Below are 54495 nucleotides of genomic sequence, written 5' to 3' on the forward strand. Positions count from 1 at the left end.
AGGGATCGGCAAATTCATGTGCTCCGGGTGGTCGGCAAGCCGGCTATCGCGCAAATGTGGCGCCGGTGCGATTGGGGTTTTCGTGGGTTCGCCCCGGCAATAGCCGATTTTCCGCTCGAACCCCTTCCATGCCGACAAAATTTCGCTAAAACGCGGGCTCATGAACCGCCCCGGCCCGGGGCAGGAATGGTTTGATTGATGTCCGACGACAGTTTTATCCGCGAAGTCAATGACGAGATGCGTCGCGAACAGGCGCAGAAGCTGTGGGACCGTTTCGGCCCGGCCTTGCTTGTGATTGCCATCCTGGTGGTGCTCGGTACCGCCGCCTTCGTCGGCTATCGCTATTGGGACGAGACTCGTGCCAACCGCTCCGGCGATACCTTCTCGCAGGCGCTGAAGCTTGCCAATGACGGCAAGAACGATGACGCGCTGGCCGCGCTCGTTCAGCTGGAGAAGGATGGCTACGGCGCCTATCCGCTGCTCGCCCGCATGCGCGCCGCGACCGTCAAGGCCAACAAGGGCGACGTCGATGCCGCCGTCAAGGATTTCGACGATGTCGCCGCCGACACCGCTATTCCCCAGGGTCTGCGCGACATGGCGCGGCTGAGGGCGGCGCTCCTGCTCGTCGATCACGGCTCCTTCGCCGACGTGTCGAGCCGCGTCGAGGCGCTGACATCGGACACCAACACGCTGCGCCACAGCGCGCGCGAGGCGCTCGGGCTTGCCGCCTGGAAGGAAGGCAAGACCCAGGACGCCCTGAAGCTGTTCGACCAGATCGCCTCCGATGACGGCGCCCCGCGCAACACGCGAGAGCGGGCGACCTTGATGTCCGAGTTGATCCGCGGGTCGGGCAGTGCATCGTGACCTTCAAAGTCGCCATCATAGGCAGACCTAACGTCGGCAAATCGACGCTTTTCAATCGGCTGGTCGGAAGGAAGCTGGCGCTTGTCGACGACACGCCGGGCGTTACTCGTGATCGCCGTGTCCATGCCGCCAAGCTTTACGATCTGCATTTCGATGTCATCGACACAGCGGGCTTCGAGGATGCCGGCGCTTCGACCTTGCCGGGACGCATGCGCGCGCAGACCGAAATCGCCATCCGCGAGGCGGATCTGATCTTCTTCACCATCGACGCCAAGTCCGGCCTGTTGCCGGATGACAGGACCTTTGCCGAGATCGTGCGCAAATCCGGCAAACCGGTTGTGCTGGTCGCCAACAAGGCCGAGGCGCGGGGCGCGCAAGGCGGCATGCTGGAAGCCTGGGAGCTCGGGCTTGGCGAGCCGATCCCGGTTTCGGCCGAGCACGGCCAGGGCATGCCCGACCTGCGCGACGCGGTGATCGAAGCGCTTGGCCAGGCGCGCGCCTTCGGTGAAGACGAGGACGGCGAAGACGAAGAAGCCGCCGCCAACGAAGTGCTGATCGGCGAGGACATCGCCGATCCGGATGCCGAGCCGGCCTATGACGACACCAAGCCGATGCGCATCGCCGTCGTTGGCCGTCCTAACGCCGGCAAGTCGACGCTGATCAATGCACTGATCGGCGAGGAGCGGCTGCTGACCGGACCGGAAGCCGGCATCACCCGCGATTCCATCTCCGTCGACTGGGACTGGCGCGGCCGCCGCATAAAACTGTTCGACACGGCCGGCATGCGCCGCAAGGCCAGAATCCACGAGAAGCTGGAAGTGATGTCGGTGCAGGATGGCTTGCGCGCGATCCGTTTCGCCGAGATCGTCATCATCGTGCTCGACGCCACCATTCCCTTCGAGAAGCAGGATCTGCAGATCGCCGACCTGATCATCCGCGAGGGCCGGGCACCGGTGATCGCCTTCAACAAATGGGACCTCATCGACAACCCGCAGGAGCTGTTGGCCGAACTGCGCGAGAAGACCGAGCGGCTGCTGCCGCAGGCGCGCGGCATCCAGGCCGTGCCGGTCTCGGCCGAGACCGGACGCGGCCTCGACAAGCTGATGGATGCGGTGCTGAAGACGCACAAGGTCTGGAACAGCCGTGTTTCGACCGGCAAGCTCAACCGCTGGCTCGAAGCCATCCTGACGCATCATCCGCCGCCCGCCGTTGCCGGGCGCCGGCTGAAGGTCAAATACGTCACCCAGGCCAAGACGCGGCCGCCGGGCTTCGTGGTCCAGTGCTCGCGGCCGGACGCGATGCCGCAAAGCTATGTCCGCTATCTATCCAATAGCCTGCGCGAAGCCTTCGACATGCCGGGCGTGCCGATCCGCATCGCGCTGCGCACTTCGGACAACCCCTTCGCTGGCAGGGCAAAGAAGCGCTGAGGCTTGGCTCGGCAACGCTTAAGCGACTTTCAGCAGGTTCTCTTTCGTCTCGGCGCCCTCAGGCAACGCCTCGAACGCCGATTGCAGCAGGATGTCGGCCAGCCGCGCCGCGACCGGATCGAGCTCGGCATCCTTCTGCTGCAGGTGCAGCGCCATCTTCGGCAGCGGCGGCAGCCCGAGCACTCCGGGCGCGAGCGCCCTGACATTTGCGGGCAGGCCGATATCGGTGCGGATCGTCAGCCCGAGGCCTGCTGCCACCGCCGCCCATATGCCGCCAAGGCTAGGGCTGGAGAACGCCATGCGCCAGGGCCGCCCGGCACGATCCAGCGTCTCGGTCGCCACGGTGCGCAGCAGGCAAGGCGCCTCGAACACAACCAGTTGCAGCGTCTCGTCAGTGCGGGGGCCTGCCTCCATCGGTTTTGCCGGGCCGATCCAGCGCGCCTGCACGTCGGCGACATGCCGGCTGTATGGCAGCTTCGTCCCGTCATGCCAGGCGAGCGCGATGTCGAGATTGCCGGAGAGGATACGCTCGGCCAATTCGTGGCTGCGCCCGATCCGTGCCTCGATCCGAACCTTGGGATGGGCACGGGCGAAGCGCCCGAGCACTTCCGGCAGCACGGCCTCGCCGAAATCCTCCTGCAGGCCGAGCCGCACCCAGCCCTCCAGTTCGACGTCACGGATGGCCAATGCTGCCTCGTCATTGAGCTCGATCAGGCGCCGCGCATAGCCGAGCATCGTCTCGCCGGCTTCGGTCAGTGACAGGCCGCGCCCCGCCTTGCGGAAGATCGGCGTATCGGCCTGCTCCTCCAGTTTCTTCAACTGTGCGCTGACGGCGGAGGTCGAGCGGCCAAGCCGCTCGGCTGCCCTGGCGAAACTTCCCAGTTCCAGCCCGGTGATGAAAGTTCTCAGCACGTCAAGATCGAATGTGACACGTCGCATTAGATCGTCCTTGTTTTCAGGATTATTAATCAAAAACTTCCTGATTTTATGGATGAAGCTATGGCGCTAGTTCCATCCCGTCAAGGCCGCTCGACCGGCGTCACGGGAATGGAATCATGTCTGCCACCGTCATTCGCAACGATTGCCAGCCATCCGGACGAGGCGCCGCCACCATCCCGGCCGGCCGGACCTTCGGGCCTAATCATCGCTGGAAGGTCCTGGGTATCGGGGTTGCCGCGAACGCCGGTTTCTCGGCCACTTTCTCGGGCATACCGGCCACGGCGGTCGTGCTTCGCCAAGGCTATCAGTTGAACAATGCCGAACTCGGCCTGGCGCTCGGCCTTCTCGGGCTGGGGGTTGCGCTCAGCGAACTGCCATGGGGTCTGCTCACCGACCGCTGGGGGGATCGCCGCGTGCTTCTGATCGGGCTTGGCGCGACGGCGGCGTGGCTGCTTGCGATGGCGATGCTCGTGGTGCCGACAACGGCAGACATTCCCGATGTCACGCTGCTGGCGGCAAGCCTGCTCGTCACGGGACTGCTCGGCGGCAGTGTCAACGGTTCGAGCGGTCGCGCCATCATGGCCTGGTTCAGCGAGAATGAGCGCGGTTTTGCCATGAGCATCAGGCAGACGGCGGTGCCGCTTGGCGGCGGCCTCGGCGCGCTCGTCCTGCCTTCGCTTGCCCTGGCTTTCGGTTTTGCCGCGGTGTTCGGGCTCCTGGCGGCGGCATCCGCTCTCTCCGCCCTGTTCGCCTGGCGTTGGCTGCACGAACCGCCGACGGCGGGTGGCGGCCACGCCGTTCCGTCTGGCGTGGCCGGTCCGGCACCGTTGCGCAACACAGAGGTCTGGCGCATCTCGACCGCCATCGGCTTGCTCTGTTTTCCGCAAGTGGCGGTCCTCACTTTCGCATCGGTGTTCCTGCACGACTTTGCCGGACTTGGCACGACGGCGATCAGCACCAGCCTCGCCGCGGTACAGGTCGGTGCCATGGTCATGCGCGTCTGGAGCGGCCGCTTCACCGACCGCCACGGCAACCGCCGTCAGTTTCTTCGCTTGTGCAGTGCGCTGAGCGCGCTGGCCTTCGTGATGCTCTGGGTGCTGGTTCTGGCCGTACCCGCAATGCCTGGCAGCCAATCCGTCCTGATCGCCGTCCTGCCCTTGGTGCTTGTCGTCGCCGGCATCTCGGTCTCCGCCTGGCACGGCGTTGCCTATACCGAGCTTGCCACGCTGGCCGGTCCCGGCCATGTAGGAACCGCGCTCAGCCTTGCCAACAGCTTTGTCTTCGTCGGCTTCTTCCTGGTGCCGGTAGCCATTCCGTGGCTGCTGCACCTCTGGTCCTGGCCCGGCGTCTGGCTGTCGGCCGCGGTTTGCGCGCTCATCGCCTGGCCGATCTTCCTGCGGCGGGCCTGAGTTCCCGCCGCAAAACCGCCCGACTTCGAAGCCACGACCTTGAGCCGACCGGGATCCCGTTAACGTCCCATCAAGGTTAATGCATCATTTTGCTCTCCAGTGGGGTCAGTTGCGTTCCTGGAGAGAGTTCCGTGCATCGACGTGTGTTGAAGCGGCTGATGGCCGCCGCCGGTGAGAAACGCAGCCTTGTGTCTCCGTTCATCATCGGTCTCGGTATCTGGATCGGCTTTCCGACCGTCGCCGCCTACCAGGACATGACCAGCCTCGTTTCCGGCCTTGAATCGCCGACCGCGCGCTGGAACTCCTATGTCGAGAAATCCGTCGCCGGTTCGGTCCACGCGGCCGAGATGCCGTTCGTCGAGTCCGACATCACCGGCTCGATCTCGGGTTCCGGCGTTCGCCTTCCCGGCATCGGCTCCGTTTCGTTCCGCGGCAAGGGCGGCAAGGTTAGCGGGTCGCCCGACGAGGATCGCGTCGCGCGCGCCGACAAGAAGGGCCGCATCGTCCAGGTCTCTCCCGTAGCGCCGCCGAAGAACTTCAATGCCGGCTCGATCTTCCAGCGGACCTCCTCGCTGACGCGGCCGAGCATGGACAGCGACCTGAAAATGGCATTCGCCAAGCCTCAGATCAAAGGCAAGGAAATCCAGATCGCCGCCGCATTCCACGCACGTGAGGACAGGAAACCGGATCCCGGCGTGCCGGCCATGCTTGCAGCCCTCGTCAACAACGACCATCCCGATGTGCTGGCGACCGCCTATGCCCAATCCGCGCCGGACTATGCCAAGGCCTCGCCCTTTGAAGCCCTGCTTCAGGACGAGCAGCCCAACAGCGGCCGCTTCATTCCGCCGATGGCCAAGGGCGACCACGCCTGGATCCAGAATCCGCTTCCTGCCGGCGTCTTCTCCAAGCCGGAGCAGAAATGCCTGGCCAACGGCATCTATTTCGAGGCACGCGGCGAAGCGGTGCGCGGCCAGGCCGCCGTCGCCCAGGTGATCCTCAACCGGGTCCGCAATCCCGCCTATCCCAATTCGATCTGCGGCGTCGTCTACCAGAACGACAGCTGGTTCAACCGCTGTCAGTTTTCATTCGCTTGCGACGGCAGGAAGAAGCGCATCGACAATCCTGTCGCCTACCAGACCGCACAGGACATCGGCATGGCCGTCACCGCCGGCAAGATCTTCATTCCGGAAGTAGGATCGTCCACCCACTACTATGCCAATTATGTCCACCCCGGCTGGGCGCGCACAATGCAGAAGATGACCAAGATCGGCCTGCATATCTTTTACCGGACCTATGGTGGCGGCTGGAGTTGAGCGGCCCGCCGCCCGCCGTTCTTTTCGCGCGGTCGCACGGTCGATCGGAGAGCCATTGTCTGGGGGATTCGCGCGGCGCATCCCCCTGATCGCCGCGGGCACGATGTCGCACCTTGCTAGTATATTGATTTCATTGTCTAAAATACACAGCTCGGAAGTTCCGTCCGTGGCTTGACGGGCGCAAACCCTCTAACTATGTTGCCGGCGACTTTAGAAGCGGACGGACGGTGACGGTCTGCCCGGGCAGGGGGGTTGCGATGGCCGAAAAAAAAGGGCCAGACGGAACCGGAGAAACCGGCCGTGGCAAAGAGCATGACCCCGAAATCCGCGACGACGATCTTGAGCGACGTCGGCGTGAACTTGGAGCATCGCTTGCGACAAGGCTGCCGAACCGGCTCGAGGGGAAAGACGACGCGAAACCAGTGACCGGATACGGTCAGGCGATCAAACTATCCAGCGAGTTTATCGCCGGGGTGGTGGTGGGCGCCGGCATCGGCTGGATCATCGACCGTATGGCGGGGACATCGCCGTGGGGTCTGATCGTTTTCCTGCTGCTTGGTTTTGGCGCCGGCGTGCTCAATGTCATGCGTTCGGCTGGCGTTGTGGCGGAATTCGGACAAGGTGCCAAGCCGCGCCATGACCGGGACGACAGCAAATGACCGCCCTTCAGGCGGCAATGGTAATTTAGCCGTACGCGGCATTGACGGGGTTTGAACGTGGCAGCTGACAAGGTCGATCCGATCCACCAGTTCCATATCAACAAGCTGATACCGATCGAAATCGGCGGCTATGACCTGTCTTTCACCAATTCCGCCCTGTTCATGGTCGCCACCGTCGTTGTTGCCGCGGCGTTCCTGTTTCTGACGACGTCGAGCCGCAGCTTGGTGCCAGGACGACTGCAATCGGTCTCCGAAATGGCTTACGAATTCGTCGGCAACATGCTGCGCGACGCCGCCGGCACGCAGGGCATGAAGTTCTTCCCCTTCGTGTTCTCGCTGTTCATGTTCGTGCTGGTTGCCAATCTGCTCGGCCTGTTTCCCTATTTCTTCACTGTCACAAGCCACATCATCGTCACCTTCGGCCTCGCGGCCCTGGTGATCGGAACCGTGGTGGTCTACGGCTTCATGAAGCATGGTCTTGGTTTCCTCAAGCTGTTCGTGCCGCATGGCGTGCCGGTGTTCCTGCTGCCGCTGGTGGTGCTGATCGAGGTCATCTCCTTCGTGTCGCGCCCGGTCAGCCTCTCGGTTCGTCTGTTCGCCAACATGCTTGCCGGCCACATCACGCTCAAAGTGTTCTCTGGGTTCGTCGTCAGCCTCTCCGCTCTGGGCGCGGTCGGTGTGGCGGGTTCGATCCTGCCGTTGGCGATGGCGGTGGCGCTGACGGCGCTTGAATTGCTGGTCGCTTTCTTGCAGGCCTACGTCTTTGCCGTGTTGACCTGCATGTATCTCAACGACGCCCTGCATCCCGGGCACTGAGGCCAAGAGTTCCGGCCCAAGAGTTTCAACATTGGTGCCGGATGAAATCGCAACGGAATTTTCAGATCCAAAGGAGTTGAACAAATGGACGCAGAAGCAGCAAAGTACATCGGCGCCGGCATCGCTTGCCTGGGCATGGGTGGCGCGGGCATTGGCCTGGGCAACATCTTCGGCAGCTACCTCTCGGGCGCGCTGCGCAACCCGTCGGCTGCCGACGGCCAGTTCGGCCGCCTGATTTTCGGCTTCGCCGTGACCGAAGCTCTGGGCATCTTCTCGCTTCTCATCGCGCTGCTGGCCCTGTTCGGCTGAGTACTGAGAAGATTGGACAGGCCGGCCGCGCTAGCGGCGGGCCTGATATCTGGGGATAGTCCATGTTCGTGACATCTGCCTTCGCGCAAGAGTCCGCGCCATCAGCCGACACCAGCCACGCTGCGACCGGAGGCGACACGCATTCCGGCACCAGCGTGCCTGCCGAAGCACACGGCACGTTTCCGCCATTCAATCCGGAGACGTTTCCGTCGCAGCTTCTGTGGCTGGCGATCACGTTCGGGCTGTTCTACCTCTTCCTGAAGCGGGTCGTGATGCCGCGCGTCGGCGGCATCATCGATGTCCGCAACGACCGCATCAGCCAGGATCTCGACCAGGCAGCCAAGTTGAAGGGCGAGGCGGACGCCGCCGTTGCCGCTTACGAGCAGGAACTGGCTGAAGCCAAGAAGAACGCCAATTCGATCGGCCAGCAGGCCAACGATGCGGCCAAGGCGGAAGCCGAGACCGCGCGCAAGAAGATCGAGGCCGCGCTCGACGCCAAGCTTGGCGAGGCCGAGGCACGCATTGCTTCCATCAAGGCCAATGCCATGAAGGAAGTCGGCAGCATCGCCGAGGACACCGCTTCGGCGATCGTCGAGGCACTGGTTGGCGGCAAGGCCAGCAAGGCCGAGATCGCGGCCGCGGTCAAATCCGTGGCCCGGTGAGGAGCGCATCATGGACGCTACATCTCTCGCAACGCTCTGGGCCACGATTGCCCTGATCATCTTCCTGGGCATCGCCGTCTACATCAAGGTGCCCCGCATGATCGCCAAGGCGCTCGACGCCCGCGCCGCCAGGATCAGCAGTGAACTCGACGAGGCACGCAAGCTGCGCGAAGAAGCCCAGCAACTGCTCGGTCAGTACAAGAAGAAGCGCAAGGAAGCCGAGCAGGAAGCTGCCGACATTGTCGCGGCCGCCAAGCGCGAGGCAGATCTGCTGGCCGCCGATGCCCACAAGAAGACCGAGGATTACGTTGCCAGGCGCACCGCGCTTGCCGAGCAGAAGATCGGCCAGGCCGAACGCGAAGCGATCGGCGAAGTGCGCGCCAGCGCCGTCGACATCGCTGTCGAGGCGGCACGCGTGCTGCTTGCCGGCAAGATCGACGCCAAGGCCGGAGCCGACCTGTTCAAGTCCGCGCTGCAGGATGTGAAGGCGAAGCTGAACTAAGCTGAACGACCAATATTGAAGAGCCGCCCGGGCAACCTGGCGGCTTTTTTGTGCAGTGCGTCAACGCTGCCAATCTCCCCCACAAGGGGGGAGATCGGCCGACACGGCTGCCGTCGTTTTACTCCAGCCCGGCGAAGCTTTCTTCTTCTTCCGTCACCTCGGCGCCGCCCAACCTGAACGGCGCAAACGAGGTGCGGTGCAGCCGAGCGACGGGGCCATGCGCCTCGATCGCCGTACGGTGCCGGACCGTGGCGTAGCCCATATGGACTTCGAAGCCGTAGCGGTCGTGATGATTGCCGCAGCCGCACATCATGCGGTCGCGCATGACTTTGGCCACGATCGAGGCTGCGGCGATCGACTGCGAGCGTTGGTCACCCTTGATCAGCGCGCGCCCCTCGCAGGGCAGTCCCGGCGGCACGTCGCGTCCATCCGCCAGCGCGAGCTTTGCCTGGATGGGCAGCCCGACCACTGCGCGGCGCATCGCTTCGAGGCTCGCCTTGAGGATGTTGCTGCCATCGATGCCCTCGGCGCTGACCGACGCCATCGAGACGCCGAGCGCGGAACCGATGATGCGCAGAAACAGCGCTTCGCGCTGCAAGTGGCTAAGCCGCTTGGAATCGTCGAGCCCTTCGGGAATGTTGGCGGGGTCGAGCACCACTGCCGCCGCGACCACCGGCCCGGCCAGCGGGCCACGGCCGGCTTCGTCCATCCCTGCGACCGGCCACAGGCCATCGGCCATCGCCTTCGTCTCGAAGGAGAAATCGGGTTTCTCGACGATTTCGAAGAGAGGCGGAGAATCAGAACGCGCGCGAGCCATGTTGCGGCGAGGTTCGCATCGGCTCTGATTCTCCGCAAGTCCCTCCGGGTCGGGTGGGGCGCCGTACCGGGAGGGCACCGTCTGCAGGCCGGGGCAGGCCGGACGGGATCTTTTTGCAGGGCGGCAATGAACAGCCGCGGTGTCTTTCGGCTTCAGAGCAGCATCAACTGCTCCTGGTCCTTACCGGCCGCGACGAACTGGTCGGTCCGCAGCGTGCGCCGTTCGGCATTGAGGCCGAGCCGCTTGGCGGTGATCTCGAAGCGCCGGCCGATCTGCCAGGCATAAGGTCCGGCGCCCTTCATGCGCTTGCCCCACTCCGAATCGTAGTCCTTGCCGTCGCGCATCGAACGGATCAGCGACATCACGTGGCGATAGCGGTCGGGATAGTGGCGCAGCAGCCAGTCCTTGAAGATCGGGCTGACCTCCAGCGGCAGGCGCAGCACCACATAGCCGGCCTCGCGCGCACCGGCATGGTGTGCCGAGTCGAGGATGCGTTCCATCTCCTGGTCGGTCAGGCCCGGAATGATCGGCGCCACCATCACCGAAGCCGGGATACCGGCTTCCGAAAGCTGCCTGATCGCTTCCAGCCGCTTGGTCGGCGTCGATGCGCGGGGCTCCATCGTCCTGGCCAGCATGCGGTCAAGCGTCGTCACCGACAGCGCCACCTTGGCGAGCCCGCGCTCGGCCATGCGCGACAGAATGTCGATGTCGCGCACCACCAGGGCTGACTTGGTGACGATGCCGACCGGATGACCGCGTGCCTCCAGCACTTCGAGGATTTCGCGCATGATCCGGTACTGCTTCTCGATCGGCTGGTAAGGATCGGTGTTGGTGCCGATGGCGATGGTGCGCGGCTGGTAGCCATCCTTCGACAACTCCTTGTCGAGCAGGCGTGCCGCATCCGGCTTGGCGAACAGCTTGGATTCGAAATCCAGGCCCGGCGACAGGCCCATGAACGAATGCGTCGGCCGCGCGAAGCAATAGACGCAACCGTGCTCGCAACCGCGATAGGGATTGATCGACCGGTCGAAGGAGATGTCGGGCGATTCGTTGCGGGTGATGATGGTGCGCGGCTTCTCCACCTGCACCTCGGTCTTGAACGGAGGCAACTCCTCCAGCGAACTCCAGCCATCGTCGAAGACATGCCGGCTGACGGGTTCGAACCGGCCGGACGGATTGATGCCCGCCGATCGGCCACGGTTGCGGTCCGGACGGACCCGCATGCCACTCTGCTCGATCATCGCGTTGGCCATCTCGGCTCGTCCTGCTCCGAAGGCCGCAATATCGGCGCGCATGATCGGTTCCATCTTCGCCCGCTCCCAGGGACTGTCCATGTTGTGTCGAATCGCTCTGCTCATGAAATTATTCCTATTTTATTGATGAGAACAAATCAAGAACTTTTCTATGGCGCGATGCAAAAACTGGCGTCGGTCAGTGGTTTCCGCTATTCGGCTCACGATGCTCAGTGTTCTCATCGAAACGCATAATGACGAGGAGGGTCTCGCCCGCACGTTGGCGACGCTGATTGGCGGCGCGGTCGAGGGCGTGGTGCGAGAGGTCGTCGTCTGCGACAACGGCTCCACCGACCACACGCATCGTGTCGCCGAGCATGCCGGCTGCCACTATGTGGGGAGCGGCGGCATCGCCGCCGGCATCCGCCAGGCCAAGGGTGACTGGCTGCTGTTTCTCGAACCGGGTGCGAGGCTGGTAGAGGGCTGGATCGACGCGGTCGTCGCCCATACGGCTAGGCAGACCATGGCCGCCCGGTTCTCCCGGGCGCGGGGCAGCCGTACGCCGTTCCTGGCCCGGGTCTTTTCCGCAAACCGTGCTCTCGCCGACGGACTGGTGATCAGCAAGCGGCAGGCGGCACCTCTGTCCAAAAAAGCCGGCACCGCCGAGGCGTTGGCGCGCGGCTTGGCGACAAAGAAGCTCGACGCCGAGATCTGGGTGGCGCCACCGAGGCAGGCACAGCGCTCTCCGAGGTGATTTTTTGCAGCTGCTCTGCGTGGCGTTGCTTTTTAAGGGGCCGATTTGCCGCGCCGCAGATGTTCGTCCAGGCGCGGCATGATCTCGACGAAGTTGCAGGGCATGTGCCGGTAGTCGAGCTGTGCCTTGAGGATGCCGTCCCAGGCATCCTTGCAGGCGCCGGGCGAGCCCGGCAGCACGAAGACGAAAGTCGCGTTGACGACGCCGCCGGTCGCTCGGCTCTGGATCGTCGAGGTGCCGATCTTGTCGTAGGAGATGCGGTGGAAAACTTCCGAAAAGCCATCCATGCGCTTTTCAAAGATCGGCTCCAGCGCCTCGGGCGTCACATCGCGGCCGGTGAAACCGGTTCCGCCGGTGGTGATCACGACGTCGATGGCCTTGTCCCGCGACCACGCCAGAACGGTGTCACGGATTTTTTCGCGGTCGTCGGTGACGATATCCCGGCCGGCCAGGATGTGGCCGGCCTCGGTGATGCGATCGGCCAGCGTCTGGCCGGATTTGTCGTTGGCGAGGCTGCGTGTGTCGGAAACCGTCAGCACCGCGATGCGCACCGGAATGAAGGCACGGCTCTCGTCAATCCTGGCCATCTCACTCAGCCTCCGATGCAATGCTGCGTGTTGCCGCGACGAACCAGTCGGGCTGGCGGCTGCGGATCTCGGCGGCTGCGCGCTTGGCGACATTGCCGGTCTCGAACAGGCCGAAGCATGTCGCGCCCGATCCGGACATTCGTGAAAAACCCGATCCCGCCTTATCAAGCCATGAAAGCGCCCTGCCTATGGCGGGCCGCATCGCAAGGGCCGCAGGTTCGAGATCGTTGCGGGTGATCTCCAGCCAGTTGCGCAGGCTGTGAAACTCGATGCTGCGCGGCAGCGGCGGCAATGGCTCATTGTCGCGCCGGGACAGTGCTGCGAAGATTTCCGCCGTCGAGACCGGCGTGCCCGGATTGACCAGCACCAAACCCAGCGCCGAAAAATCCGCCACCATCGACAACTCCTCACCGATGCCGCGCGCCACCAGCGGCTTTGCCGCCAGGCACATCGGCACATCGGCGCCAAGCGAGAGACCGATCCGCGCCAGCTCGGCGCGAGCGATGTCCAGCCCCCAGCTGTCGGCCAGCCCGCGCAGCACGGCCGCCGCGTCGCTCGACCCTCCGCCCACGCCGGACGCGACTGGAAGGTTCTTTTCGAGCCTGATGATCACGGGCGGCGTGCTCCGAAGACCGGCGGCCTGCCGCAACGCGTCGCGTGCCTTGAGCACCAGATTGTCACCATCGGGCGGAACGTCCGGCGCGTAGCGGCCGGATACGGTGAAATCGTCGCCTTCAGCCGGCGCGATCTCGATCCTGTCGCCAAAGCGCGTGAACACAGCCAGGCTTTCGATGAGATGATAGCCGTCGGGGCGCCTGCCGGTGACGTGCAGGGCAAGGTTTATCTTGGCGGGTGCTGCCCATGTCCGAACATGCGGACCGGACTCCACAGTCTCGATTGCGAGTGAAATGAGGGTCAGTCCTTGGCCAGCCGGTATTCGCCGGTCTTCGGATCCTTGACCAGCGTTCCCATCGCGCCGTTGGCCGCCTGCTTTTCGGTCCGCCGTACCTTGGCCGTCACGCGCTCAGCCTCGCGCAGGAAGGTGCGGTAGCCGAAATAGGCGGCAATGCCGACGACGGCAAAGAAAATGAGTTGCGGCATGTCAAAACTCCTACCACGCTGGGCCGGTAACGGCGGCCGGTCGGGTCTTTCGGGCAACCATGCTAGACGCTTTCATGGCTTTTTCAAAGCCCGAAGCGCGCCCACAATGCGCGCTCTTCCGCCGCATCAATGACGCCGCTGGCCGCTGCCGCGGCGATATCGGGCGCTGAAAAGCCCTTGCTCGAGCCGAACAGGCCGAAGCGGCCGAACAGACCGCGCGGCGCCGTTATCAGCTTGAGCCGGGTCTTCGGCCCGAAGCGGGTCTTCAGTACCGTGCGCATATCGCCGAGCGCATCGACGAGGCCGAGTTCCAAGCCTCTCTTGCCGGTCCAGAACAGTCCGGTGAACAGTTCCGGATCGTCCGCCAGCTTCGTGCCGCGCCGCTCCTTGACCAGATCGATGAAGGTCTCGTGCACTTCGAGCTGCAGCACCTTCAGCCGCTCGACGTCTTCCTTTTTCTCGGGCTTGAACGGATCGAGCACTGCCTTGTTCTGGCCGGCGGTGTGGACACGGCGCTCGATGCCGATCTTCTTCATCAGTTCCGGGAAACCGAACGAGGCCGACACCACGCCGATCGATCCAACGATGGAGGAGGGGTCGGCGAAGACCTCGTCGCCGGCGACAGCGATCATGTAGCCGCCAGACGCCGCGACATCCTCGACGAAGACAAGCACCTTTTTGTTCTTCTCGACCGCAAGGTCACGAATTCGCTTGAAGATCAGCCGCGACTGCACCGGGGAGCCGCCGGGGGAGTTGATCGAGATCGCGACCGCCGGCGCGTCGAAGGAAAACGCCTTTTCGATCAGCCCGGCGGTGGAGGCAAGCGACAGGCTCGGCCGGAACGGACCGCCGCCGGCCATGATGGTGCCGTGCAGCCGGATGACCGGAATGGTGTCGACGGTGGAGCGCCAGGACTTCGGCAGCAGACGGTTGAAAAGACGTTTCACGATGAAGTGGTCTCCGGCGATGGTTGCAGGCATGTAGTGATTTCCCGGCCAACGGCAATGTTCAGGCCGCGAACAGCTCAGTCTCCGAACAGCGAGGCGAGCCCGTTGGTTATCATTTCGCTGCGCTCGTCGGGGCCGTTGCCCGATCGCGCGTGAAGCATCAGGGGCGGACGGATGGCGAGCTTTCCCCTCGCCCCAAGCGCCGCCCGCACGATAATACGGATCGCCGCCGCGTCGGGGCGAGGGTGCACGGCGAGCATCTCGGCTTCGCCGAAGCGGCCTGAAATCGCGTCGAGAATGGAGCCGAGCTGTTCGGGCCGGGCGATCACGGCAAGCCCGCCGCGCGGCCTGACAACCGCTGCCGCACTGCGGATCCAGTTTTCGAACAGGCCATCCTCCATGACATGGGCCTCTTTTCGCAGGCGGTCCGATGTGGCGCGGTCCCGTGCGGCGTTGAAAGGCGGGTTCATGATGACGAAGTCGAAATCATTGTCGGCAAGGCCGGCGGCGGCCCGGGCCCGGCCCGAAACGGTGACATCGGCGACAAGCACGGCCGCGCGATCGCTGAGATGCGCATTGCCGGGATGGGCAAGCGTGGCCGCCGCGAAGGCCGCCATCTCAGGCGCGCGTTCGACCAGCACAGCCTGGGCGTCCGGACAGCGCGACAGCACTGCCAGACCGGCAGCACCGGCGCCGGCCCCGAAATCGGCGAGCCGCCCGCCAAACGAGGATGGCACCGATGCGGCCAGCATCATCGCATCCATCCCGGCGCGATGGCCGCCATGCTTGGGCTGCACGAGCCAGAACCGGCCGCGGTGGAAGGCATCGACCGTATGGGCCGGCATATCCGTGTCAAGGGTGGCTGGCGCGGCGGACATTATTTCTGGCGGATCTCGTTGGCGATGCCGGCGTCGGTCAGGATGCGTCGCGCTGCGTCGGCCTGTTCGGCGTCGACCATGACGCGCCGCGGCAGGATGCCGAGCGAGCCGTCGAGCACGCTCATATTCTGGTCGGCGACGAAGCAGCCGATGCCGGCGTCGCGCATCAGCGATTCGACAAACGAGATGATGACGGCGTCGTTGGTGCGGATTAGCTCTATCATCGCAAGAAACTCGCAGGTTGCAGCATGCATGTAAACGTGCGGCCGCGCTTCCGCATTTGCCGACGTTGACAGGCTGTCGTCGCCGCCGCGCCAATTCGCCACTTGCCGTGGCCGTGCCCGCCGCCCTAGAGTCCGTGCGGGACTAAGGGTGCCGTCGCACGCGTTATACCAAGACGGGAGTGATTGTCGTGGGTGTCGTTCTCAACATCGAAAACGGGAAGCGGGAGCCCGCCTCCATCAAGGATTTGATCGATCTGACGGCGGCCGATATGGGGCGCGTCAACAAACTAATCTTGTCCAAGGCCGGCTCCGACGTCGAGATGATTCCCGAAGTCGCCAACCATCTGATCTCGTCCGGCGGCAAGCGGCTCAGGCCAATGCTGACGCTGGCTGCGGCGCAGATGTTCGGCTATGCCGGCGAGGGCCACGTCAAGCTCGCCACTTCGGTCGAGTTCATGCATACGGCCACGCTTCTGCATGACGACGTTGTCGATGAAAGTGGCATGCGGCGCGGCAAGAAGACCGCCCGCATGATCTGGGGCAACCAGGCCAGTGTGCTGGTCGGTGACTTCCTGCTCGGCCAGGCCTTCCGCATGATGGTCGATGTCGGCTCGCTCGAAGCGCTCGACATCCTGTCGAGCGCCGCCTCGATCATCGCCGAGGGCGAGGTCATGCAGCTTGCCGCCGCCAAGAACCTCGAAACCACCGAGGACGAGCACTTCGCCGTCATCAAGGCGAAGACCGCCGCGCTGTTTTCGGCCGCCGCCGAGGTTGGCCCGGTTATCGCCCAGGCGACCCGCAACGATCGCGCTGCGCTGCGCTCCTACGGAATGAATCTCGGTCTTGCCTTCCAGCTCATCGACGATGCGCTGGACTATGGCGGCACCAGCAAGGATCTCGGCAAGAATGTCGGCGACGATTTCCGCGAGGGCAAGGTGACCTTGCCGGTCATCCTCGCCTACCGGCGCGGCAGCAAGGCCGAACGCACCTTCTGGAAGCGTGCCATCGAGGACAATGTGGTCGACGACGCCGGGCTGGAAAAGGCGATCGGCCTGATGACCCGCCATGGCGCCATTGCCGACACGATCGGGCGCGCCCGCCATTTCGGCGAGATCGCCCGCGACGCCTTGGCGCCTCTGGAAGAGACGCCGCAGAAATCGGCGCTGATCGACGTCATCGATTTCTGCATCAGCCGGGTGAACTGAGGCGACCGGCTTTCGCTGGGCTTTCCGGGGCTGCGCCAGTGAAAAGACGCCTGTGAATTCGACCCTGCCGTCTCGACAAGCCGCCTTGCCGCAAATTATCTATAAATCATGGCAAAGGGCACGGACGACACCATAGCGGTGCGCATCAGCAAGGTATTGGCGGATCGCATCATTTCCGGCGCGATCGAGCCGGGGGCGAGGCTGCGGCAGGATCACGTCGCCGAGGAATTCAACACCAGCCATGTTCCCGTGCGCGAGGCCTTCCGCCGCCTCGAGGCGCAGGGGCTCGCCGTCAGCGAGCCGCGCCGTGGCGTGCGCGTGGCGGCCTTCGATCTGGGTGAGGTCAAGGAGGTCGCCGAAATGCGGGCGGCGCTCGAAGTGCTGGCACTGCGCCATGCCGCGCCGCATCTGACCTCGGCCATTCTCGACCAGGCCGAGGAGGCGACCAAGGCCGGCGACAAATCCCGCGATGTCAGGTCGTGGGAGGAGGCCAATCGCGCCTTTCACCGGCTGATCCTGGCGCCATGCGGCATGCCGCGCCTGCTTGCCACGATCGACGACCTGCACGCGGCAAGCGCGCGCTTCCTGTTCGCGGCATGGCGCTCGGAGTGGGAGACGCGCACCGATCAGGACCACCGGGCGATCCTCAGCGCCTTGCGGCAGGGAAATACCGAATCGGCCGCGGCAACACTGGGACGGCATGTCCAATGGGTTGGCCGCAAGCCGGTCAGGACAGCGTCCGGCACCACGCGCGAAGCCTTTGCGATCGTGGGTTAAGCGCGCTTGTCCCGAGCCTGGGCTTGCTATCGCTCCAAAAATGTGGATTCGATAATAGATCGAAAGCATAAATTATCTATAATTTTGGATTGACCGAAGGGAAGCCTATGACCAACCTCGCATTCTCGTCCGCCAGACCGTCCTTCAGCCCGCTGCGCCTCCAGCAGCGATCGCTCGGCTGGCAGGCCGGCGCCGTCGTGCTCGGCACGCTGTTCCTGGCGCTGTCCTCCTACATCGAGGTGCCGATGGTGCCTGTTCCCGTGACCATGCAGACCTTCGCGGTAACGCTTGTCGGCGCGCTCTATGGCTGGCGGCTTGGCGCGGTGGCGATCGCCGCTTGGCTGGTCGAAGGTGCTGCCGGCTTCCCGGTCCTGGCTGGCGGCGCTGCCGGCATACAGCATTTCGTCGGCCCGACGGGCGGCTATCTCTTTGCCTTCCCGATCACCGGCGCGCTGGTCGGCTGGTTGGCCGAACGCGGCTGGAACGGCAACAGGGTTTTGCTTGCCTTTGCGGCCATGCTGCTCGGCAACGTCGCCTGCCTGGCTCTCGGCACGGCCTGGCTTGCCGTCATGATCGGCGCCGAGAAGGCCATCACCTTCGGCTTCGTGCCGTTTATCGTCGGCGGGTTGCTGAAGTCGGCGCTTGGCGCCGCGACGCTGATGGCGCTCCCGCGCGGCAAGATGAATTTGCCGAAGCCGTGACGATCAGGCTTCGCGCCCATCATCTCCTTTGCCTGCTCACCTATGTGGGCAAGGGATACAGCCCCGCTTTCACCGCCAATTATGACGGGATCGCGGAGCGCCTGAGCCGGGGCGAGGACATCCTCTTCGTCTCCGGCCCGGACGACATCTGCGCCCCGTTGCTTGGCGAGCCGGAACCGCACTGCTTGCGCGACAGCGCGGCCGAGCGGGACCGGCAGGCCGGCGATGACGTGGAAGGGCTGCTGGCTCGGCCGATCCGGGACGGCGTCCGCCTCGATCTCGATGCCGCGACCCTGATGCGGCTGCGGCTGGCGTTTTCGGCCGGCCACGTGCGCAAGGCATGCGGGGGCTGCGAATGGAGCGGGCTGTGCGGCACGGTGGCAAGTGGCGGCTATCGCAATACGCGGTTGCAACGGCCCGTTGAGACGCAAAACTGTCCCTTTTAGCCATGCTTTGTTAATCGGGTGACCCGATTGTGAATTTCGGGCGGATTGAAGCGCGACCCCAAAAAGGCCATGCTTTGCCTGGAAAGATCGAGTCTGGGTCGATCCGCTGACGCGGAGATGGCGCCTGGCTGAAAGGGATATGATGCAGCAAGGACGTGCGCGCTGGCTGACAAGGCTGGCAATTGTGACGGGCATGGCGATCTCGGCTTTGCCGGCCTATGCCAAGCAATCCACCGAACCGGTCAAGATCTCGTCGTTCTCGGGCGCTTATCTGGCTGCCCGGATCGCCGAGGGCGACAACGACCTCGACAGCGCCATCGCGTACTACAAGCAGGCCTTGGCCTTCAATCCGAGCGACACCGCACTGCAGCAGAGCCTGATGCTATCGTTGATCGCGCAAGGCCGCTTCGACGAATCGCTGGTCTATGCCGACAAGCTCAAGGAAGTGCCCGATGTGGAGCGCTTCTCGCGCCTGGCGCTGGCCGTCGATTCCTTTCACAAGAAGGATTTCACCAAGGCGCAGTACTGGCTCAAGCTGTCGCTGGAATCCGACCTCGACCGGCTGATCTCCGGCGTCATGTCCGGCTGGGCCGAACAAGGTGCCGGTCAGGCCAGCGAAGCTATGGCTTCGATCGACAAGTTGCAGGGGCCGGACTGGTTCGGCCTGTTCAAATCCTTCCACCGCGCTCTGATCGCCGATGCGTCTGGTATGCCCGAAAAGGCCGAGGCGATCTACGCGGCGACGATGCAGGATACCACGGCCGGCGGTGCGGCGCCTGAAACCTGGATGCGCAACGCGCAGGCCTATGCATCGTTCCTGGCCCGCAAGGGTGACAAGGCCAAGGCGATCTCGGTGCTCGACCAGGCAGAGGCGTTCTCGCCGGGCAAGCTGGAAATCGTAGCTTTGCGTGACAGGATCAGCAAGGGCGACAAGATTGCGCCCCTCGTTTCCGGTCCGTCCGATGGTGCTTCCGAAATCCTGCTCGATCTTGCCACCGCGCTCAACCGTGGCGGCGGCGAGCCATTCGTGCGCCTCTATCTGCAATATGCCTTAGCCCTGAAGCCCGACAGTGACGCGGCCCTCGTGCAACTCGCCGCCGTCGCCGAACAGCTGAAGGACGGGGAGGGCGCCATCGCGCTCTATCGGCGCATCCCGGACTCTTCGCCGCTGAAGGAGATTTCGGACCTGCAGCTTGGCCTCAACCTTGCCGACCTCGACCGCCATGACGAGGCGATCACGCATCTGAAGGCCTTCGTCGAGGCCCATCCCAATGACATGCGCGCCTATCTGGCGCTTGGCGGAGTCTACTCCTCGAAGGATGATTTCCGCTCCGCCGCAAATCTCTATGACAAGGCCGTCGAGGCGCTGAAGACGCCAACCGCCGCCAACTGGAACATCTTCTATCAGCGCGGCATCGCCTATGAGCGGCTGAAGGAATGGCCGAAGGCCGAGCCGAATTTCCGCAAGGCGCTGGAGTTGCAGCCGGATCAGCCGCAGGTGCTGAACTATCTCGGCTATTCCTGGGTCGACATGAACACCAACCTGAAGGAAGGCCTGGAGATGATCCAGAAGGCCGTCGATCTCAGGCCTAGCGACGGCTACATCGTCGATTCCCTGGGTTGGGCCTATTTCCGCCTCGGCCGCTTCGATGACGCCGTGCGCGAGATGGAACGCGCGGTCGCGCTGAAGCCGGAAGATCCGGTTCTGAACGACCATCTCGGCGACGCCTATTGGCGCGTCGGCCGCAAGCTGGAAGCCACCTTCCAGTGGAACCAGGCCCGCGACCTGAAGCCCGATCCCGACGTGCTGGCCACCCTGCAGCAGAAGCTGATGAAGGGCCTGCCGCCGATCGAATCCAACACGGCGCAGGAGACCCCGAAGGTCAAACCGGAGCCGGTTCCGGCCCCCAAGGGCTGAAAATCGCCTTTTTTGGAATGCGAACGGGGCTCTCAGGGCCCCGTTTTCGTTTTGATATCCGTTCCGCTCAAAAATGCCTGCCGGCGCCGGAAACGTCCTCAGAACATCTTCCGATAGACGACGAAGCCCGACCGTTCGCCGACCGTGTCATAGAGCTTCATTGCCGTGTGATTGGTTTCATGCGTCAGCCAATATACCCGGCCGGAACCGGCCGCCTGGGCGCGCTCGTAGACGCCTTCGATCAGCGCCCGGCCGATGCCTTTGCCGCGCGAGGCCTCGTTGGTGAAAAGGTCCTGCAGATAGCAGTTCGGCGCGATCGCCGTGGTGCTGCGGTGGAACAGGTAATGGACGAGGCCGAGAAGCTGGCCCCCGCTCTCGGCGACCAGCGCATGGACCGGCTCGTAGGCGTCGAAGAAGCGCGACCATGTCATCGCGGTGATGTCGCTTGCCAGCGCCGTCTCGCCCGAACGGCCATAGAACGCATTGTAGCCGTCCCACAGCGGCATCCATCGGTCGAAATCCTGGCGCGTGACGGGGCGGATGGTGATCGGGTTGGACATGGCTGAACCTGCTGTGCCTGAAGCGGACGCTTTGTTGGATCGCGGACCGTGGCGGCGAGCAATGGGCCAGTCGCACGCAAAGTCTTCAACATCGCCCGGCATGCTCACGACGGCCCGCATCGGACGCGCCTTGCTTGACGCTTCGCCGCCGTGTCTCTAGGACGTGGCCGCAAGCTAGCCTGTGTCGCCGAGGCCACCGTGACGATTGAAATAGCCCATATGCATCCCAGCCGCTCCTTCCAGGGGCTGATCCTGACCTTGCACAATTACTGGGCGGCTTATGGCTGCGTTATCCTGCAGCCCTATGACATGGAGGTCGGGGCCGGCACGTTTCATCCCGCAACGACGCTGCGCGCGCTCGGGCCCAGGCGCTGGAACGCCGCCTATGTCCAACCATCGCGACGTCCGAAGGACGGCCGCTACGGCGAGAATCCCAACCGGCTGCAGCATTACTATCAGTATCAGGTGATCCTGAAGCCCAATCCGCCGAACCTGCAGGAGCTTTACCTCGGCTCGCTTGCGGCGATAGGCGTCGACCCGTTGCTGCACGACATCCGCTTCGTCGAGGACGACTGGGAAAGCCCGACGTTGGGCGCCTGGGGCCTCGGCTGGGAATGCTGGTGTGACGGCATGGAAGTGTCGCAATTCACTTACTTCCAGCAGGTCTGCGGCATCGAATGCGCGCCGGTCGCGGGCGAACTCACCTACGGCCTGGAGCGCCTGGCCATGTATGTGCAGGGCGTCGACAATGTCTACGACCTCAACTTCAATGGGCGCGAGGGCGCCGACAAGGTCACCTATGGCGATGTGTTCCTGCAGGCCGAGCAGGAATATTCGCGCCACAATTTCGAATACGCCGACACGGCGATGCTGCTCAGGCATTTCGAAGACGCCGAGGCCGAGTGCAAGGCGCTGCTCGAGGCCGGCGCGCCGGCCTCAAACGACAATCTGCCGATGCACAAGATGGTCTTCCCTGCCTACGACCAGTGCATCAAGGCGAGCCATGTCTTCAACCTGCTCGACGCGCGTGGCGTGATCTCGGTCACCGAGCGCCAGAGTTACATCCTGCGGGTGCGCAATCTGGCGAAAGCCTGCGGCGAGGCGTTCTTGAAGACGCAGGCCGGTGGCCTGGCGGCCTGAGTCTCAACCGCCGTTGATCATTTCGAGGGAAGCGTTGATCGGCGGCAGGATCTGGCCGCTCGGACCAGCCATCGTCCGCAGCGCCTGCCGCACGCCCGGCATCGAGAAGGCGCCGTGAGCCTGCGCGGCGAAGCAGGCGCTGAGCGCGAGGATCTGAAGAAGTCTGGATGCCGTTTTCATGATCGTTCAGCCAATAGTTCCCTGCCTGAGCGTGGGTCGCTTCAGCGCTGCGTTCGGTTCATGGAAATCTTTGATCCAAGGACGGGCGGCATCGGCTCGTCCCGACAACGTGGCCAAAATTTCTGGAAAGGGTGACAGCGGCCAGCCGAGTTGCTATGCCCCGCGCGGACCATTTTGCCGCGTGAGCCCCAACCATGCCTGACCTGCTTCTAGAACTTCGCTCGGAAGAGATTCCCGCTCGCATGCAGCGCAAGGCCGCGGGTGATCTGAGGAAGATGTTGACCGACGGTCTCCTCGAGGCGGGGCTGACCTACGAGGCGGCGCGTGAGTATTGGACGCCGCGGCGCCTCACCCTCGATATCCGTGGCCTCAACGCACGCTCGAAGGATATTCACGAGGATATCAAGGGGCCGTCGACATCGGCGCCTGAACAGGCGGTCCAGGGTTTTCTGCGCAAGGCCGGGCTGTCTTCGATCGCCGAGGCGCATGTTCATTCCGACCCGAAGAAGGGCGACTTCTATGTCGCGCACATTTCGAAGCCGGGCAGGGCGGCCGAAGAGATTATCGCCGGTCTGGTGCCAGATATCATCCGCACTTTCCCCTGGCCGAAGTCGATGCGCTGGGGGCCGACGTCGGCCAAGCCGGGCTCGCTGCGATGGGTGCGGCCGCTACAATCGATCCTGTGCACCTTCGGCCCCGAGACCGAGGAGCCTGTCGTGGTCGACTTCGAAATCGACGGTATCCGCTCGGGCAACATCACCTACGGCCACCGCTTCCATGCGCCGGGCGAAATCACCGTTCGCCGCTTCGACGACTATGTGTCGAAGCTGGAGGCGGCCAAGGTCGTGCTCGATGCAGACCGGCGCAAGGAGATCATCCTTGCCGACGCCCGCAATCTCGCCTTCGCCAACGGGCTCGACCTTGTCGAGGACGAGGGACTGCTTGAAGAAGTGTCCGGGCTGGTCGAATGGCCTGTCGTGCTGATGGGCGAGTTCGAAGAGGCTTTCCTGGTCATTCCGGCGGAGGTGATCCGCCTGACCATCCGCGCCAACCAGAAATGCTTTGTGACGCGGCCGCAGGGGGAAGGCGAGGCGCTCTCCAGCCGTTTCATTCTCACCGCCAACATCGAAGCCAGTGACGGCGGCAAGGAAATCGCGCACGGCAACGGCAAGGTGGTGCGCGCCCGCCTGTCCGACGCGCTCTATTTCTGGAAGACGGACCAGGGCGATCTGCCTGATCTCGTTGAGCTGGAAGCATCGGCTGAAAAGTTCGGGCTCGATCTGAAGAAGCCGCTCGACCAGCGCATGGCCCGGCTCGACCATCTCAATGTTACCTTCCATGCCAAGCTCGGCACGCAGGGCGAGCGGGTGGAGCGGATTGCCCGGTTGGCGGAAGAACTGGCGCCGATCGTCGGCGCCGATCCCGCGCTCGCAGGTCGCGCGGCTGTTCTCGCCAAGGCCGATCTCACCACTGAAGTGGTTGGCGAGTTCCCCGAACTCCAGGGTGCGATGGGCCGAAAATATGCGCTGCTGCAGGGCGAACCGGCATCTGTGGCTGCGGCCATCGAGGAGCATTACAAGCCACAAGGCCCGTCCGATTATGTGCCGAGCGATCCGGTGTCGGTCGCCGTGGCGCTCGCGGACAAGCTCGACACGCTGGTCGGCTTCTGGGCCATCGATGAAAAGCCGACTGGATCGAAAGATCCCTATGCCCTGCGCAGGGCGGCGTTAGGTGTGATCAGAATTTTGGTTGAGAGTGGAGTGAATGTTTCGCTTCTTCGTTCCATGATGTCTCCCATTCTGGCGGCATACATGGAATTTCAACGGGAGGGGTCACGGCCATATCTTGAGGCTGCGGATCGGTTGGCCTCGGCGGGCCTTGCCACGGCAGTCTACAGAGCTGAAGTCTACGACCGACTTGTAGGTCAATCGGGGAAAGAGGCTTTCGCCGAAGAGACATCCGATTGGGCATGGCGCTTGAGTCTCGACCTCCTGTCATTCTTCCACGATCGTCTCAAAGTCTATCTTCGCGACCAGGGCGCACGGCACGATCTCATCGATGCCGTCATCACGCCGCAGTCCGACGACCTCCTGCAGATCGTGCGCCGCGTCGAGGCGCTTGGCTCTTTCCTTGATACCGAGGACGGCAAGAATTTGCTCGCCGGCACCAAGCGTGCCGCCAACATTCTGGCCGCCGAAGAGAAGAAGAAAACGGCGGTCGCCGAAACCGTTGAGCCGGCGTTGTTCCGGCAAGATGCCGAGAAGTCGCTGTTTGCGGCGGTGAATCAGGCCGAGAAGCAAGCCGGCGAAGCGATTCAAAACCAAGACTTTTCCGCTGCCATGCTGGCGCTTAGCGTGTTGCGTGAACCCGTTGATTCATTCTTTGAGCATGTTCTCGTGAATGATGAGGACTTGTCGGTACGTGCCAACCGTCTTGCGCTGCTCGCCCGTATTCGGACCGCTACCGGCCAGGTCGCGGATTTCTCGAAAATCGCCGGCTGAGAAACATGATCCCGAAAAGTGGGCACCGGTTTTCGGACAAGATCATGCAGGGATAAACCGGGCTGTAGGCCCACAAAAAATATCTTCCAGCCGGCCGTTCGAGCCGGCTTACAGTCATATGACGATGATCTCTCAGTGGCAAAAGGGACATGTTCCCCAACCCAACGGAGGCTTCCATGAATTCCGATCACGAAATCGAAGTGACAGAAGAAACCTCGGCCCCCGCCGAGGCGCTTGAATCCGCTTCCGAAACCGCCCTCGATCATGCCGCCGCCGCCACGGTCGAAGCCGCGGACCTGTCTGATGAAGACGAGGATGGCGATGACGAGGATGGCGATGATGAAGACGGCGAAGAGTCTGACGAAGACGACGCCGATGACGCTGTGAAGGCCGAAGGTGACGACGCCGAGGGCGAAGAAGAATCCGAAGACGGCGAGTCCGACGAAGAAGACGACAAGGAAGAAGCGGCCTGATTTCAGGTGACAGGTTTTCTCGAGGAAAGGGCGGTGCTTTGGCGCCGCCTTTTTTGTTGTCTTTTCAAACTGATTTGATCAGTTCTCAAGAATGCTGACGCGCACGCTGTTTTCATAGACGTCGACCTGGATCAGCGGCTCGCCATTGACGATGGCGCGTTTGGTCGAGGAACTCATCGCGCCGGGGCGCTCCAGCATGCGCTGCAGGTCGGCGCGCTGGTCGTTGGTCCTGAACCAGGCGTCGCCCTCGTCGTCGCTGTCGCGGCGATGGAATTTGTGCCAGTTGGCGCGGTCCTGCCGCACCATCTGCGCGGCGCCGTCAAGCGCATAGCCGTCGCTTGCCTGGTGATCGCGATCGGAAATGCGAGCGACATAGGACCCCAGCATGTCGTCCGCATGAGCCGCGCCGCCAAACAATGACGCCAGCAGAAGCCCTGCCACTGTAACGGTCTTCGATTTTTTCATGAGCAACCCCCTTGCCTTGAACAATGCAATCCCGTCTGCCGAAGCCGCTTGGCTAAATTCAGGCCGCGGCGCCGACCGGCGAGATACGCCGGACGAAATTCGCCTGACAATGGTGCGCAGCGCGCCAGACCGCCGTCAAGCAGCCGAGCATTTGACTGCCCGGTTTGGCGAGGTCGCTATTTGACCTTGCCGGCTCCCGAAGCGGGCTGTCGGGCTGCCGGCCGCGGTGCGGCTGCCGCCGGTGCGGCTGCTTTCCCTTGCACTGCAGGCGCGGGGGCGGCCGAGGCGGTCGCCGTCGCGGGGGCGGTTGCCGCTGCCGGGGTTTTGGCCTGCACCGGCGTCGAGAAGGCGCCGCCGACGACCCCGCCGCGAATGATCATCGGGCTCTGCGGGAAGACGTGCCTCGCCTCGGCCTTGTCCGGGATTGCCGCCACCTTTTCATCGGTGACGTCAGGCTCGCCGAGCGCAACGACGGACACCACGTCGCTCGCCTTGCCGTCGGCGGCCTTCAGGACAAGGATGGAAGGCGTCGAGGCCGGCGCACCGGGAAAGACCAGCGACGAGGCCTGAGCCCCGCCAGCCGTAGCAGCCAGACTGATAGCAAGCGTTCCCCAGATACGCATAGACACTGACATAGCTCCCCATTGCCCAGAAGCCGCACAATACTGCCCGGCGATTGATACCGGCTTTCATGGAAACATAGCATTTTAGGAATTGATGAATTGCCAATGCCCGCTTGCCCCGGCGATGCTGTCGTACTACGCAGCCGGCATCCGCGAGGTGACGAGAGTGGCTGAAATACTTGCCGTCGGCGAAGCGATGGAACCGGCGTTGGCGCTGCTTGAGGGCGGCGATGTCGTCGCCATTCCGACCGAGACCGTCTATGGACTGGCCGGCGACGCCACCAACGGCATTGGCGTCGCGCGCATTTTCGAAGCCAAGGGGCGGCCGCGTTTCAATCCGCTGATCGCCCATGTCGCCGACATGGCGATGGCCGAGCGCGTTGCCTCGTTCGATCCGCTGTCGAAGAAGCTCGCGCTTGCCTTCTGGCCGGGTCCGCTGACGCTGGTGCTGCCGCAGCGCCCCGGCAACGGCATTCATCCGCTGGTCACCGCCGGGCTCGACACGATCGCCTTGCGCATGCCGAGGGGTTTTGGCGGCGAGCTGATCGCCAGGCTTGGCCGACCGCTTGCCGCGCCCAGCGCCAATTCATCCGGCAAGATCAGCGCGACGACGGCGCAAGCCGTTGCGGCGGACCTCGGCGCGCGCATCAAGCTGGTGGTCGATGGCGGCGCAACACCGGTCGGGCTGGAATCGACCATCGTCAAGGCCGAAGGCGAGAGGTTGCGCCTGCTTCGGCCCGGTGGCATTGCCGCAGGGGAAATCGAGGCGGCCATCGGCATCGACCTGCTGCGCGGCGGCGCTGCCGGCGTCGAAGCGCCGGGCATGCTGGCCTCGCACTACGCGCCGGGTGCCGCGGTGCGGCTCAATGCGCGGGCGGTCGGCGAGGGCGAAGCGCTGCTCGGCTTTGGCAGCCAGAGAGCGGAAGGCTGGCGCGGCGCAACCGCTTTCCTCAACCTGTCGGTTTCAGGCGACCTGCGTGAAGCGGCAAGCAATCTCTTCGCCTACATGCAGGAACTCGACCGCAGCGGCGCGCGCACCATCGCGGTCGAGCCGATTCCCTTTGACGGGCTCGGCGAGGCGATCAACGACCGGCTCTCCCGTGCCGCCGCTCCTCGTGACAATGCATAGCCCTCGACGTAGTTTTCCCACATGACCGAAACCGCAAAGACACTCGATCCCGCTCTCATCGATCGTTTCGCGGCGATCGTCGGTGAGAAATATGCGCTGCGCGACCAGCAGGACATCGCGCCTTATCTGATCGAGCGACGCGGCCTCTGGCATGGCGCGACGTCCCTGGTGCTGCGGCCGGGCAGCGTCGACGAGGTCAGCCGGATCATGCGGCTGGCGACAGAGACCGGAACGCCAATCGTGCCGCAAAGCGGCAACACCGGGCTGGTCGGCGCGCAGGTGCCGGACAAATCCGGCCATGAAATCGTGCTGTCGCTGTCACGGCTGAACCGCATCCGCGAGATCGATGTCCTGTCGAACACGGTCACGGTCGAGGCCGGTGTCATCCTGCAGACCTTGCAGGAAGCGGCCGACGCCGCCGACCGGCTGTTCCCGCTCTCGCTCGCGGCGCAAGGCTCCTGCCAGATCGGCGGCAACCTGTCGTCCAATGCCGGCGGCACCGGCGTGCTCGCCTATGGCAATGCGCGCGAGCTGTGTCTCGGCGTCGAGGTGGTGCTGCCGACCGGCGAGGTGTTCGACGATTTGCGAAAGCTTAAGAAGGACAATACCGGCTACGACCTCAAGAACCTGTTCGTCGGCGCCGAAGGCACGCTCGGTATCATCACCGCCGCCGTGCTCAAACTGTTTCCGAAGCCGAAGGGGCGGGACGTCGCCTTCGTCGGCCTGTCGTCGCCCGAGGCCGCTCTTTCCCTGTTCAGCCTGGCCATGGACCGCGCCGGGGCAGCGCTCACCGCCTTCGAACTGATCGGCAAGCGGCCATACGATTTCACGCTGGCGCATGCCCCGGGCGTGACGCGGCCGCTGATGGAGGATTGGCCCTGGTATGTGCTGATGCAGATATCGTCCGGCCGCTCATCGGAGGATTCTCGGGCGCTGATCGAGGACGTGCTTTCCGCGGGCCTCGAGCAGGAATTCGTCGGCGACGCGGTCATCGCCGCCAGCCTCGGGCAGGGCGACGCCTTCTGGGATTTCCGCGAGCTGTTGCCCGAGGCGCAGAAGCCGGAAGGCGCTTCGATCAAGCACGACATTTCAGTGCCGATCGCATCGATACCGCGCTTCATCGCGGAGGCCGCTGGCGCGGTAGCCTCGGTCAGTGCTGGCGCCAGGGTGGTCTGTTTCGGCCATATGGGAGACGGCAACCTCCACTATAACATCTCGCGGCCCGTCGACGGCGACGACGAGGCGTTTCTGGCGCTCTATCATGCCATGAACAAGGCCGTGCATGACGTGGTGCGCAGCCTGCATGGTTCGATCTCGGCAGAGCATGGCATCGGTCAGTTGAAGCGCGACGAACTGATCGCCACCGCGCCGCCGATGGCCATCGATCTGATGCGCCGGGTAAAGGCTGCCTTCGATCCGGCCGGCATCATGAATCCTGGTAAGGTTATCTGATCCTTTCAACATCTTGTGGCTGGTGGCATTCCGATAACCATCCCTGAGATCAGCAAAATTTAACCGACTTTCTTAAGCGCGGCGGTAAGGAGCCGGCGCTACTGTTTCCCCATAACGAGGCCGGGAAAACTGGCCCGGAGAGAACCGGACACCGGCTCTCAGGAGACAGACAGGAAGGCGCTCTATGAACGTGAACACTGGACTGAAGCCAGTCTGGGCGGGACGCAACATGCGTCTCGACCCATTCCGCCTGCCGCAGGTGGTGAGCTACGCGACACGCGACGATTATGGCGACGTGACCTTCACCATCGACCAGCGTGGCGCCGTGATCCGCCGCCTGCTCGAGATGAGCGGCCTGCCGGCGATCATTGTGCTGCCCGCCAATGCATTTCGCGGTGTCGCCGCTCGTGCGATGGAGGATCCGGAAGGCAATGTCACGGTGACCCTTGAACTCCTGCACAACGATCCGATGTTGTCGGTGCCGCTGCTGGTGGCTGACGATCTCGAAGACGTCGCCGCCGACTGGCGCGCCTGGGCCGATGCCTACCGCCTGCCGATGCTGTTGATCGAATCCGACGGCGTCGCCCGCACCCTGGAAGAATCGCTCGGCGCCGCCATCAAGACATTGCCGCCGCAGGACCGCCGCAAAGGCCGTGTTTCGACCATGCGCCGCCCGCGCTTCCTTGCCCGCCGCAGGGCTGGTGACCTCGGCCTCAGGCTGGTCATCGACGGCCAGGAGATCATTGCGCGCGAGTGAGACTTGGCTCCCCTTCTTCCCGTAACGGGGAGGAGGGGAAAAAGCCGCTACACCAGCGGCTTCAGCGCCACCCATAGCGCGCCGCCGATCAGGCCGAGGAAGATCAGCCAGCCGACCTGGTTGTTCGACCGGAACAGCCGCAGGCATTGGTCCGGATCGTCGATATCCAGCACCGCGATCTGCCGGGCCATATGGGCACCGGCCGCTATCAAGCCAGCCAGCGCCACCACCGGGGTCTGCGCCGAGGCGAAGGCGATGGCGAAGCAGATCAGCGTACCGCCATAAAGCCCAGCGAGCCACGCTTTGGTGTTGTCGCCGAACAACCGCGCCGTCGAACGCACGCCGACAATGGCGTCGTCTTCCTTGTCCTGGTGCGCATAGATCGTGTCGTAGCCGATCACCCACAGGATCGAACCGATATAGAGCATGATGGCGGGACCATCGAGATCACCGAACTCGACCGCCCATCCCATCAGCGCGCCCCAGGAAAAGGCAAAACCGAGAAACAGTTGCGGCCAGTTGGTTATCCGCTTCATGAATGGGTAGACGGCCACGATCGCGAGCGAGCAGACGCCGAGCAGGATGGCGAAGCTGTTGAACTGCAGGAGTACCGCCAGGCCGACCAGGGCTTGCAGCACCAGAAACAGCCAGGCCCGCCGGCGCGTGGTCTGGCCGGATGGCAGCGGGCGTGAGCGGGTGCGTTCGACCTGGTTGTCGATGTCCTCGTCGACAATGTCGTTATAGGTGCAGCCGGCGCCACGCATGGCAATGGCGCCAATCAGGAACAGCACGAGATAGAGTGGCGCCGGCAGCAGCGAAAGCAGCGGGTCGCCAGGCCGGGGATAGGCGCTCGCCGCCAGTGCGGCGGACCACCAGCATGGCCACAAAAGCAACTGCCAGCCGATCGGCCTGTCCCACCGTGCAAGCTGTGCATAGGGCCAGACCGCGCGCGGCAGCACGCGGTAGACCCAATGGCGGTTCGGCGCATCGGAGACGCGGCCCTGGGACGCTTTCGACTGGACAGGTTCCATTGGCATGGAGTGGCAGCAGCAGCGGAAACCGTCAAGCGGCAAGCAGGGCAGGAGCGCCCGTCCACCCGTCAGGAGGTGAAGATGTCGCGTGTGGAAAACCAGACTTTCGCCACCTCGATGAAAGCTAGCGCCACATTCGACACGCGCTGATGCGTATCGTGGGTGAGGATGATGCGCTGCATGGGCAGCGGATCCGACAGCGGTTTGCAGACGAGGCGCAAGCCGTCATAGCTGTGGTCGCCATGCGGGCGGGTATAGCTGACCGCGACGCCGAAGCCGTTCGCCACCATGCTGCGCTGGAGTTCGAACGAGCTTGTGCGCATGTCGGCGACGGGTGACAGGCCACGGCTGCGGAACAGGTCAAGCATATGCTGCCAGCTATGCGGCTGGTCGGTCGTGATCAGCGGGTAGGCGGCCAGATCCGCCAGGCTGACCTCCTGGCGGTCCGCCAGCGCGTGGCCCGCCGGCAACAGCGCATGCGGCCGCAGCTCGTGCAGCAGGATGCGGGCGAAATGCGACGGCAGGCCGAGATCGTAGCTGAGACCGAGATCGACGGCGGCGTCCGCCAGGCGTCGCCCGAGCGTCTCGAACGTCTCGTCGCGGACGATGACGGCGACCGCTGGATGGCGTTCGGAGAAGGCGCGGATGAGGCCCGGCGCGAAATAGGGCGCCAGATCCTCGAAGCAGCCGAGCACCAGCTCGCCGCCGATCGCCGAGTTGACCTTCCCCAAGCCCAGGAGTTCGTCTGTCTCGGCAAGAACCTGCTTTGCCTTTGCCACGGCGGCACGACCGAAAGAGGTCAGCGAGACACCGCTTCCACGCTGGCGCACGAACAGTTTCTGGCCGAAATCCTTTTCGATGGCGTCGATCGCCACCGAAATAGACGGTTGCGAAATGTTGAGCGCCCGGGCTGCGCCCGTGACGCTGCCATGGCGGGCGACGGCGATGAGATAGCGTAGCTGGGTGAGCGTCAGACTCATAGTTCAAACCTATGTGCCGGATGAGAAGTTATTATTTTACTGAATGAGCGGCCGTTGCGATAGTCGCCTCGATACTGAAAGGAGGACAACATGGCTTTCCAAACCGCTCCACGGGCAATGGACACCGAAATCATAGATGCGCGGACAATCGCCGACTACCAGCGCGACGGCGCGGTCTGTGTCCGCGGCGCCTTCAAGGGCTGGGTCGACACGATCGCCGCCGGCATCGAGCGCAACATGCAGAACCGCAGCGCCACGGCGTCCGACATTGCCAATGGCCTCGGCAGCTTTTTCGACGATTACTGCAATTGGGAGCGCATCCCCGAATTCGTCAAGGTGGTGCGCGAATCGCCCGCGGCGCGACTGGCAGCCGCGGTGATGCGGTCGCGCACCGCGCAGTTCTTCCACGACCATGTTCTGGTCAAGGAACCTGGCACGCAGAAGCCGACGCCGTGGCACCAGGACATTCCCTATTATTTCGTCGACGGCCAGCAGACGGTGAGCTTCTGGATCCCTATCGATCCGGTGAAGGAGGCGACGCTGCGTCTGATCGCCGGCTCGCACAAATGGGACAAGATGATCCTGCCGGTACGCTGGCTGGACGACGGCAATTTCTACGGCGCCGAGGGTGATTATCGTCCGGTGCCCGATCCCGACAACGATCCATCGATGAAAGTCATCGAGTGGGAGATGGAGCCGGGCGACGCCATCCTGTTCGACTTCAGGACGGCGCACGGCGCGCGTGGCAATATGACCGCGGCCCGGCGCCGGGCGCTGTCGCTGCGTTGGGTCGGCGACGATGCCCATTATGTCGAGCGGCCGGGCCGCACCTCGCCGCCCTACCATGGTCATGGCATGCGGCCGGGGCAGAAGCTGCGCGAGGATTGGTTCCCGGTGGTCCACCAAGGCTGAACGAGAGCCAGAATAGGGGGCGCTGGCGGCCTGCGCCCCCTATTCGACAGGCATAACGTTTCCGTGCGCAATTCAGATCAATCCACCCTGATGCCTTGACCCGTCGTTCAGAGAGCAATAGCGGGTTGTTTTCTCTATGGGATAGTCGGCATCAAGAGGTGGCCATGAACGTTCTTCTTCTCGGCTCCGGCGGCCGCGAACATGCGCTGGCCTGGAAGATCGCCGCTTCGCCGCTGCTGATCAAGCTCTACGCGGCTCCAGGCAATCCGGGCATCGGCGCCGAGGCCGAACTGGTGAAGCTCGATATCGCCGACCATGCCGCCGTAGCCGCCTTCTGCGGCGAGAAAAAAATCGATCTCGTCGTGGTCGGTCCGGAAGGGCCGCTGGTGGCCGGTATCGCCGATGATCTGCGCGCCGAAAACATCCGCGTCTTCGGGCCTTCAAAGGCCGCCGCGCGGCTGGAAGGCTCAAAGGGTTTCACCAAGGATCTCTGCGCCCGCTACAACATCCCGACCGCCGCCTATGGCCGGTTCGGCGATCTCGCCTCCGCCAAGGCCTATGTCGAGAAGATGGGTGCGCCGATCGTCATCAAGGCCGACGGGCTCGCAGCCGGCAAGGGTGTCACCGTCGCCATGACGATGGATGAAGCACAGGCGGCAGTCGATGCCTGTTTCGATGGGTCGTTCGGCGCCGCAGGCGCGGAGGTGGTGATCGAGGAATTCATGACCGGCGAGGAGGCGAGTTTCTTCTGCCTCTGCGACGGCACAACGGCGCTTCCCTTCGGCACCGCGCAGGACCACAAGCGCGTCGGCGACGGCGATGTCGGTCCCAACACCGGCGGCATGGGCGCCTATTCGCCGGCCCCGGTGATGACGCCTGACATGATCGAGCGCACCATGCGCGAGATCATCGAGCCGACCATGCGCGGCATGGCCGATCTCGGTGCGCCTTTCGCCGGCATTCTGTTCGCCGGGCTGATGATCACGGAAAACGGGCCGAAGCTGATCGAATACAACACCCGCTTCGGCGATCCTGAATGCCAGGTGTTGATGATGCGGCTGAAGGACGATCTTGTGGTGCTGCTCAATGCCGCCGTCGACGGCCAGCTTGCGCATACCTCCGTGCGCTGGCGCGACGAGGCGGCGCTGACCGTTGTGATGGCGGCGAGGGGCTATCCCGGCACGCCGGAGAAAGGCTCCGTCATCCGCGGCGTCGAGGACGCCGCGGGCGAAGGCGTCCAGATTTTCCATGCCGGTACAGCCATCAATGGCGGCGCGCTGGTCGCCAATGGCGGCCGTGTGCTCAACGTCACGGCGACCGGCGCCACCGTTGGCGAGGCGCAGGCGCGGGCCTATGCCGCGCTCGACCGGATCGACTGGCCGGACGGGTTCTGCCGCCGCGACATCGGCTGGCAGGCCGTGGCGCGCGAGCAGGCAGGCTGAAGCTCCGACCGGGTGGCGGCTACCGCTGGCCGCGGTCGAGAGTTGTCGAGGCCGTGCTCAGCGGGTCGGCGGCCGCTGCGAAGGCGGCGTCGAGTTGCTCGGGTGAACGCTGCCCGGCCCGCTTCCAGACGACATATTGGACAATGCCGAAGCCCGGCCGTCGCGGCACCGTCTTCACGACAGGCATGCGGAACCCGTCGCGGAATTTCGACCAGCGCGAACCGAGCACGGCGGCCATTTCCTCGAATGTCGGCGGCGTCGCCACATCGGCATAGATGATGGTCGCTTTGCCGGCCAGGGCGGCTTCCCGCGAGAGCGGCACCGGCACGCTGGCAAGATAATCGGGAGGCACGTCGATCAGGCCGCCAAAGGGCCATTGCTGGCGCAGCGTGACTGCATCCGTGGGCGCCACGTTGACGTCGATGTTGTCGGGCGTGCCGGCAACCCTGTAGGGGCAACGGAAGCGCCCGCAATTGGCCTGCGCCGAAAACTGCCAGAGCGCGTAGCCCTGCCAGTTGCCCATCGGAAAATGCACGTCGATGTCGGGCTTGTAGCGCGCGTACCACAGGGGCAGTCGCGACAGGAGCCGGTATTTGTAGCGGTTGTCGGCGATATATTGGGCGGTTTTGCCATTGGTGTAGAGCACCGGGAAGCGGCCGACGCGCCGATGCACCTGGCGCGCGAACTCCTCGGCGTCATCGAGCGACATCCATTGCGAGGGATCGTTGCCCTCGAGGTCGAGAGCCATGAGATCATCCGGCGCGGGGTCGGCGAAATCGAGGAAATTGTTGGCCTGCTCGACCGGATTGCCGGGACGGGCGAGATGATAGGCGCCCCATTTCATGCCGAGCGCCTTGGCCACGACCCTGCGTGTCTGGAACAATTCGCGCGTCACCGCGTGGCGTTTCCACAGCGCCTTGCACAGCTTCACGTCGGTGTCGCCGCCGAAACAGAAGTAGGGCGGCGGCATGCCGTCGGACGCCTTGTTGATGAAAGCGACGATGCGTTTGTCGGTGGCAAGCCGGGCCCAGTCGATGGAATTGTACTCGTAGGCATCGACCACCAGGGCACGGTCGGCACTCTTCCACGGCTCGGAAAAGTCCGAAGCCTTTGCCGCCATCGACAGCGCCATCGTCGCCGCAAAAGCGAGAAGCGCTGTGCGGCGAAGGAAACACGCCGTCCTTTTCAAACAGGGAATCCCCATTGATCAAAGGCAAATCCTGGACCGCTATGGTTAAGGATTTACTTCGGGAATGGCCAGGATCGACGCGGTCCTTAGCAGATAGCTGGCAAGCGCGAAATTTACGGGGAATCCACGACCAGTCGTTTGTAAGCATTGGCGGCTGCGCGTAGCGCTTCATTCGGTTCGGGCGGATTCACAATCGCCTACGCAAGGCGATCCGATCCTCGATTGAGAGGCGCATGACTGCGGCCTCGTCAGGGGAGGGCAGCGCTGACCGGGTCCGCGCAATAACGGCCTGCTTGTTGGGCAGCATGTCTCCTCTGGCCCAGCTTTCACCGCTGGCTGAACGGCTGAGATTCGAACGGGTCCGGCGCGGGCTCTTGCTGCAGTGTCCCTTCGGCGGCGCGTTTGCGGTGGTGGGCAAGCGAGCATCGCGGCGAGCACAATATGCCGCGATCCGACCAGTAGGCGGCACCGTTTGCCACCTCGCCGTGATAGTAGGAAAATCCCGCTGCCCGATAGGATAAGCCGCATTCAATACAGCGATAGGCGTCAGGTCTGGCAAGCATTGGAATGTTCCGGTCGGCTGGTTTTCTGTCGCCGTTCGATCTGATCCGGCATCGGTCCAATTTAATACAGGCCGGCCCGATTGCAAAATCTGCGTGACAAATTTTGACGTTTACGTAAAAAGAAATGGGAGACCGCCCAAAGGCGGATGGTTTTGCGGCGGCACTGGCTCTAGCGTCGGCGAGGCCGGTGCATCAGGAGGATCGAGCGGCATGTATCGGGCACCGGTCGAGGATATTGCGTTCACCCTGAAGCACGTCGCCGGCATGAAATCGGCCATTGATGCCGGTGCGTTCGGCGATCTCGGCGAGGATCTGGTCGATGCCGTCCTTGGCGAAGCCGGCCGCTTCGCCACCGAGGAGGTGGCACCCCTTTATAAGATCGGCGACGAACGAGGCGCCGTGTTGAAGGACGCGGTTGTCACCACCCCGGCGGGCTGGAAGGAACTCTATCGCCGCTGGATCGAAGGCGGCTGGAACGCGCTCTCCGGGCCGGAAGAGTATGGCGGTCAGGCCCTGCCGACCATGCTCGGCGTCGCCGCGCTCGAAATGTGGAATTCGGCCGCCATGGCCTTCGGCATCGGTCCGACGCTGACCATGGGCGCGGTCGAAGCGCTCGATAAACACGCCTCTGAGGACCTCAAGGCCAAATATCTCGCAAAGCTCGTCTCCGGCGAATGGATGGGCACGATGAACCTGACCGAGCCGCAGGCCGGATCGGACCTCGCCGCCCTGCGCAGCCGCGCCGAGCCGGCCGGCGACGGCACCTACCGCATCTTCGGCCAGAAGATATTCATCACCTATGGCGAGCACGATTTCACCGACAACATCGTCCACCTGGTGCTGGCGCGGCTGCCCGATGCACCGGCCGGAACGCGCGGCATCTCGCTGTTCCTGGTGCCGAAATTCCTGGTCGGCGACGATGGCACGCTGGGTGCGCGCAACGACGTCTTCTGTTCCGGGCTCGAGCACAAGCTCGGCATCCATGCCTCGCCGACCTGCACCATGATCTATGGCGACGGTTTCCAGGGTGCCCAACCCGGCGCGATCGGCTGGCTGATCGGCGAGGAGAACAAGGGCCTCGCCTGCATGTTCACCATGATGAACAATGCGCGGCTTTGCGTCGGCATGCAGGGCGTCGCTGTCGCGGAGGCCGCGACCCAGAAAGCGATCGCCTATGCCAATGAGCGCCGTCAGGGCAAGGCGGCAAGCTTTGGTGGCACCGGCATGGCGCCGATCGTCCATCACCCGGACGTGCAGCGCAATCTCCTCACCATGAAGGCGCTGACACAGATCGCCCGCGCCATCAGCTATTCCTGCGCCCACGCCATCGATCTCGCGCGCGCAACGTCCGATGACGAGGCGGCGCATTGGCGCGACCGTGCCAATCTCTTGACGCCGCTCGCCAAGGCCTTTTCCACCGATGTCGGCGTCGAGGTCGCCTCGCTTGGCGTCCAGGTGCATGGCGGCATGGGCTTCATCGAGGAAACGGGTGCGGCAGCCCTCTATCGCGACGCCCGTATCGCGCCGATCTATGAGGGCACCAACGGCATCCAGGCGATCGATCTGGTGATGCGCAAGCTGCCGCTTGGTGGCGGCGAGCACGTGCATGGCTATATCGACGAACTGGCTGGTATCGCCAATGCGGTGGGAACGTCGAACCTCGAAGGGTTTGGCCGCACCGCTGATGCTCTCGATCAGGCGCTCTCCGATTTGACGCAAGCAACGCGCTTCCTGCAGAAATTGTCGGCCGACGGCCGGACGGAGGAGGCGCTGGCGGGTGCGACGCCTTATCTCAGGCTGATCTCGCTTGCCGCCGGCGGCGCCTATCTGGCGCGGGCCGCTCTTGCCGACCAGGGCCGCATCGCGCTTTGCCGCTTCTTCGCCGAAAACCTGCTTGGCGAAGTCAGCGCTTTGAAGGAGCGCGTCATCGGCGGCGCCGAAAGCCTGGCTGCTGCCGGCAAGGCGCTGATTTCTGCCTGACCTTCACAAGGAAAAGACCGTGACAGACCACATCCTCGTCGAGCGCCAGGGCGCCATCCAGATCATCCGCATGAACCGCCCGGACAAGAAGAACGCCCTGACGCGCGCCATGTATGCCAAGATGTCGGCGGCCCTTGCCGAAGGCGACGCCGATCCGGCGGTCCGCGTTCATGTCTTTCTCGGTGCGCCCGGCGCCTTCTCATCCGGCAACGACCTTGCCGATTTCATGGTTATGGCTACCGGCGGCGATGGTGGCACGGAAGTCTGGGATTTCCTGCTGGCGTTGGCCCGGGTCGAAAAACCCATCGTCTCTGGCGTCGACGGCATCGCGGTCGGCATCGGCACCACGATCAACCTGCATTGCGATCTGACCTTCGCCACGCCACGCACCGTGTTCCGCACGCCCTTCGTCGATCTCGGCCTCGTGCCGGAGGCTGGATCGAGCCTTTTGGCGCCGCGCATCCTGGGTCAGCAAGCTGCGTTTGCGCTGCTTGCCCTCGGCGAAGGCTTCTCGGCCGAGCGCGCGAAGGCCGCTGGACTGATCTACGAGGTGGTCGAGGAGGGCGCTCTGGAGGCCTCGGTCCTCTCGGCAGCCGGCCAGATCGCGGCCAAGCCCCCGCAGGCTCTCAAGATCGCGCGCGACCTGATGCGCGGCTCACGCGACGATCTGGTTGCCCGCATCGGAGTGGAGAGCGAGCATTTCCGTGAGCGGCTGAAATCCGATGAGGCGCGCGCGGCCCTCACGGCATTCATGACCAGGAAAAAGGGCTGAACCTTACCCTTTCAGGGATAAAGCCTCGTCTTGCTCCACCCACCATCGGCGTCGCGTGAGAAGACCACTCGGTCATGCAGCCGGAACGGCCTGTCGTGCCAGAATTCGATCGTCTTCGGCACGATGCGGAAGCCCGACCAGTGCTTGGGTCGTGGAATCTCGCCGATCGCGTAGCGCGCCGTGTATTCCGCGACGGCCTTTTCCAGGGCAAAGCGGCTTTCCAGCGGCCGCGACTGCTTCGAGGCCCAGGCGCCGATGCGGCTGCCGCGGGGCCGCGTCGCGTAATAGCTGTCGGCCTCGGCGTCGCTGACGATTTCCACCGGACCGCGAATGCGGACCTGGCGGCGCAACGATTTCCAGTGGAAACACATCGCCGCCTTCATGCTGCCTAGAATCTCCTGGCCCTTGGCGCTTTCGAAATTCGTGTAGAACACAAAGCCGCTTTCATCGAACCCCTTGAGCAGCACCATCCGTACGTCCGGCATGCCCTCGGCATCGACGGTCGCCAGCGCCACGCCGTTGGCATCGTTGATTTCGCTCTTGGTGGCGTCGTCCAGCCATGCGGCAAAGAGACGAAACGGCTCGGCCGCTTCGGTAAAGTCACTGGTTATTAACGCTGTGTCACTCATAGTTTTTCTCAAATTGTCACGAGATCAGGGAGGTTGCCGATTGTCGCGTATCGCGCAAGCTTTTGACAGCAGGCAATGGGGCGTTATCGCTTCAGCCAGCGCGAAAGCGGCGATCGTGGCAATCGCCCTGCCGCTTGCTGGCTGCGGTGCGGGCGGCTTCAGCCTGGACAAAGCCGAAGTCGACCGCTCGATCCTGACCAGCAGCACGTCGGCTTCGGCCAAGCCGGCCGATTCGGATCGCGACTCCGACCAGACGACGATCGGCAATGCGGTATCCTCCGCCGACATCGAGCAACTCAGTGGCCAGGCCGTGCCTTGGGCGAATGCCGGCACCGGCTCGCGCGGCTCCATCACGGAACTGGCGGAATTGAAGGACAGCGGCCAGACGTGCCGCCGCTTCAGGGCTTCGCGCGAGAGCTTTGACGGCGTTGCCATGTTCGAGGGCGAACTCTGTCTTGCCAGCGCCGGCGGCTGGCGCATGCAGGGCTTCAAGGCACTCTGATTTTCCGTCCTTGATATGACGCACCGCTACTGGAATTTCTTCCTATGCGAGCGCATATAGGGGGCAAGTATGGACTCACTCCTTTTCCAGGGCAGGAAGCATGCGCGACCCCTATGAGGTGCTGGGCGTTGCAAAGAACGCATCGGCCAAGGACATAAAATCGGCGTACCGGAAACTCGCCAAGAAGCATCATCCGGACCAGAATCCGAATGATCCGAAGGCGAAGGACCGTTTTGCCGCGGCCAATCAGGCCTATGAGGTCATCGGCGACGAGAAGAACCGTGCCGCTTTCGATCGTGGCGAAATCGACGCCGACGGCAAGCCGCGTTTCCAGGGTTTTGAAGGTGCGGCCGGTGGCGGCGACCCCTTTGCCGGGTTTCGCCGCCAGCAACAGGGCGCCGGCGGCTCGCGATTCGAGTTCCGCTCGGGCCGCCCCGGTGGCGATCCGTTCGACGGCAACAGCGACATCTTCAGCCAGATTTTCGGCGATGCCTTTTCAGGCGCGCGCGGGCCAGGCGCAGGCGACCGCCGCCAGCCGGCGACATCAGCTGACCTGAACGTCACGCTCGACGTCACCATCGAGGAAGCTGCGAACGCCGAAAAGGTGACGGCGATGTTCCCGGACGGCCGCAAGGTGGCGGTCAAGCTGCCGGCCTATGTCGAGGATGGCCAGACCATCCGGTTGAAAGGCCAGGGCGAGCAGGGACCGGGCCAGCCCGGCGACGCACTGGTCAAGATCCACATTCGCCGCCATCCGCGCTACCGCATCGAGGGTCGCGACCTGCACGCCGATCTGCCGGTTTCGCTGGCCGATGCGGTGCTGGGCGCCAAGGTGCCGGTCGAGACGCCGACCGGCAGGCTCGCTGTCAACGTTCCCGCCTGGTCGAGTTCCGACAAGGTCCTGCGGCTCAAGGGCAGGGGCTTGCCCGAGAAAGCCGGCGGCCATGGCGACCTCTACGCCCATGTGCGCATCATGCTGCCGGAAGGCGGTGACAGCGCGCTGGAATCGCTGTTGCGGGGCCAAAAAGGCTGATCAAGAGCTTTTGTCCCCCGAACTGTCCGGTTTGAACGCTTGAAGGGGCTGTGTGCCTGTGCGATAGGCACTCCACAAAGCAGAAACCTTGCGGAGAGCGCTGACATGGCGGGTGGACAGGGCCTAATGGCCGGCAAGCGCGGCCTTATTCTTGGCGTCGCCAATAACAGGTCGATCGCCTATGGCATTGCCAAAGCCTGCGTCGATCATGGCGCCGAGATCGCACTGACCTATCAGGGCGAAGCCTTCAAGAAGCGCGTCGAGCCGCTGGCGGCGGAACTGGGCGCCTTTGTCGCCGGCCATTGCGACGTCACCGATCCTGCGAGCTTGGACGAGGTTTTCGCCAATGTCGCCAAGCATTGGGGCAAGCTCGACTTCCTCGTCCACGCCATCGCTTTTTCCGACAAGGACGAGCTGACCGGCCGCTATGTCGAGACGACGCGCGACAATTTCCTGCGCACCATGGACATTTCGGTCTATTCCTTCACCACCATCGCCAAGCGCGCCGAAGCGCTGATGACCGAGGGCGGTTCGCTGCTGACGCTGACCTATTACGGCGCCGAGAAGGTGATGCCGCACTATAACGTCATGGGCGTCGCCAAGGCGGCGCTCGAGGCCAGCGTGCGTTACCTCGCGGTTGATCTCGGCGCCAAGAAGATCCGCGTCAACGCGATTTCCGCCGGGCCGATCAAGACGCTTGCCGCCTCCGGCATCGGCGATTTCCGCTACATCCTGAAGTGGAACGAATACAATTCGCCGCTGAAGCAGACAGTCACGCAGGAAGAAGTCGGCGATTCCGGCGTCTATTTCCTGTCCGACCTGTCGCGTGGCGTCACCGGCGAGGTGCACCATGTCGATTCCGGCTATCACGTCGTCGGCATGAAGGCGGTCGACGCGCCGGATATTTCGACGGTCAAGGATTAGTTCTCTCCGCCTATCCTCCGTCCAGGCCCTGGCCCGATCTTCGGAAGAGCTGATGTACCCGCTGGTTTATATCGTGCGCCACGGCCAGACCGCGTGGAACGCCGAGTTCCGGCTTCAGGGCCAGGCCGACACCGATCTCAATGCCCTCGGCCGCGAGCAGGCGACCAGAAACGGCCATCGGCTGGCCGAACTCATCGGCGATCCCAACGAGTTCGACTTCGTCGCCAGCCCAATGAGGCGGACGTGCGAGACGATGGAGCGCATCCGCGCCGCCATGAAGCTCGATCCGCTCGCCTATCGAACCGATATCAGGCTCATTGAAGTCAATTTCGGCGATTGGCAGGGTTTTACCTTTGCCGAGCTCGATACGCGGTCTCCCGGGGCAAGCAGGACGCGTGCTCGCGACAAATGGAATTTTCAGCCGCCGGGCGAAGGTGCCGAGAGTTACCAGATGCTGCTTGAGCGGGTGAAGCCATGGTTCGACGAGATCGACCGCAAGACGATCTGTGTCACGCATGGCGGTGTCATGCGCGCCCTGTTTCGCTTCGTGCTTGATAGGCCCGAGGACGAGGCCGCGAACCTGGAGATACCGCACGATCGCGTGCTCAAACTTGAAGGCAACAGCCTGGAGTGGCTTTAGGACGCCTGGTAAAGGCCAATTCCTAATGCATGTCGCCCAAAGTGACCTCGGTTTTGGGGAAGACGACATGCACAAAACAAGACCTAAAGCGTGTCGCATGAATCCATTTCGACGCGACGCGCTTTAGTTCGTGTCGCTGTCTCCCGGCAACTGCATGTCGGTGACGACGTTTTCGCCATCGGTCACATCGTAAGCGATGACGATGTCCATGCCTGGCTTCAGCGCGTCGAGATCGGTCTCGGCGTTCAGCTTGTAGGATTTGCCGTCATCAAGCGTCAGCGTCAACGCGTCCTTGTCGACCTTCTTGATCAGGCCTTCGGTCTGGCCGGCAAAGGCGGCGGTGGAAAGCAGCAGCGTGGCGGCAACAGCGCCAATCAGGGTACGCATCATCGTCCTCTTTGGTCATTGCGCCGGCCTGGGTGGCGGCGGATCCTCAACGGCGAATGGAGCAGAGCAGAAACCAACCGAATGTGTCAAAACTAAATCCGCCAGATCACAGTTTGACCACTGTGGAAAACGCCAATAGAAGGCTGGCTTCAGCCGGTTTCGATGCCGGGCAGGGCACTTTCCATGTCTCACAACACGTTTGGCCATCTTTTCCGCGTCACCACCTGGGGCGAGAGCCATGGCGCGGCGCTCGGCTGCGTGGTCGATGGCTGTCCGCCGGGTATCCGTTTCACGCGCGATGAAATCCAGGCCGAACTCGACAAGCGCCGACCCGGCCAGTCGCGCTTCGTCACCCAACGCCGCGAGCCGGACGAAGTGAAGATCCTCTCGGGCTTCGTCCTCGACGAGGACGGCGCGACGATGATCACCACCGGCACGCCGGTGTCGATGCTGATCGAGAATGTCGATCAGCGGTCGAAGGACTATGGTGAGATCGCCCGCCAGTTCCGGCCGGGCCATGCCGACTACACCTACGACGTCAAATACGGCATACGGGACTATCGCGGTGGCGGCCGCTCTTCCGCGCGCGAGACCGCGGCCAGGGTCGCCGCCGGCGCGCTCGCCCGCAAGGTGGTGCCGGGCATGGTGGTGCGCGGCGCGCTGGTGTCGATGGGCGAAAAGTCGATCGACCGCGCCAACTGGAACTGGAATTTCATCGGCGACGCGGAAAATCCGTTCTTCACCCCCGATCCCGCTTCCGTTTCTGTTTTCACGCAGTATCTCGACAGCATCCGCAAGGCCGGCTCCTCGGTCGGCGCGGTGATCGAGATCGTCGCTGACGGTGTGCCTCCTGGCCTCGGCGCGCCAATCTACGCCAAGCTCGACCAGGACATTGCCTCCGGCCTGATGTCGATCAACGCCGTCAAGGGCGTCGAGATCGGCAACGGCTTCGAGGCCGCCCGCATCACCGGTGAGCAGAACGCCGACGAGATGCGTATGGGCAATGACGGCAAGCCGGTGTTCCTGTCCAACAATGCCGGCGGCATACTCGGCGGCATCTCCACCGGCCAGGCGATCGTCGCGCGCTTTGCCGTGAAGCCGACGTCGTCGATCCTGACGCCGCGCAAATCGATCGACAAGGACGGCAACGACGTGGAGGTGATGACCAAGGGTCGCCACGACCCTTGCGTCGGCATCCGCGCCGTGCCGATCGGCGAGGCCATGGTTGCCTGCGCCATCGCCGACCACTATCTGCGGCACCGAGGACAGACAGGAAGGGGATAGGGAATAGGTGACTAAGCTTGGCTGCCACGCCGAAACGGCCAAATTTTCCTTTTCCCTACTCCCGCACTACCCTATTCCCCTACTCCCTGCGAGTGAAACGAGCGCTTTATGCCTTACGACCAGAAGAAAATCGTCGAAGCAATTCGAGCCTTCGAACGCGGCGAGATCGTCGTCGTCATGGACGATGACGGGCGTGAGAACGAGGGCGACCTGATTGTCGCCGCCGTCCACTGCACGCCGGAGAAGATGGCCTTCATCGTGCGCAACACGTCGGGCATCGTCTGTACGCCGATGCCGCGCGAGGAGGCCAAGCGGCTGAACCTCGCGCCGATGGTGGCCGACAATGATTCGGCCCACACGACCGCCTTCACCGTCAGCGTCGACTTCAAGCATGGCACCACGACAGGCATTTCAGCCGACGACCGCACGCTGACCGTTCGCAATCTTGCCAACGGCAATGTCGGCGCCTCCGATTTCGTCCGCCCTGGCCACATCTTTCCGCTCATCGCGCGCGAAGGCGGCGTGTTGATGCGCTCGGGTCACACCGAGGCCGCGGTCGACCTCTGCAAGCTCGCCGGCCTGCCGCCGATCGGCGTGATCTCGGAACTGGTCAATGATGACGGCACCGTCAAGCGCGGCCCGCAGGTCGCGGCCTTCGCCGAGGAGCACGGTCTCAAGCAGGTATCGGTCGCCGACCTCATCGCTTACCGGCAGCGCAAGGAAACGCTGGTCGAGCGCGTCGCCTGCTCCGACATCGAGACGCTGGGTGGCAAGGCGCAGGTCTTCACCTACACGCTGCCCTGGGACACGATGCATCACGTCGCCATCGTCTTCGGCGATATCCGCGATGGCGAGGACGTGCCGGTGCGACTGCATTCGGAGGATGTCGTAACCGACGTGTTCGGCACCAGCCACCGCCTCGACGGCATCATGAAGGCGATGGGCGAACGCAAGCGCGGTGTCATCGTCTATCTGCGCGAGGGCTCGGTCGGCGTCGCCCACCAGGAGCGCAACCGCCCGGCGCCGGGCGATCGCGAGGACCATGAAGAGGCGCGCCGGCGCGAGAGCGAATGGCGCGAGATCGGCCTTGGTGCGCAGATCCTGAAGGATCTCGGCATTTCCTCCATCAACCTGATCGCCTCGCGCGAACGCCATTATGTCGGTCTCGAAGGGTTTGGCATCCACATCGCCAAGACCGAGATTATCTGAGCTCAAGAAATCCTGGCTGTCACTCGGCCGGGATTGCCGCCTCGCATCCTTCCAACTCGCATTCGTGGGTGGCGAGGCTGCGCTGGCCGAGCAGCACCGTGACCAGTGCGATAACGCCCGATGCCACCGAAACCCAGAACCCGTTCTGGGCGCCGAACGCATCCACCACCGCGCCGGCGGCGAACGAACCGAGCGCCATGCCGATGCCAATGCCGGTGGTCACCCAGGTGATGCCTTCGGTCAGCATCGTCTCAGGCACATGCCGTTCGATCAGGCCGAAGGCGGTGATGAAGGTCGGCGAGATCGCCACGCCGCTGATGAAGACAGTCAGCGCGAGCACGGGCACGGTGCTGGCGGTAAGCGGCAGCAGTGTGCCGAGCGCGACCAACGCGACCGCGATGGCGAGCTGGCGCTGCAGCGGTGCTTTCAGGTTGAGCGCGCCGATGATGATGCCGAGCACGAAGGAGCCCAGCGCATAGACGCCGATGACGAGACTTGCGGCGCCTGGCTGGCCGAGTTCCTTGGTGATCGCCACCGTGCTCACCTCCGTCGTCGCGAAAGTCGCGCCGATGAAGATCATTGCGAAGGTGATGTTTTGAACCGGCCCCAGGCGGATAGCCGAACCGGTTGAGCCATGGTCCACCGGTCGCACCTGCGGTTCGGTCGAACGCTGCAGGATGAAGGCTGTCGAGCCCAGGGCTAGGAACAGCGTGCTGACGAGCACGCCCGCTTCCGGGAACAGCGCGGCGCTGAGACCAACCGACAGCGATGCGCCGGCGATGTAGACCAGTTCGTCGGCCGCCGACTCGAAGGCGAAGGCGGTGTTCATCTCGGGCCGGCCCCGGAAAATCTCGGTCCAGCGCGCGCGTACCATGGCCGGCATGCTTGGCATCGCCGCGGCCAGCAATGCCGACACGAATAGCGTCCATACCGGCCAGTCCTGATTGGCCGATGCGATCAGGGCCGCGAATGCGAGCACGGAGATGATGGTGGTGGGGACGACAACCCGCGTCTGGCCGAGGCGGTCGACCAACCTCGATATTTGCGGCGCCAGGAAAGCATTGGCCAAGGCGAATGTCGCCGAAACCGCACCCGCCAGCCAGTATTCGCCACGCGTCTGCGACAGCATCGCCACGATGCCGATCGGCGCCATGGCGATCGGCAGGCGCGCCATGAAGCCGGCGGCGGCAAAGCCCCTGGCGCCAGGAGCGCGAAAGATTTCCGAGTAGGGGTTTTGCATGATCCTGTTCCTCGACAAGGGGCGATTCGACAATTACATACGAGACGTATAAGTGTTAAATAAACCATACGTCGCGTATGTCAATTGGCATACGGAGCGTATGTAGATAAGGCCAGAGCATGCACCGACCCCGCAAGGAGATGATCGCCGAGACGCGTGCCAAGCTGATCGCCGCGGCGCGCCAAGCCTTTGGCACCATCGGTTATGCCGAAGCGTCTATGGACGATTTCACCGCATCGGCCGGACTGACGCGCGGCGCCCTCTATCATCACTTCGGCGATAAGAAGGGACTGCTGCAGGCGGTTATCGCGCAAATCGATGCGGAAATGGCCGCCCGGGTGAATGAGGTCGCGTCGAGGGCGCCGACCCGCTGGCAGCATTTCGTCGACGAATGCACGACCTACATCGAAATGGCGCTGGAGCCGGAAATCCAGCGCATCATGTTCCGGGACGGTCCGGCCGTGCTGGGCGATCCGGCACAGTGGTCGAATGCCAATGCCTGCGTCGGTTCAATGACCGATCATCTGACCGCGCTGCAAGAGGAGGGGGTGGTCGTGCCGGGCCTCGATCCCGAGACCGCGGCGCGGCTGATCAACGGGGCGAGCAGTCAGGCCGCGCAGCGGATCGCCAATTCGAACGATCCCGAAGCGACGTCGAGGAAGGTGGTGGCAGCGTTCAAGCAATTGCTCGAAGGCCTGCTCGAAAAGCCGGAAGCCCGGCCAAACTGAGCCACCGTGGCGCTCCCGCCACCGCCTGCAATTGACAATAAACGGTTTGGGCGCATCCTCCACGCCACCTCTGGGGGATTCGGGGCATGTGGGATTTCGATATCGGCAGGTCGGTGTCCATCATGATGCGGACCTGGCCTTTCATCGTCTTTCGTATGATCGTCTATTTCGGCATCACGCTGGCCTATATCATGGCCACCGGCACGGGCGCCTCGGTCGGCTATGGCGTCGGCCATATCTCCACCGATCCCGACGGGCCGTTGTCCTTTGCCATGTGGGGCGGCGTAGTTGGTTTCGGCCTCGTCTCGATCGCTGTCTACTGGATCCGCGAATACATCCTCTACGTCGTCAAGGCAGGCCATATCGCCGTCATGGTGCATCTGATCGACGGCCATGACGTACCCGACGGCCAGAACCAGATCGCCTACGCGAAAGAGGTTGTGACCGAGCGCTTTGCCGAAGCGAACATCCTTTTCGTCGTCGACCAGCTGGTCAAGGGCGCCATCCGCGCCATCACCGGCCTGCTGAGCGGCATTGCGGCTTTCCTGCCCATTCCGGGCCTGAGCGGCCTGGTCTCGTTCCTCAACACGGTGATCCGCCTGTCGCTGACCTATGTCGACGAGATCATTCTCGGCTACAACATCCGCATCAATTCGTCCTCACCCTTCGAGACCGCGCGGCAAGGCGTCGTGCTCTACGCCCAGAACGGCAAGATCATGGTCAAGAACGCCGTCTGGCTGGCCGTGATCATGTGGGGGGTCTCCTTCGTCATCTTCCTGCTGATGCTGGCCCCGGCAGCCGCCATTCTTTACGTCATGCCAGGACAGCTCGCCGGTTGGGCCTTCGTTCTGGCCATCGTCTTTGCCTGGGCCTTTAAGGCGGCGTTCATCGAGCCGTTCGCCATCGCCTGCCTGATGCAGGTCTATTTCAAGACCATCGAGGGTCAGGTGCCCGATGCCGCCTGGGACGCCAGGCTGGCCGATGCCTCGTCGAAGTTCCGGGAACTCAAGCGCAAGGCGCTCTCCACCTTCGACGGTTCGCGCTGGGGCACGGCCGGCGCGACACGCTGATCGGTTGGGCTGGCGGGCCCACCGGCGACAGTGCTGAAGCGGGCCACTGTCGATTTGAGCGGCGCTTCGCCTTGCCCACAAAAAGTCTCGCTCATGATCAGGTCGGGCAACGGCAGCCGTCGGCCCCAGCCATGCGTTTCGAGATCCGGTTTTGGCGCGAACTCCGAGACACGGCCGACGCAGAGATAGGCGATCGGCGTCACGTGATCGGGGATGGACAGCAGGCTCTTCAGCGCTTGCGCCTCGATGATGCTGACCCAGCCGACGCCGACTCCCTCGGCGCGTGCCGCCAGCCAAAAATTCTGCACCGCGCAGACCGTGCTGTAAAGATCCATTTCCGGATTGTGCCAGCGTCCCAGCGGCGAGGCTTTCGAGCGCTCGCGGTCGCAGGTGATGCAGATGTTCAATGCGCTTTCGCAGATGCCTTCGAGCTTGAGCTTGCGGTAAAGCGCCCGCCGGTCCGCCTCGATTGCCGGCAGTTCCTGTTCGCGCGCCGCCAAGAACAGATCGCGCACCTCCGCCCGTCGCGCGGCATCGCGGATGACGATGAAATTCCAAGGCTGCATGAAGCCGACTGACGGCGCGTGATGGGCGGCGAGCAAAAGCCGCGCCAGCACCTCGTCGTCGATCGTTTCCGATGTAAAATGGCTGCGGACGTCGCGCCGCGTGAACATGGCGCGGTAAACCGCGTCACGCGCTATCTGATCAAATCCATCGCCCATTGGAGCGGTCATAGCTTCCGGCATCGCTTGTCCCCTTGCGATTGCAGCAGTTCAAATTCTCAGAGCGTACTTTGTGCGTCCAGGAGGACGCGCGTCGCTCTGATATCATCCGCCTGACCATGCGGATGACGATGCCTGCCAGGCCGGTCTTCTGGCTCGGGATCAACCCGCGTCCGGTGCCTTCCCGTCATTGACAGTGGCACTTACCGGCGCGGTCCCCCTCACAGCGTTGGGCACGCCACGGTATCAAACCGTGTTCCCGATTCTCCCGCCAGAGCACTTGTAGCCAAGTGGAATCACTTGGCGTCGCAGAATGCGGCTAAAACAAACAGACCGGCGGGCACCAGGCAGTGGCGGCGACCTTACGCCGAAGCGCCGGCGACGCCAATGCCCGCAGCGACATGAATGGACGCAGCCGTGATTTTCCCCAGCGATCAAGCCGCAACGCATGGCCATCACGGCGCCGGGGCACTAGATAGGGGGACATGGCCACTCGTCTCTACACGCACCCGATCTTCCTCGAACACATCACCCCGCCAGGTCACCCCGAGCGGCCCGACCGCTTGCGCGCCATCGAGCGCGTGCTCGACGACGAAGCTTTTGCCGCGCTTGACCGCGTCGAGGCACCGCAAGGCGACGAGGCCACCATCCTCTACGCGCATCCCGCCGATTTCGTCGCGCGCGTGCGCGCTGCCATTCCCGATGAAGGCCTCGCCCGCATTGACGCCGACACCACTGCCAGCCCGAAGAGCTGGCAGGCGGTGATCACGGCGATCGGCGCCGCCAATGCCGCCGTCGACGACGTCTTTGCGGGCCGCGCCGACAATGTCTTCGTCGCCGCCCGGCCGCCTGGCCATCATGCTGAAAAGAACACGGCCATGGGCTTCTGCTTCTTCAACACTGCGGCTATCGCTGCCCGCTATGCGCAGAAGAAGCATGGCGCGGAGCGTGTCGCCGTCGTCGATTGGGACGTGCACCACGGCAACGGCACGCAGGATATTTTCTGGGACGATCCCTCGGTGCTCTATTGCTCGACGCACCAGATGCCGCTCTATCCCGGCACCGGCGCGAAGAACGAGACCGGCGCCGGCAACATCGTCAACGCGCCGCTGGCGCCGCAGACCGGCAGCGAGGTGTTTCGCGATGCTTTCCTGTCGCGCGTGCTGCCGGCACTCGACAATTTCGCGCCCGATTTGATCATCGTTTCGGCCGGCTTCGACGCCCACCATCGCGACCCGCTGGCGGAAATCAATCTGACCGAGGACGATTTCGACTGGGCGACCGGCCAGCTGATGCAGCGCGCCGCGCGCCATAGCGGCAACCGGCTCGTCAGCGTGCTCGAGGGCGGCTACGATCTGCACGGATTGGCATTTTCGGTCGCCGCCCATGTCGGGCGACTGATGAAAGGATGAATGATGACTGGTGAGATCAACGAAGACGTCAAGGCGATGAGCTTCGAGCAGGCACTCGACGCGCTGGAGAAGATCGTCGATGATCTGGAGCGTGGCGACGTGCCGCTCGACCAGTCGATCCGGATCTACGAGCGCGGCGAGGCGCTGAAGGTGCATTGCGACCGGTTGCTGAAGGCCGCCGAGGACAAGGTCGAGAAGATCAGGCTGTCGCGCGACGGCAAGCCGGTTGGAACCGAGCCGCTCGACGCGGACTGAGGTCCGGAGCAGGCTTACCGACTTTTGGACACGATCATGATTGAGGATACAACTCGTCCCGATTGAAACGGATAAGAGGAGATACGGAAGCGATGTGCAGAAACATCAAGACCCTGTTCAATTTTGATCCGCCGGCAACCAATGACGAAGTCCGCGACGCGGCACTCCAGTTTGTCCGCAAGCTCAGCGGAACGACGCGACCGTCGAAACAGAACCAGCATGCGTTCGATCATGCGGTCGAAGCCATCGCGGCATCCGCACGCGAATTGCTTGATTCCCTCGAAACCCACCAGCATCCGCGCAATCGCGAAGAGGTGGCAGCCAAACTGAGAGCAAAGGCGGCGATCCGGTTCGCCTGACATGTCCAAAGCGGCCACCGAGCGCTGACCAGGAGAGTTCATGAGCTTCTTCCCGGGGAAAGACCCTGAGGCCGGCGATGCCTTCGCCAGCGACCAGATCGAACTGATGGTCATCCCCAACGCCAAGGATATTGGCGGCTTCGAGGTGCGCCGCGCCTTGCCGACCGCCAAGAGAAGGCTGGTCGGGCCGTTCATTTTCTTCGATCGCATGGGCCCCGCGATCATGCGCGCCGGCCAGGCGCTCGATGTCCGTCCGCACCCGCATATCGGCCTGTCGACAGTGACCTATCTGTTCGATGGTAAGATCAGGCACCGCGATTCGCTCGGCACCGAAATGGTGATCGAACCCGGCGACGTGAACCTGATGACCGCGGGCCGTGGCATCGTCCACTCCGAGCGCACGCCGCAGGAATTGCGCGGCGCGCCGATGTCGATCTCCGGCCTGCAGACCTGGCTGGCTCTGCCGGACGGCAAGGAAGAGGTTGCACCGGTGTTCGAGAACACAGGGGCGCTGCGGCTTCCAGAGATCGATGCCGAAGGCGTCAGCGGCCGCGTCGTCATCGGTGACTTCCAAGGGTTGCGGTCCCCGGTGCGGGCAGATTCCGACACGCTCTACGCCGATTTGCGGCTGGGGCCCGGTGCCAGCGTCAAAATCCCGGCCGATGCGGAAGAGCGCGCCATCTACACGCTGGAGGGCGAAGTCTCGATTTCGGGCGACGTCTTTCCGGCCGAACGGCTGCTGGTGTTCCGGCCCGGCGACGAGATCGTCATATCGTCGCAAACCGGTGCGCATTTCATGCTGTTCGGCGGCGCCTCGCTCGGTTCGAAGCGCTACATCTGGTGGAATTTCGTCTCTTCGTCGAAGGAGCGCATCGAGCAGGCCAAGCAGGAATGGAAGACCGGCCGCTTCGATATCGTTCCTGGCGATGAGAAAGAGTTCATTCCGCTGCCGGAAGGCTGAGCGGAGCGGTGAGGGGCTGACCGTCCGCGTCACCGACACGCATTTACTTTCGCCGGCCGGCGGCCTATCCCGCCGATGAAAAGAGAGTCTGGTCCCAACGTGAACGCAACGCCGCATACGCCGCTTCTCGACAAGGTTCGCGTCCCGGCCGACCTGCGCACGCTGGCCGAGAGCGAATTGCCGCAACTGGCGTCCGAGCTGCGCGCCGAACTGGTCGATGCTGTCTCCCACACCGGCGGCCACCTTGGTGCCGGCCTTGGCGTGGTCGAACTGACGGTGGCGCTGCATTATGTCTTCAACACACCCGATGACCGGCTGATCTGGGATGTCGGCCACCAGGCCTATCCGCACAAGATCCTGACCGGACGCCGGGACCGCATCCGCACCCTGCGCCAGGAAGGGGGTTTGTCGGGCTTCACCCGCCGAGCCGAGAGCGAGTATGACCCGTTCGGCGCCGCCCACTCCTCGACGTCCATATCGGCTGGTCTCGGCATGGCCGCCGCCCGCGACCTTTCAGGCGGCCGCAACAATGTCATTTCAGTCATCGGCGACGGCGCAATGTCGGCCGGCATGGCCTATGAGGCGATGAACAATGCGGGCGCGCTCGATGCCCGCCTCATCGTCATCCTCAACGACAACGACATGTCGATTGCGCCGCCGACCGGCGCCATGAGCGCCTATCTGGCGCGCCTGGCTTCCGGCAAGGCCTATATCGGCTTGCGCGACTTTGGCAAGAAACTGACCTCCTATCTCGGCAAGCGGGCCGATCGAGCCATCACCCGCGCGGTCGAACATGCGCGCGGCTACGTCACCGGCGGCACTTTGTTCGAGGAACTCGGCTTCTATCACATCGGCCCGATCGACGGTCACAATCTGGAGCATCTGATCCCGGTCCTGAAAAATGTCCGCGACAACGGCAAGGGTCCGGTGCTGATCCATGTCGTCACCCAGAAGGGCAAGGGTTATGCGCCGGCGGAAGCGGCCGCCGACAAATACCATGGCGTCAATAAATTCGACGTCATCACCGGCGCGCAGGCCAAGGCGCCAGCCAACGCGCCGGCCTACACCAAGGTGTTCGCCGAAAGCCTGATCCAGGAGGGCCGCGAGGACGATCGCATCGTCGCCGTCACCGCCGCCATGCCGAGCGGCACCGGCCTCGATCTGTTCGGCGAGGTGTTCCCGTCGAGGACCTTCGATGTCGGCATCGCCGAGCAGCATGCGGTGACCTTCGCCGCCGGCCTGGCGACGGAAGGCTACAAGCCGTTCGCGGCGATCTATTCGACGTTCCTGCAGCGCGCCTACGATCAGGTCGTCCATGACGTCGCGATCCAGAAACTACCGGTGCGTTTCCCCATCGATCGCGCCGGCTTTGTCGGCGCCGATGGCGCCACCCATTGCGGCGCGTTCGACACCACCTTCCTGGCAAGCCTGCCCGGCTTTGTCGTGATGGCTGCCGCCGACGAAGCGGAGTTGCGCCACATGGTGCGCACCGCCGCCAGCTATGACGATGGGCCGATCGCCTTCCGCTATCCGCGCGGCAACGGGGTCGGCGTCGACATGCCCGAGCGCGGCTCGGTTCTCGAGATCGGCAAAGGCCGCATCGTCCGGGAAGGCAGCAAGGTTGCCCTGCTGTCCTTCGGCACGCGCTTGCAGGATTGCCTCATCGCCGGCGAGGAACTCGGCGCGGCCGGGCTTTCCACCACCGTTGCCGACGCCCGCTTCGCCAAGCCGCTCGACCAGGATTTGATCCGCCGGCTGGCCCGCTCGCATGAGGTGCTGGTGACGGTGGAGGAGGGCGCTATTGGAGGCTTCGCCAGCCATGTACTGCAGTTCCTTGCCCATGAAGGACTGCTGGAAAATGGCCTGAAGGTACGCCCGCTGGTACTGCCGGACGCCTTCACCGACCACGCCAAGCCGGAGAAGATGTATGCCGACGCCGGCCTCGACGCCGCCGGGATCGTGCGCACTGTTTTCACGGCCCTCGGCCATACGGTCCGCGCCCAGCGCGCCTGAATCAAAACCTGAACAGCTTGGATCAGTTTGCCGGCTTTATTTTGTAACGCGTTGTTAACGCTGCCGTTTGGCGTTTCACTTACTGTGTCCCTTGGCCGTTTTTCAACGGCACCCTGCTAGACCGGCGTCAGGCAGGGAGACAACAACAATGAAGACGCTTCTGTGCGGCGCGGCCTTCTTGGCCGTGATGGTCTTGCCGGCTGCGGCCGAAACACCCTACGACCGCAATCTCGAAAAGGCGGCGCTAGGCATTGTCGCCGGCAAGATTGGCGATATTCGCGGCGGCTTTTCCTACAAGCAGGTGCCGCAGCTTGTGGTGCTGCCGGACCCCGCACCTCCGTCCGGTGTTGTGACCGAACATCCAGGTGAACAGGCGTCGGGGAACCGGGACGATGGTCTGTCTCCCGCTGTCGAGCGCCAGGTTTTACGGACCATCTTTTAAAACCACATGTCGCGCACACAGCGGCCATCGCGGGGCAGATTGCCGTAAG

The 54495-nt window shown here is 63.7% G+C and carries 61 protein-coding genes, 1 pseudogene and 1 riboswitch (2 of these 63 only partly in view); of the genes and pseudogenes, 39 read left to right on the top strand and 23 right to left on the bottom strand.

Annotation, left to right across the window (positions count from 1 at the left end):
- A protein-coding gene (locus tag O7A60_RS21170) for a polysaccharide deacetylase family protein (RefSeq protein ID WP_337107941.1) crosses the window boundary here: on the bottom strand, positions 1-6 show its start. The gene continues 1002 nt to the left of window position 1, outside the view; only the first 6 of its 1008 coding nucleotides appear in the window; it begins with the start codon at positions 4-6; its stop codon lies beyond the left edge, outside the window.
- Positions 7-198: 192 nt separating this feature from the next.
- Here O7A60_RS21170 and O7A60_RS21175 point away from each other — a divergent pair, with 192 nt between their 5' ends.
- Together O7A60_RS21175 and der are read left to right on the top strand one after the other, a co-directional pair.
- Positions 199-864 (top strand): tetratricopeptide repeat protein, encoded by a 666-nt coding sequence (locus tag O7A60_RS21175; RefSeq protein ID WP_337107874.1) that lies wholly within the window; start codon positions 199-201, stop codon positions 862-864.
- Positions 861-2291: a ribosome biogenesis GTPase Der gene (gene der / locus O7A60_RS21180; RefSeq protein ID WP_140716919.1), complete on the top strand. Its 1431-nt coding sequence runs from the start codon at positions 861-863 to the stop codon at positions 2289-2291. The genes O7A60_RS21175 and der overlap by 4 nt, the downstream gene beginning before the upstream one ends.
- Before the next feature lie 18 nt (positions 2292-2309).
- On the opposite strand, the gene O7A60_RS21185 is transcribed toward der, so the two are convergent.
- Complete coding sequence (locus O7A60_RS21185; RefSeq protein ID WP_337107875.1) at positions 2310-3230, bottom strand: LysR substrate-binding domain-containing protein; 921 nt, start codon at positions 3228-3230, stop codon at positions 2310-2312.
- 116 nt (positions 3231-3346) lie between these two features.
- On the opposite strand from O7A60_RS21185, the gene O7A60_RS21190 reads away from it, so the two are divergent.
- The 7 genes from O7A60_RS21190 (at position 3347) to O7A60_RS21220 (ending at position 8900) form a co-directional block, all read left to right on the top strand.
- Positions 3347-4639, top strand: coding sequence for an MFS transporter (locus O7A60_RS21190; protein ID WP_337107877.1), 1293 nt, complete (start codon positions 3347-3349; stop codon positions 4637-4639).
- Positions 4640-4770: 131 nt separating this feature from the next.
- Positions 4771-5952, top strand: a complete 1182-nt coding sequence (locus O7A60_RS21195; protein ID WP_337107878.1) for a cell wall hydrolase — start codon at positions 4771-4773, stop codon at positions 5950-5952.
- A 257-nt stretch (positions 5953-6209) separates the two neighbouring features.
- Positions 6210-6611 (top strand): AtpZ/AtpI family protein, encoded by a 402-nt coding sequence (locus O7A60_RS21200; RefSeq protein WP_027142300.1) that lies wholly within the window; start codon positions 6210-6212, stop codon positions 6609-6611.
- A 57-nt stretch (positions 6612-6668) separates the two neighbouring features.
- Positions 6669-7427, top strand: a complete 759-nt coding sequence (locus O7A60_RS21205) for a F0F1 ATP synthase subunit A (protein WP_027142301.1) — start codon at positions 6669-6671, stop codon at positions 7425-7427.
- An 84-nt stretch (positions 7428-7511) separates the two neighbouring features.
- Positions 7512-7736 carry a F0F1 ATP synthase subunit C gene (locus O7A60_RS21210; protein WP_013896722.1) on the top strand — a complete coding sequence of 75 codons (225 nt, stop codon included), beginning with the start codon at positions 7512-7514 and terminating at the stop codon, positions 7734-7736.
- A 62-nt stretch (positions 7737-7798) separates the two neighbouring features.
- On the top strand, positions 7799-8398 hold the full coding sequence (locus tag O7A60_RS21215; RefSeq protein ID WP_027142302.1) for a F0F1 ATP synthase subunit B: 600 nt from the start codon (positions 7799-7801) through the stop codon (positions 8396-8398).
- A 10-nt stretch (positions 8399-8408) separates the two neighbouring features.
- On the top strand, positions 8409-8900 hold the full coding sequence (locus tag O7A60_RS21220) for a F0F1 ATP synthase subunit B (protein ID WP_337107879.1): 492 nt from the start codon (positions 8409-8411) through the stop codon (positions 8898-8900).
- Positions 8901-9018: 118 nt separating this feature from the next.
- Here O7A60_RS21220 and O7A60_RS21225 read toward each other — a convergent pair whose 3' ends face one another.
- Both O7A60_RS21225 and O7A60_RS21230 read right to left on the bottom strand, forming a co-directional pair.
- Positions 9019-9717 (bottom strand): ribonuclease HII, encoded by a 699-nt coding sequence (locus tag O7A60_RS21225; RefSeq protein WP_337107880.1) that lies wholly within the window; start codon positions 9715-9717, stop codon positions 9019-9021.
- A 152-nt stretch (positions 9718-9869) separates the two neighbouring features.
- Positions 9870-11024: a PA0069 family radical SAM protein gene (locus O7A60_RS21230; protein WP_337107942.1), complete on the bottom strand. Its 1155-nt coding sequence runs from the start codon at positions 11022-11024 to the stop codon at positions 9870-9872.
- A 151-nt stretch (positions 11025-11175) separates the two neighbouring features.
- Between O7A60_RS21230 and O7A60_RS21235 the strand changes: the two genes are divergently transcribed.
- Positions 11176-11703 (top strand): glycosyltransferase, encoded by a 528-nt coding sequence (locus tag O7A60_RS21235; protein ID WP_337107881.1) that lies wholly within the window; start codon positions 11176-11178, stop codon positions 11701-11703.
- A gap of 32 nt (positions 11704-11735) precedes the next feature.
- On the opposite strand, the gene moaB is transcribed toward O7A60_RS21235, so the two are convergent.
- From moaB to O7A60_RS21265, 6 genes are all read right to left on the bottom strand, one after another.
- On the bottom strand, positions 11736-12290 hold the full coding sequence (gene moaB / locus O7A60_RS21240) for a molybdenum cofactor biosynthesis protein B (protein ID WP_027142307.1): 555 nt from the start codon (positions 12288-12290) through the stop codon (positions 11736-11738).
- A gap of 1 nt (position 12291) precedes the next feature.
- Positions 12292-13179 (bottom strand): 4-(cytidine 5'-diphospho)-2-C-methyl-D-erythritol kinase, encoded by an 888-nt coding sequence (locus tag O7A60_RS21245; protein WP_337107882.1) that lies wholly within the window; start codon positions 13177-13179, stop codon positions 12292-12294.
- A 26-nt stretch (positions 13180-13205) separates the two neighbouring features.
- Positions 13206-13391: a membrane protein gene (locus O7A60_RS21250; protein WP_027142309.1), complete on the bottom strand. Its 186-nt coding sequence runs from the start codon at positions 13389-13391 to the stop codon at positions 13206-13208.
- Between the two features lie 83 nt (positions 13392-13474).
- Positions 13475-14338 (bottom strand): S49 family peptidase, encoded by an 864-nt coding sequence (locus tag O7A60_RS21255; protein ID WP_337107943.1) that lies wholly within the window; start codon positions 14336-14338, stop codon positions 13475-13477.
- Positions 14339-14415: 77 nt separating this feature from the next.
- A complete protein-coding gene (locus O7A60_RS21260; RefSeq protein ID WP_140771644.1) occupies positions 14416-15216 on the bottom strand; it encodes a tRNA1(Val) (adenine(37)-N6)-methyltransferase in 801 nt (266 codons plus the stop codon).
- Positions 15216-15440, bottom strand: a complete 225-nt coding sequence (locus tag O7A60_RS21265; RefSeq protein ID WP_337107883.1) for a putative signal transducing protein — start codon at positions 15438-15440, stop codon at positions 15216-15218. The genes O7A60_RS21260 and O7A60_RS21265 overlap by 1 nt, the downstream gene beginning before the upstream one ends.
- A 188-nt stretch (positions 15441-15628) precedes the next feature.
- Between O7A60_RS21265 and O7A60_RS21270 the strand changes: the two genes are divergently transcribed.
- From O7A60_RS21270 to O7A60_RS21290, 5 genes are all read left to right on the top strand, one after another.
- On the top strand, positions 15629-16645 hold the full coding sequence (locus O7A60_RS21270) for a polyprenyl synthetase family protein (RefSeq protein WP_337107884.1): 1017 nt from the start codon (positions 15629-15631) through the stop codon (positions 16643-16645).
- A 108-nt stretch (positions 16646-16753) separates the two neighbouring features.
- Positions 16754-17422: a GntR family transcriptional regulator gene (locus tag O7A60_RS21275; protein WP_337107885.1), complete on the top strand. Its 669-nt coding sequence runs from the start codon at positions 16754-16756 to the stop codon at positions 17420-17422.
- A 107-nt stretch (positions 17423-17529) separates the two neighbouring features.
- The gene (locus tag O7A60_RS21280) at positions 17530-18123 is read left to right on the top strand and encodes a biotin transporter BioY (RefSeq protein WP_337107886.1); all 594 of its coding nucleotides are present in this window, start codon (positions 17530-17532) and stop codon (positions 18121-18123) included.
- Complete coding sequence (locus O7A60_RS21285) at positions 18120-18569, top strand: DUF1284 domain-containing protein (protein ID WP_337107887.1); 450 nt, start codon at positions 18120-18122, stop codon at positions 18567-18569. Before O7A60_RS21280 ends, O7A60_RS21285 begins: the two co-directional genes overlap by 4 nt.
- Positions 18570-18711: 142 nt before the next feature.
- The gene (locus O7A60_RS21290) at positions 18712-20487 is read left to right on the top strand and encodes a tetratricopeptide repeat protein (protein WP_337107888.1); all 1776 of its coding nucleotides are present in this window, start codon (positions 18712-18714) and stop codon (positions 20485-20487) included.
- A 98-nt stretch (positions 20488-20585) separates the two neighbouring features.
- Here O7A60_RS21290 and O7A60_RS21295 read toward each other — a convergent pair whose 3' ends face one another.
- Positions 20586-21047, bottom strand: a complete 462-nt coding sequence (locus O7A60_RS21295) for a GNAT family N-acetyltransferase (protein ID WP_337107889.1) — start codon at positions 21045-21047, stop codon at positions 20586-20588.
- Positions 21048-21245: 198 nt separating this feature from the next.
- Here O7A60_RS21295 and O7A60_RS21300 point away from each other — a divergent pair, with 198 nt between their 5' ends.
- The gene (locus tag O7A60_RS21300; protein WP_337107890.1) at positions 21246-22187 is read left to right on the top strand and encodes a glycine--tRNA ligase subunit alpha; all 942 of its coding nucleotides are present in this window, start codon (positions 21246-21248) and stop codon (positions 22185-22187) included.
- A 3-nt stretch (positions 22188-22190) separates the two neighbouring features.
- Here O7A60_RS21300 and O7A60_RS21305 read toward each other — a convergent pair whose 3' ends face one another.
- Entirely contained in the window at positions 22191-22367 is a 177-nt protein-coding gene (locus O7A60_RS21305) for a hypothetical protein (protein WP_181165842.1), read from the bottom strand.
- A 194-nt stretch (positions 22368-22561) separates the two neighbouring features.
- Here O7A60_RS21305 and glyS point away from each other — a divergent pair, with 194 nt between their 5' ends.
- Together glyS and O7A60_RS21315 are read left to right on the top strand one after the other, a co-directional pair.
- Positions 22562-24868: a glycine--tRNA ligase subunit beta gene (gene glyS / locus O7A60_RS21310; RefSeq protein ID WP_337107891.1), complete on the top strand. Its 2307-nt coding sequence runs from the start codon at positions 22562-22564 to the stop codon at positions 24866-24868.
- A 176-nt stretch (positions 24869-25044) separates the two neighbouring features.
- On the top strand, positions 25045-25341 hold the full coding sequence (locus tag O7A60_RS21315; protein ID WP_337107892.1) for an ATPase: 297 nt from the start codon (positions 25045-25047) through the stop codon (positions 25339-25341).
- A gap of 78 nt (positions 25342-25419) precedes the next feature.
- Here O7A60_RS21315 and O7A60_RS21320 read toward each other — a convergent pair whose 3' ends face one another.
- Positions 25420-25806 (bottom strand): hypothetical protein, encoded by a 387-nt coding sequence (locus tag O7A60_RS21320; protein WP_337107893.1) that lies wholly within the window; start codon positions 25804-25806, stop codon positions 25420-25422.
- Between the two features lie 176 nt (positions 25807-25982).
- Positions 25983-26441 carry a hypothetical protein gene (locus tag O7A60_RS21325; protein ID WP_415926842.1) on the bottom strand — a complete coding sequence of 153 codons (459 nt, stop codon included), beginning with the start codon at positions 26439-26441 and terminating at the stop codon, positions 25983-25985.
- A 154-nt stretch (positions 26442-26595) separates the two neighbouring features.
- On the opposite strand from O7A60_RS21325, the gene O7A60_RS21330 reads away from it, so the two are divergent.
- From O7A60_RS21330 to O7A60_RS21340, 3 genes are all read left to right on the top strand, one after another.
- Positions 26596-27558, top strand: coding sequence for an L-threonylcarbamoyladenylate synthase (locus O7A60_RS21330; protein WP_337107894.1), 963 nt, complete (start codon positions 26596-26598; stop codon positions 27556-27558).
- 21 nt (positions 27559-27579) lie between these two features.
- Entirely contained in the window at positions 27580-29010 is a 1431-nt protein-coding gene (locus O7A60_RS21335; RefSeq protein WP_337107895.1) for an FAD-binding oxidoreductase, read from the top strand.
- Positions 29011-29200: 190 nt separating this feature from the next.
- Positions 29201-29767: a DUF6101 family protein gene (locus O7A60_RS21340; RefSeq protein ID WP_149904078.1), complete on the top strand. Its 567-nt coding sequence runs from the start codon at positions 29201-29203 to the stop codon at positions 29765-29767.
- 47 nt (positions 29768-29814) lie between these two features.
- On the opposite strand, the gene ubiA is transcribed toward O7A60_RS21340, so the two are convergent.
- Positions 29815-30798, bottom strand: coding sequence for a 4-hydroxybenzoate octaprenyltransferase (gene ubiA / locus O7A60_RS21345; RefSeq protein WP_337107945.1), 984 nt, complete (start codon positions 30796-30798; stop codon positions 29815-29817).
- A 68-nt stretch (positions 30799-30866) separates the two neighbouring features.
- Positions 30867-31778, bottom strand: a complete 912-nt coding sequence (locus tag O7A60_RS21350) for a LysR family transcriptional regulator (RefSeq protein ID WP_337107896.1) — start codon at positions 31776-31778, stop codon at positions 30867-30869.
- 90 nt (positions 31779-31868) lie between these two features.
- On the opposite strand from O7A60_RS21350, the gene O7A60_RS21355 reads away from it, so the two are divergent.
- Positions 31869-32690 carry a phytanoyl-CoA dioxygenase family protein gene (locus tag O7A60_RS21355; RefSeq protein WP_337107897.1) on the top strand — a complete coding sequence of 274 codons (822 nt, stop codon included), beginning with the start codon at positions 31869-31871 and terminating at the stop codon, positions 32688-32690.
- A 164-nt stretch (positions 32691-32854) separates the two neighbouring features.
- Positions 32855-34132 (top strand): phosphoribosylamine--glycine ligase, encoded by a 1278-nt coding sequence (purD, locus tag O7A60_RS21360; RefSeq protein WP_337107898.1) that lies wholly within the window; start codon positions 32855-32857, stop codon positions 34130-34132.
- A gap of 19 nt (positions 34133-34151) precedes the next feature.
- Here the strand turns inward: purD and O7A60_RS21365 are convergent, their stop codons facing one another.
- Both O7A60_RS21365 and O7A60_RS21370 read right to left on the bottom strand, forming a co-directional pair.
- Complete coding sequence (locus O7A60_RS21365; protein ID WP_337107946.1) at positions 34152-35264, bottom strand: glycoside hydrolase family 25 protein; 1113 nt, start codon at positions 35262-35264, stop codon at positions 34152-34154.
- A gap of 383 nt (positions 35265-35647) precedes the next feature.
- Positions 35648-35884, bottom strand: coding sequence for a hypothetical protein (locus tag O7A60_RS21370; RefSeq protein ID WP_337107899.1), 237 nt, complete (start codon positions 35882-35884; stop codon positions 35648-35650).
- Between the two features lie 210 nt (positions 35885-36094).
- Here O7A60_RS21370 and O7A60_RS21375 point away from each other — a divergent pair, with 210 nt between their 5' ends.
- Complete coding sequence (locus O7A60_RS21375) at positions 36095-37864, top strand: acyl-CoA dehydrogenase family protein (protein ID WP_337107900.1); 1770 nt, start codon at positions 36095-36097, stop codon at positions 37862-37864.
- Between the two features lie 19 nt (positions 37865-37883).
- Positions 37884-38636, top strand: a complete 753-nt coding sequence (locus O7A60_RS21380) for a crotonase/enoyl-CoA hydratase family protein (RefSeq protein ID WP_337107901.1) — start codon at positions 37884-37886, stop codon at positions 38634-38636.
- 11 nt (positions 38637-38647) lie between these two features.
- Here O7A60_RS21380 and pdxH read toward each other — a convergent pair whose 3' ends face one another.
- The gene (gene pdxH, locus O7A60_RS21385) at positions 38648-39265 is read right to left on the bottom strand and encodes a pyridoxamine 5'-phosphate oxidase (protein WP_140745707.1); all 618 of its coding nucleotides are present in this window, start codon (positions 39263-39265) and stop codon (positions 38648-38650) included.
- A 40-nt stretch (positions 39266-39305) separates the two neighbouring features.
- Here pdxH and O7A60_RS21390 point away from each other — a divergent pair, with 40 nt between their 5' ends.
- The 4 genes from O7A60_RS21390 (at position 39306) to O7A60_RS21405 (ending at position 42364) form a co-directional block, all read left to right on the top strand.
- Entirely contained in the window at positions 39306-39767 is a 462-nt protein-coding gene (locus O7A60_RS21390; protein WP_140507832.1) for an RT0821/Lpp0805 family surface protein, read from the top strand.
- 100 nt (positions 39768-39867) lie between these two features.
- Positions 39868-40800 carry a DnaJ C-terminal domain-containing protein gene (locus O7A60_RS21395; protein WP_027142336.1) on the top strand — a complete coding sequence of 311 codons (933 nt, stop codon included), beginning with the start codon at positions 39868-39870 and terminating at the stop codon, positions 40798-40800.
- A 105-nt stretch (positions 40801-40905) separates the two neighbouring features.
- Complete coding sequence (gene fabI, locus O7A60_RS21400; protein WP_015318818.1) at positions 40906-41724, top strand: enoyl-ACP reductase FabI; 819 nt, start codon at positions 40906-40908, stop codon at positions 41722-41724.
- A gap of 52 nt (positions 41725-41776) precedes the next feature.
- Positions 41777-42364 (top strand): histidine phosphatase family protein, encoded by a 588-nt coding sequence (locus O7A60_RS21405; RefSeq protein ID WP_337107902.1) that lies wholly within the window; start codon positions 41777-41779, stop codon positions 42362-42364.
- Positions 42365-42487: 123 nt separating this feature from the next.
- Here the strand turns inward: O7A60_RS21405 and O7A60_RS21410 are convergent, their stop codons facing one another.
- On the bottom strand, positions 42488-42751 hold the full coding sequence (locus O7A60_RS21410; protein WP_023783490.1) for a DUF1344 domain-containing protein: 264 nt from the start codon (positions 42749-42751) through the stop codon (positions 42488-42490).
- Positions 42752-42934: 183 nt separating this feature from the next.
- Between O7A60_RS21410 and aroC the strand changes: the two genes are divergently transcribed.
- Complete coding sequence (gene aroC, locus O7A60_RS21415) at positions 42935-44035, top strand: chorismate synthase (protein WP_337107903.1); 1101 nt, start codon at positions 42935-42937, stop codon at positions 44033-44035.
- Between the two features lie 108 nt (positions 44036-44143).
- Entirely contained in the window at positions 44144-45244 is a 1101-nt protein-coding gene (ribB, locus tag O7A60_RS21420; protein ID WP_027142339.1) for a 3,4-dihydroxy-2-butanone-4-phosphate synthase, read from the top strand.
- 19 nt (positions 45245-45263) lie between these two features.
- On the opposite strand, the gene O7A60_RS21425 is transcribed toward ribB, so the two are convergent.
- Positions 45264-46484, bottom strand: a complete 1221-nt coding sequence (locus tag O7A60_RS21425; RefSeq protein ID WP_337107904.1) for an MFS transporter — start codon at positions 46482-46484, stop codon at positions 45264-45266.
- 119 nt (positions 46485-46603) lie between these two features.
- Here O7A60_RS21425 and O7A60_RS21430 point away from each other — a divergent pair, with 119 nt between their 5' ends.
- Both O7A60_RS21430 and O7A60_RS21435 read left to right on the top strand, forming a co-directional pair.
- A complete protein-coding gene (locus O7A60_RS21430) occupies positions 46604-47212 on the top strand; it encodes a TetR/AcrR family transcriptional regulator (protein ID WP_140507820.1) in 609 nt (202 codons plus the stop codon).
- An 86-nt stretch (positions 47213-47298) separates the two neighbouring features.
- Positions 47299-48282 (top strand): hypothetical protein, encoded by a 984-nt coding sequence (locus tag O7A60_RS21435; protein WP_337107905.1) that lies wholly within the window; start codon positions 47299-47301, stop codon positions 48280-48282.
- 86 nt (positions 48283-48368) lie between these two features.
- Here O7A60_RS21435 and bluB read toward each other — a convergent pair.
- A pseudogene (gene bluB, locus O7A60_RS21440) lies at positions 48369-49028 on the bottom strand (5,6-dimethylbenzimidazole synthase); the annotation flags it as partial.
- Positions 49029-49127: 99 nt separating this feature from the next.
- A riboswitch (cobalamin riboswitch) is annotated at positions 49128-49303 on the bottom strand.
- Positions 49304-49489: 186 nt separating this feature from the next.
- On the opposite strand from bluB, the gene O7A60_RS21445 reads away from it, so the two are divergent.
- The 6 genes from O7A60_RS21445 to O7A60_RS21470 all read left to right on the top strand — a co-directional run bounded on the left by O7A60_RS21445 (position 49490) and on the right by O7A60_RS21470 (position 54446).
- Complete coding sequence (locus O7A60_RS21445; protein WP_337107906.1) at positions 49490-50416, top strand: histone deacetylase family protein; 927 nt, start codon at positions 49490-49492, stop codon at positions 50414-50416.
- A 3-nt stretch (positions 50417-50419) separates the two neighbouring features.
- The gene (locus tag O7A60_RS21450; protein ID WP_015318808.1) at positions 50420-50671 is read left to right on the top strand and encodes an exodeoxyribonuclease VII small subunit; all 252 of its coding nucleotides are present in this window, start codon (positions 50420-50422) and stop codon (positions 50669-50671) included.
- Positions 50672-50763: 92 nt separating this feature from the next.
- Positions 50764-51030, top strand: coding sequence for a DUF2277 domain-containing protein (locus O7A60_RS21455; RefSeq protein WP_027035955.1), 267 nt, complete (start codon positions 50764-50766; stop codon positions 51028-51030).
- 40 nt (positions 51031-51070) lie between these two features.
- Positions 51071-51991 (top strand): pirin family protein, encoded by a 921-nt coding sequence (locus tag O7A60_RS21460; RefSeq protein ID WP_337107907.1) that lies wholly within the window; start codon positions 51071-51073, stop codon positions 51989-51991.
- Positions 51992-52066: 75 nt separating this feature from the next.
- Complete coding sequence (dxs, locus tag O7A60_RS21465) at positions 52067-54004, top strand: 1-deoxy-D-xylulose-5-phosphate synthase (protein WP_337107908.1); 1938 nt, start codon at positions 52067-52069, stop codon at positions 54002-54004.
- A gap of 148 nt (positions 54005-54152) precedes the next feature.
- Positions 54153-54446 carry a hypothetical protein gene (locus tag O7A60_RS21470; RefSeq protein WP_337107909.1) on the top strand — a complete coding sequence of 98 codons (294 nt, stop codon included), beginning with the start codon at positions 54153-54155 and terminating at the stop codon, positions 54444-54446.
- Here O7A60_RS21470 and O7A60_RS21475 read toward each other — a convergent pair.
- Positions 54443-54495, bottom strand: partial view of a GFA family protein gene (locus O7A60_RS21475; RefSeq protein WP_337107910.1) — the 3' end only. The gene runs 349 nt beyond the window's last position; only the last 53 of its 402 coding nucleotides appear in the window; its start codon lies beyond the right edge, outside the window — the gene reads right to left on this strand; the stop codon is at positions 54443-54445. The genes O7A60_RS21470 and O7A60_RS21475 overlap by 4 nt on opposite strands.

The organism is Mesorhizobium salmacidum (SeqCode), from assembly GCF_037179605.1.
Lineage (GTDB): Bacteria > Pseudomonadota > Alphaproteobacteria > Rhizobiales > Rhizobiaceae > Mesorhizobium > Mesorhizobium salmacidum.

Excerpts from the sequence above, each read along its gene's own strand:
- O7A60_RS21175 (WP_337107874.1), top strand. The coding sequence starts at position 199 with ATGTCCGACGACAGTTTTATCCGCGAAGTCAATGACGAGATGCGTCGC.
- O7A60_RS21185 (WP_337107875.1), bottom strand. The coding sequence starts at position 3,230 with ATGCGACGTGTCACATTCGATCTTGACGTGCTGAGAACTTTCATCACC.
- O7A60_RS21190 (WP_337107877.1), top strand. The coding sequence starts at position 3,347 with ATGTCTGCCACCGTCATTCGCAACGATTGCCAGCCATCCGGACGAGGC.
- O7A60_RS21200 (WP_027142300.1), top strand. The coding sequence starts at position 6,210 with ATGGCCGAAAAAAAAGGGCCAGACGGAACCGGAGAAACCGGCCGTGGC.
- O7A60_RS21210 (WP_013896722.1), top strand. The coding sequence starts at position 7,512 with ATGGACGCAGAAGCAGCAAAGTACATCGGCGCCGGCATCGCTTGCCTG.
- O7A60_RS21215 (WP_027142302.1), top strand. The coding sequence starts at position 7,799 with ATGTTCGTGACATCTGCCTTCGCGCAAGAGTCCGCGCCATCAGCCGAC.
- O7A60_RS21220 (WP_337107879.1), top strand. The coding sequence starts at position 8,409 with ATGGACGCTACATCTCTCGCAACGCTCTGGGCCACGATTGCCCTGATC.
- O7A60_RS21225 (WP_337107880.1), bottom strand. The coding sequence starts at position 9,717 with ATGGCTCGCGCGCGTTCTGATTCTCCGCCTCTCTTCGAAATCGTCGAG.
- O7A60_RS21230 (WP_337107942.1), bottom strand. The coding sequence starts at position 11,024 with ATGGAACCGATCATGCGCGCCGATATTGCGGCCTTCGGAGCAGGACGA.
- O7A60_RS21235 (WP_337107881.1), top strand. The coding sequence starts at position 11,176 with ATGCTCAGTGTTCTCATCGAAACGCATAATGACGAGGAGGGTCTCGCC.
- moaB (WP_027142307.1), bottom strand. The coding sequence starts at position 12,290 with ATGGCCAGGATTGACGAGAGCCGTGCCTTCATTCCGGTGCGCATCGCG.
- O7A60_RS21250 (WP_027142309.1), bottom strand. The coding sequence starts at position 13,391 with ATGCCGCAACTCATTTTCTTTGCCGTCGTCGGCATTGCCGCCTATTTC.
- O7A60_RS21260 (WP_140771644.1), bottom strand. The coding sequence starts at position 15,216 with ATGTCCGCCGCGCCAGCCACCCTTGACACGGATATGCCGGCCCATACG.
- O7A60_RS21265 (WP_337107883.1), bottom strand. The coding sequence starts at position 15,440 with ATGATAGAGCTAATCCGCACCAACGACGCCGTCATCATCTCGTTTGTC.
- O7A60_RS21275 (WP_337107885.1), top strand. The coding sequence starts at position 16,754 with ATGGCAAAGGGCACGGACGACACCATAGCGGTGCGCATCAGCAAGGTA.
- O7A60_RS21280 (WP_337107886.1), top strand. The coding sequence starts at position 17,530 with ATGACCAACCTCGCATTCTCGTCCGCCAGACCGTCCTTCAGCCCGCTG.
- O7A60_RS21290 (WP_337107888.1), top strand. The coding sequence starts at position 18,712 with ATGCAGCAAGGACGTGCGCGCTGGCTGACAAGGCTGGCAATTGTGACG.
- O7A60_RS21295 (WP_337107889.1), bottom strand. The coding sequence starts at position 21,047 with ATGTCCAACCCGATCACCATCCGCCCCGTCACGCGCCAGGATTTCGAC.
- O7A60_RS21305 (WP_181165842.1), bottom strand. The coding sequence starts at position 22,367 with ATGAAAACGGCATCCAGACTTCTTCAGATCCTCGCGCTCAGCGCCTGC.
- glyS (WP_337107891.1), top strand. The coding sequence starts at position 22,562 with ATGCCTGACCTGCTTCTAGAACTTCGCTCGGAAGAGATTCCCGCTCGC.
- O7A60_RS21315 (WP_337107892.1), top strand. The coding sequence starts at position 25,045 with ATGAATTCCGATCACGAAATCGAAGTGACAGAAGAAACCTCGGCCCCC.
- O7A60_RS21320 (WP_337107893.1), bottom strand. The coding sequence starts at position 25,806 with ATGAAAAAATCGAAGACCGTTACAGTGGCAGGGCTTCTGCTGGCGTCA.
- O7A60_RS21325 (WP_415926842.1), bottom strand. The coding sequence starts at position 26,441 with ATGTCAGTGTCTATGCGTATCTGGGGAACGCTTGCTATCAGTCTGGCT.
- O7A60_RS21335 (WP_337107895.1), top strand. The coding sequence starts at position 27,580 with ATGACCGAAACCGCAAAGACACTCGATCCCGCTCTCATCGATCGTTTC.
- ubiA (WP_337107945.1), bottom strand. The coding sequence starts at position 30,798 with ATGGAACCTGTCCAGTCGAAAGCGTCCCAGGGCCGCGTCTCCGATGCG.
- O7A60_RS21350 (WP_337107896.1), bottom strand. The coding sequence starts at position 31,778 with ATGAGTCTGACGCTCACCCAGCTACGCTATCTCATCGCCGTCGCCCGC.
- O7A60_RS21355 (WP_337107897.1), top strand. The coding sequence starts at position 31,869 with ATGGCTTTCCAAACCGCTCCACGGGCAATGGACACCGAAATCATAGAT.
- purD (WP_337107898.1), top strand. The coding sequence starts at position 32,855 with ATGAACGTTCTTCTTCTCGGCTCCGGCGGCCGCGAACATGCGCTGGCC.
- O7A60_RS21365 (WP_337107946.1), bottom strand. The coding sequence starts at position 35,264 with ATGGCGCTGTCGATGGCGGCAAAGGCTTCGGACTTTTCCGAGCCGTGG.
- O7A60_RS21370 (WP_337107899.1), bottom strand. The coding sequence starts at position 35,884 with ATGCTTGCCAGACCTGACGCCTATCGCTGTATTGAATGCGGCTTATCC.
- O7A60_RS21375 (WP_337107900.1), top strand. The coding sequence starts at position 36,095 with ATGTATCGGGCACCGGTCGAGGATATTGCGTTCACCCTGAAGCACGTC.
- pdxH (WP_140745707.1), bottom strand. The coding sequence starts at position 39,265 with ATGAGTGACACAGCGTTAATAACCAGTGACTTTACCGAAGCGGCCGAG.
- O7A60_RS21395 (WP_027142336.1), top strand. The coding sequence starts at position 39,868 with ATGCGCGACCCCTATGAGGTGCTGGGCGTTGCAAAGAACGCATCGGCC.
- fabI (WP_015318818.1), top strand. The coding sequence starts at position 40,906 with ATGGCGGGTGGACAGGGCCTAATGGCCGGCAAGCGCGGCCTTATTCTT.
- O7A60_RS21405 (WP_337107902.1), top strand. The coding sequence starts at position 41,777 with ATGTACCCGCTGGTTTATATCGTGCGCCACGGCCAGACCGCGTGGAAC.
- O7A60_RS21410 (WP_023783490.1), bottom strand. The coding sequence starts at position 42,751 with ATGCGTACCCTGATTGGCGCTGTTGCCGCCACGCTGCTGCTTTCCACC.
- aroC (WP_337107903.1), top strand. The coding sequence starts at position 42,935 with ATGTCTCACAACACGTTTGGCCATCTTTTCCGCGTCACCACCTGGGGC.
- ribB (WP_027142339.1), top strand. The coding sequence starts at position 44,144 with ATGCCTTACGACCAGAAGAAAATCGTCGAAGCAATTCGAGCCTTCGAA.
- O7A60_RS21425 (WP_337107904.1), bottom strand. The coding sequence starts at position 46,484 with ATGCAAAACCCCTACTCGGAAATCTTTCGCGCTCCTGGCGCCAGGGGC.
- O7A60_RS21430 (WP_140507820.1), top strand. The coding sequence starts at position 46,604 with ATGCACCGACCCCGCAAGGAGATGATCGCCGAGACGCGTGCCAAGCTG.
- O7A60_RS21435 (WP_337107905.1), top strand. The coding sequence starts at position 47,299 with ATGTGGGATTTCGATATCGGCAGGTCGGTGTCCATCATGATGCGGACC.
- O7A60_RS21445 (WP_337107906.1), top strand. The coding sequence starts at position 49,490 with ATGGCCACTCGTCTCTACACGCACCCGATCTTCCTCGAACACATCACC.
- O7A60_RS21450 (WP_015318808.1), top strand. The coding sequence starts at position 50,420 with ATGACTGGTGAGATCAACGAAGACGTCAAGGCGATGAGCTTCGAGCAG.
- O7A60_RS21455 (WP_027035955.1), top strand. The coding sequence starts at position 50,764 with ATGTGCAGAAACATCAAGACCCTGTTCAATTTTGATCCGCCGGCAACC.
- O7A60_RS21460 (WP_337107907.1), top strand. The coding sequence starts at position 51,071 with ATGAGCTTCTTCCCGGGGAAAGACCCTGAGGCCGGCGATGCCTTCGCC.
- dxs (WP_337107908.1), top strand. The coding sequence starts at position 52,067 with ATGAAAAGAGAGTCTGGTCCCAACGTGAACGCAACGCCGCATACGCCG.
- O7A60_RS21470 (WP_337107909.1), top strand. The coding sequence starts at position 54,153 with ATGAAGACGCTTCTGTGCGGCGCGGCCTTCTTGGCCGTGATGGTCTTG.